We start from the raw sequence: 54,172 nt of genomic DNA, 5'->3' as shown, positions 1-54,172 counted from the left end.
GTTGACTTTTGGCACGCTGTTGAGTTCTCAAGGAACGGACGCTTCCTTTGTACTCACCCTCTCGGGCTTTCCTCCGGGCTTCCCTTCGGTGTTTCAAACTCTATCAGTGTTTTTCCGGCCCCCTGACCACTCATCCGCAGGCACGCAGAAAGTGATCCAGAGATAGGATCTGAAGAGTTGGGTGCTGCTCGGTGGAGGCACCTTGGTGCCGGTCCGCCCCAAGCAGGTGTACGACCTTACAGGGGGCTCCGGAGCAGACGCAAATCGTTTGCGCGGCCCGCTACGTGCCGCATACGGGATCTCTGCTGCGGAACCAGGACCTTATATGACATACCCTACTGATCGGTGAGCCGTCCGGGACAGGCTGTGACGGCCCATATGGATCATCACCCTGGGAGGGTTCCCATGACCACCGTGACGTCTCCGCTCGCAGGACGCGCCATCGGACTGGCCGCCGTACCGGACCCGGTCTTCTCCGGCGCCATGGTCGGCCCGGGTACCGCGATCGATCCCGAGCGTCAGCCCTCCGAGGCCGTCGCCCCCGTGGACGGTGTCATCGTCTCGCTGCACCCGCACGCCTTCGTCGTCGTGGACGGCGAGGGGCACGGGGTGCTCACGCATCTCGGCATCGACACCGTGCAGCTCAACGGTGAGGGTTTCGAGCTGCTGGTGAACAAGGGGGACACCGTCACCCGCGGCCAGGGCGTCGTGCGCTGGAACCCCGCTGCCGTGGAGGCCGCGGGCAAGTCGCCGGTGTGTCCCGTCGTGGCCCTCGAAGCGACCGCCGAGTCGCTCTCCGAGCTGCGTGAGGACGGCGAAGTGAAGTCCGGCGACAGTCTGTTCGTCTGGAGCTGACGCGGATGCCGCCCACGGGCGGCCCGCACCACAACCATCACGGCGGCCCGGAAGTGGCCGCCCTATCGGAGACGGTGAGATGCAGACAACGCTGCGAGGCGTCGGCGTGAGCCACGGTGTGGCGATCGGCGAGGTTCGGCACATGGGGACGGCGGTGCTCGAACCGCCCGCCAAGCAGATCCCGGCGGAGGAGGCCGAACGCGAGCAGGGGCGCGCCCGGCAGGCCGTGGAGGCCGTCGCCGCGGACCTCATGGCGCGGGGCAACCTGGCCGGCGGCGAGGCCCAGGCCGTGCTGGAGGCCCAGGCGATGATGGCGCAGGACCCCGAGCTGATGGCCGACGTCGAGCGGCGGATCGCCGTGGGCAGCACGTCCGAGCGGGCGGTGTACGACGCGTTCGCCGCCTACCGGGAGCTGCTCGCCGGAGCCGGTGAGTACCTGGCCGGCCGGGTGGCCGACCTCGACGACGTGCGGAACCGTATCGTCGCCCGGCTTCTCGGGGTGCCGATGCCCGGCGTGCCGGACAGTGACGAGCCCTACGTGCTGGTGGCCCGCGATCTCGCGCCGGCCGACACCGCGCTGCTCGACCCGACGCTGGTGCTCGGGTTCGTGACCGAGGAGGGCGGGCCCACCAGCCACAGCGCGATCCTGGCGCGGGCGCTCGGCGTACCGGCCGTGGTCGCGCTTCCCGGTGCCGGGGAACTCGCCGAGGGCACGATGGTCGCGGTGGACGGCAGCTCCGGCGAGATCTTCGTGGACCCCAGTGCCGAGGAGCGCGCGCGGCTGGAGGCGGCCGCGGCCGAGCGCAGGGCCGCGCTGTCGGGCGCGACCGGTCCTGGCGCAACGTCCGACGGTCACAAGGTGCCGCTGCTCGCCAATGTCGGCGGGCCCGCGGACGTGCCGGCGGCGGTCGAGGCCGGGGCCGAGGGCGTGGGTCTCTTCCGTACCGAGTTCCTCTTCCTGGACGACAGCAAGAGCGCTCCGTCTGAGGAGAAGCAGGTCGAGGCCTACCGCAAGGTGCTGGAGGCGTTTCCCGAGAGCCGGGTCGTCGTGCGCGTGCTGGACGCCGGGGCGGACAAGCCGCTCGACTTCCTGACGCCGGCCGACGAGCCCAACCCGGCGCTGGGTGTGCGGGGGCTTCGAAGCCTGCTCGACCACCCGGACGTGCTGCGCGGCCAGCTCACGGCACTCGCGAAGGCCGCCGAGGGGCTGCCCGTCTACCTCGAGGTCATGGCGCCGATGGTCGCCGACCGTACCGACGCCAAGGCGTTCGCCGACGCCTGCCGCGAGGCGGGGCTGGTGGCGAAGTTCGGTGCGATGGTCGAGATCCCGTCGGCCGCCCTGCGGGCGCGTTCCATTCTTCAGGAGGTCGAGTTCCTGTCCCTCGGGACGAACGACCTCGCGCAGTACACCTTCGCGGCCGACCGGCAGGTGGGCGCGGTGTCACGGTTGCAGGACCCGTGGCAGCCGGCCCTGCTGGACCTGGTGGCGCTGTCCGCGGAGGGCGCGAAGGCCGAGGGCAAGAGCTGCGGTGTGTGCGGCGAGGCGGCGGCCGATCCGCTGCTCGCGTGCGTGCTGACCGGGCTGGGCGTCACCTCTCTCTCCATGGGCGCGGCGTCGATTCCGTACGTGCGGGCGACGCTCGCCAAGTACACGCTGGCCCAGTGCGAGCGGGCGGCGGGCGCGGCCCGTGCCGCGGACAGCGCCGACGAGGCGCGCGCCGCGGCGCAGGCGGTGCTGTCGGGCGAGTAGCCGGCGTTCTCCGGGCCGGGGCCCGGTGCGGTCGGTCGGGGGCGTGCCACCTGCGGGTGGGACGCCCCCTTTCTCGTGTCCCGGTGGTCAGTGGTGGTGGCCCCGGTGGGTGCCGGGGTCGTCGAGGTCGGGCGGCGCGCAGTAGTCGACGTGCGACTCCGGGGAGACCAGGTCTCCGGTGTCGGCGTCGGTGCAGTAGGCGTCGAAGACCTCGCCCGCGGTGAGGGGGTGGAGGTCCTCGCCGCGCAGGCGCCAGCCGTAGACGCGGTCGGGGCTGCCCGCGGTGGTGGTGCGCATGACGAGGCCGCCGGGGTTGTGGGTGGCGAGGCCGACGGCGAGGACCGTGGTGAACTCGAGGGCCTCCGCCTCGTCGAGCTGGGTGGCGCCGTCGCCGTCGCGGTCGGCGTGCAGGACGGCGACAAGGGTTTCGGGCGAGTCCGCGACGCTGCACACCAGGTGCCGGTCGCCCGGCGGTGCGCTGCCGAGGACGCGTACGAGGAGCTCCGAGGCGCGGGAGAAGGCGGCGCGGCCCCTGTCCTCGCCGCAGGTGGGGCAGGCGCCTAGGCGGGCGAGGAGGGTGGAGGCGTACTCCCAGGTGGCCCGGCGGACGGCCTCGTCGACGAGGGTGGGGACGAGGTCGGCGAGGGGCTGGCCCTCGTAGGGCACGGTGGGGCCGGTGGAGGCCAGTTCCGCGGTGAAGCGGGAGCGGCTGGCGGGGCGGTCGGGGTCGAGGCCGGCCGCCTCGCAGTAGTCCGCGTACTCCTCGGGGTCGAAGAGCGCGACGGTGGTATGCGTGCCCTGGAGGGCGCGGGTGCGCAGCAGGGCCTCGATCTGCTGGAGGTAGGCGATGTGGTCACGGAAGGCGAAGCTGTCGTAGCGGCGCATGGCGTGGAAGTCCCGCTCGTCGGTCAACAGGCCGATGGTGCCCGCGATTTCGCGGCGCAGGACGCGTCGCAGGGACTGGTGGTCGGTGTGCGTCATGGCTGGTCCCCCTGGGTGCGTGATCAGATGTTCACGTACAGTAACCGGGGGTGCTGACAACGGGTTCCTGGCTGTGGGGTGCCGGGTGGGTCAGGGGCGTTCCTTGGCCAGGCCTACGTAGAGGTCCAGCAGGTCGAGGTTGTCGATGGAGCCGGGGTTGACCGCTTTTTCGAGGGGGGTGCCCTGGAGGAGCCGCTTGACCGGGACCTCGATCCGCTTGCCGGTGAGGGTGTGCGGGATGCCGGGGACCTCGATGATCTCGTCGGGGACGTGGCGGGGCGAGAGCTGTTCGCGGACGGTCCTGCGGATGCGGTCCAGGAGTGCCTCGTCGAGGGCCGCGCCGGGCGCGAGGTGCACGAAGAGGGGCATCCAGTAGCCGCCGTCCGGCTGTTCGACGCCGACGACGAGGGACTCCCTGATCTCGGGCAGCCGCTCGACGGCCTCGTAGATGTCGGCCGAACCCATGCGTACGCCCTGGCGGTTGAGCGTGGAGTCCGAGCGGCCGTGGATGACGACGGAGCCCCGGGAGGTGACGGTGATCCAGTCGCCGTGGCGCCAGACGCCGGGGTAGGTGTCGAAGTAACTGTCGTGGTAGCGGCTGCCGTCGGGGTCGTTCCAGAAGCGGATCGGCATGGACGGCATGGGGTTGGTGACGACGAGTTCGCCGACCTCGTCGGTGACGGGTTCGCCGGCCGGGTTCCAGGCCTGGAGGTCGGTGCCGAGGCAGGCCGCCTGGAGTTCGCCGACGTACACGGGCAGCGTGGGCACGGCACCGGCGAAACAGGAGCAGACGTCGGTGCCACCGCTCACGGAGGCGATCCAGAGGTCCGCGCGCACCTCGTCGTGCAGCCAGCGGAATCCGTCGGGGGGCAGCGGGGATCCGGTGGTGGCGACGCAGCGTACGCGGGAGAGGTCGCATTCCCGGCCGGGGCCGATGCCCGCCTTGCGGCAGGCCATCACGTAGGCGGCGGAGGTGCCGTAGAGGGTCGTGCCGGTGCGTTCGGCGACGCGCCACTGGGCGGCGATGTCGGGGTGGCCGGGGCTGCCGTCGTAGAGGACGATTGTGGTGCCGGTGAGGAGGCCGGAGACCAGGAAGTTCCACATCATCCAGCCGGTCGACGTGTACCAGAAGAACCGGTCGCCGGGGCCGAGGTCGCAGTGCAGGCCGAGTTGTTTGAGGTGTTCGACGAGGATGCCGCCCTGGGACTGGACGATGGCCTTGGGCAGGCCGGTGGTTCCCGAGGAGTAGAGCACCCACAGCGGGTGGTCGAAGGGGACCTGTTCGAAGACGGGCTCGGTGTCGGCTGAGGTGAGCGCCGACCACTCCAGGGTGCCCTCGGGGGCCGGGGTGCCCAACAGGGGCACGTGCACGACCGCGCGCAGGGTGGGCAGTTCGCGGCGCAGCTCGGCGACGACGTCGCTCCGGTCGTGGGCGCGGCCGCCGTACCGGTAGCCGTCGACGGTGAACAGGACGACGGGTTCGACCTGTTGGAAGCGGTCGAGGACGCTGCGCGCGCCGAAGTCGGGGGCGCAGGACGTCCAGACGGCGCCGACGGCGGCGGTGGCGAGGAGGGCGACGACGGCTTCCGGGACGTTGGGCAGGTAGCCGCTGACGCGGTCACCGGGCCGGACGCCCAGGGCGCGGAGTTCGGCGGCGAGGGAGCCGACCTGGGCGCGCAGCCGCGACCAGGTGACGGGGCGGGGTTCGTGGGTCTCGTCGACGCAGAGCAGGGCCGGTTCGTCGGGGCGTTCGGCGGCCGCGCGCAGGGCGTGTTCGGCGTAGTTGAGGGTGGCGCCGGGGAACCAGCGGGCGCCGGGCATGGAGCGGTCGCCCAGTACGCGCGTGTACGGCGTCGCGAAGCGCACGTCGAACCACTCCGTGACGGCCTTCCAGAACGTCTCGGGCTCGTCGACCGACCAGCGGTGCAGGGCCGGGTACCCGCCGTCGGCGGGGGCGTCGTGGTGCGTGGCGGCCCATGCCTGGAAGCGGGTGATCCGGGCGGCGGCGACGTCCTGTTCGTCGGGCTGCCAGAGCGGCTGTGGGTTCGCGGTCGGCATGGGGCGGCTCCCGGGCTGTACGCGTCGTGTGCGTGGACCGCCCGCGCGCGGGGGTGCGCACGGCGGGCGGCTGACACGGACGATGCCATGTGATCGACTTCCACACCAGGGGGCGCCTCGGACGGCGGCGTGTCCGCGTCGTGGGTCGTCCCGGCGTGCAGTGGATGAACGGCAGTTGAACGCCACGCTCGTGCGGGGCTTCCAGTGACAGGGTGAGCAGCATGAACGGTCGGGACCTGGTGCGCTCGGTGAAGGTGGTCGGTTCGGGGCGGGCGGGTCACGGGTTGCGCGGTGTGCGGGCGGCGTGGCGCCGCAGTCGGGCCGACGCGTCGGCGCTGCCGCCGCGGGGCGCTGAGCGGGCGCGGGTGCCGGGCGAGGTGCGGGACGCGACGCCCGCCCCGGGCGGCGGGACGGTGCGTTTCGCCCGGTCGGAGCTGCGCGTCGTGGTGACCGTGAGCGGGGCCGTGTTCTGGGGCTGGGACGGGGCGGGGCCCGAGCCGTCGTACGCGCTCGCCGAGCCGTGTCCCGAGCCGGACCCGCGGGCGGTGCTGGAGCCGGACAAGGACGGCGGCTGGCGGGTGGTGGCGGAGCGGGTGACGGTCGGCGTCTCGCGGCACGGCTCGGTGCGGGTGTGCACGCCGGGCGGCGTGACCCTGCGCAGCGATCTGCCGCCCCGCTGGTGGGAGCCGGCCGGCGGCGGGCCCGCCCGGTGGATGCAGCGCTCCGAGGTCGGGGCGGACGCGCGGTTCTTCGGGCTCGGCGGCCGGGCCGGCGGGCCGCGGCTGCGGGACGGGGCGTACCGCCTGTGGAACACGGACCCCGGCGTCGCGTTCGGTCCGGGGGACGATCCGTTGTCCGTCACCATGCCGGTGCAGCTGGTCGTCGCGGACGCGGGCACGCACCTGGTGTTCCACGACAACACGTGGGACGGCACGGTGACGCTGCGGGAGGGCGCGGAGGGGGCGGGTTCCGGGCACGACGTGCCGGGCCGGTGCGACGTGCGGATGGACGGGGGTCCGCTGCGCTGCTGGGCGGTGGTGGGCACCCCCGCGCGCGTGCTGCACACCTGGGCCGCGCTCACCGGGGCGCCCGTGCCGCCTCCGGCGTGGGCGCTGGGACATCAGCACGTGCTGACGGGCAGGCCCGACGAGCAGGAGGTGCGGCGGGTGGTGGCGGCGTACCGGGAGCACGCGCTGCCGCTGGACGCCGTCGATCTGGGCGGCGGCCACCAGGAGGGCGGGCAGGCCTTCACGGTGGACCACGACCGGTTCCCGAAACTGTCCGTGCTCGCCGAGGAGTTGCGCCGGGACGGTGTGCGCCTGGTGACGGCGGTCGATCCCGCGGTGCGCGTCTCGCCGGGGAACCCGCTGTTCGACGGCGGTGCGGCGCGGGACGCGTTCGTGCGGGGCGCGGCGGGACGCCCGGTGGAGGGCGAGGGGCGGTCCGGGGAGTCGGTCCATCCTGACTTCACGGCGCCGTCGGTGCGGCGCTGGTGGGGCGGCCTGTACGCGGACGCGTACGCGCAGGGCCTCGCCGGTTTCCGGCACGAGATGGACGAGCCGACGTCGTTCACGGCCTACGGCGAGACGACGCTGCCGCGTTCGGCGGCGCACGCCCTGGAGGGACGCGGCGGCGACCATCGCGAGGCCCACAACGTGTACGCGCTGTGCATGGCGCGGGCGGCCCGTGAGGGGCTGCGCGAACTGCCTTACGAGGAGCGGCCGCTGGTGCTGTCGCACGCCGGATGGGCCGGTATGCAGCGCTACGGCGGGGCATGGTCGGGAAGGGTCGCGACCGGCTGGGAAGGGCTGCGGGCCTCGGTGTCACTGGTGGTCGGGCTCGGGCTGTGCGGCGTGCCGTACTCGGGTCCGGACGTCGGCGGCCACGGGGGCGTGCTCTCCGGCGAGTTGTACCTGCGGTGGCTGCAACTGGCTTCCTACCTACCGCTGTTGCGCACGCGGGGCGGGGAGGGAACCGGGCGGGCGGGGCAACGGCTGCGCGAGCCGTGGGAGTTCGGCGGGGAGGTCGCGGCGCACGCGCGCGTGGCGCTCGCCGAGCGGCGCCGCCTGCTGCCGTACCTCACGACGCTGGCGCACCTGGCGCGGCTCACCGGGGCTCCTCTGGTGCGACCGCTCTGGTGGGGGGCTCCGGAGGACCGTGCGCTGCGGGACTGCGAGGACGCCTTCCTGCTGGGCGACTGTCTGCTGGTGGCGCCGGTGTTCGAGGCCGGCACCGGACGGCGGGCGGTCCGGCTGCCGCGGGGGCGCTGGTACGACACGACGACGGAACGGGCGTACGACGGGCCGGGGTTGGTGACCGTGGACACTCCCCCGTCGCGGATCGCGGTGCTGGCGCGCGCGGGGGCGGTGCTGCCCGTGAGCGGTGACCGGGGGCCGGAGCTGGAGGTGTGGGCTCCCGCGCGGGGGCGGCCCGGTGCGGGGACGTTCGTGCGGGACCCGGACGACGGCGCGGACCAGCCGGCCGTCGAGCGCTTCGTGGCGCACCGGCAGGGCGAGCGTGTCGTCGTGCGTCAGGAGGCGGAGTCCGGGTTGCGCGCGGCGCCGTACCCGGTGCGGGTACGGGGGCTGCCGGCCGGCGGCTGAGGGCGACGGGGGCCGGGCGCGGACGCGGGGGCGCGGGGTCGTCGCGGGGTCGTGGATGCGGGGGGGCGTCAGGCGTACCGTCCCGCGAACCACGCGCGTACCGCGGTCGTGTGCAGCGGGAAGGCCAGTTCGGCGGGGGCGCGCAGCAGGTGCCAGCCCTCGGTCTCGTCCGTGGCCGCGGACGGCGGGAGGCCGTCGGCGGGGCGCTCCGGGAGGACGCCGAAGACGAGCAGGTGCCCGTCCGGCGAGCTCAGCACGTCGGCGAGCCGCACATCCTCCCCCGCGGCCTCGATGCCGGTCTCCTCGCGCAGTTCGCGCACGAGGGCCGCGCGCCAGTCCTCGCGGTGGTCGACGAAGCCGCCGGGGAGGGCGACGCCGCCGCGCGCGGGGGCGATGGTGCGGGTGATGACGACGAGGGACGTGCCACGCTCGTCGCGGACGGGCTGGAGGGCGACGGCGACGGGCAGCGGGTTGCGGTAGGCCACCGTGCCGCAGGCGGGGCAGGTGCGGGGCCAGCCGTCGGCGTCCGCGCCGTACGGGGCCCCGCAGCTCTGGCAGTGCGATCCGGGGACGGGGCGGGGGGCGGCGGCCAGGGCCTGGGTGTCGGACACGCCGCGGACTGTATCGGACGGGCGGCGGGTGGCGTGGCTCTGCCGCGCGGACAGGCGTGACGGTGGACCGCAGGCGGTTGAGGGCGGCCGGGGGCGTCAAGTAGGCGCGGCTGCGGTTGCGTTGAGGCAGTCGGCGGCGAATGCGTCGGGTACGCCGTGTGGCGCGTTGCGTCGGGGCGGCGGCGCTCGGGTGCGGTGGCGGGGCGCGGGGCGACCCTGTGCGGACGCGCGCCACGGGTACGGGCGCGGCCCCGGGCGCCAAGTCATCGCCTACACCGGCGGGTTGGGAACCGCGTGGGCGAACATGCCTCGCAGGCGCGCGGTCCGGCACCGTCCAGCCGGGCAATCGGACCCGGGGCGCTCCCATAAGGACGCGCGCCACAGCGCACGAGCACGGCCCCGGGCGCCAAGTCAGCGCATGCACGGGCCCGTCGGGACGTGCGTGGACGAACACGCCGCGCAGGCGCGCGGTCCGGCGCCGTCCAGATCGGGGCGGCGGGTCGCGGGGGGCCCGTGCGGACGCGCGCCACAGCGCACGAGCACAGCCTCGGATGCCAAGTCACCGCGAGTACAAGCACGTTGAGACGGGCTGGACGAACCGCCTTGTACGTATACGGTCCGGCGCCATCCAGGGCGGGGCGACCGGACGCGGGACGCTCCCGTACGGACAGGCGTCAGCGCGCACGAGCGCGGCCCGGAATGCCAAGTGGTCTCATGCACCGACACGTTGAGACGTGCGGGGACGAACACGACGCGCGGGCGCGCGATCCCGCACCGTCCAGGCCGAACCGACCGGACGCGGGGTGGCCCCGTGAGGGCACCTCCCCGGCGTAGCGAGCGTGGCCAGGAGCGCCAAGTGGGCGCACCTAAAGGCGTGTTAAGGCACGCGCGGGGAGACTCCCCGTACCGGGGTGCGGGGGCCCGCGTCGTTCGGGTGGGGGCGGCGGTGGTCCGGTCACCGTTGCCGTCCGCTGCCTTGACGGCCTCCCGCACCGGGGGAACACTTCCGGTGTCAGTCGACATCGCCGCACATTCTCGCCGCATTCCGGCACTTCGCCGCGCGGATCCATGTGCGCCAAGGGGCCTGCCGGCACGGGGAACCACGCCTCGGCGGCACGCTCGTCACGCTGCCGGTGGGGCACGGGCCGCCCCCGCCCGGCCTGCGTGGGCACCGCGAACGCACCCTGCACGAAGGACCGGGGCCGGACGCCCCCGGCCGGGTTCTAGGAGCCGCCATGAGCGACATGGACATTTTCGTCGGCGAGGTCATCGGTACCGCGATCCTGATCCTGATGGGGGCGGGCGTGTGCGCCGCGGTCACCCTCAGACACTCCAAGGCGCGCGCGTCGGGATGGGTCGTGATCGCCTTCGGGTGGGGGTTCGGCGTGCTGTCGGGCGCCTACACCGCGGCTCCCCTGTCCGGCGGGCAGCTCAACCCCGCCGTCACGATCGGCATCGCGGTCGACACCGGCGAGTGGGGCAAGGTCTGGGTCTACCTGCTGGGGCAGATGGTCGGCGCGATGGCGGGCGCGGTCCTCGCGTACCTCGTGTACTTCGCGCAGTTCCAGGCGAACGTGGCCGCCGGCACGACCGCGGGCCGGGGCGGGGCGGCCGACGGCGAGGAGGGCGCGGTCCCGGAGGCCGGGCCCGTCGCTGAGGCCGACGGCCCCGTGGCGACGCTCGGTATCTTCTCGACCATCCCGGAGATCCGCAGCCCGCTGGCCAACCTGCTGACGGAGATCATCGCGACGATGGCGCTCGTCCTGCCCGTCCTCGCCTTCGGACTCACCAAGGGGCTCGGCGAGTCGGGGACGCTCGTCCTGATCGTCTCGCTGCTGGTCGTCGGCATCGGGCTGTCGCTGGGCGGTCCGACCGGGTACGCCATCAACCCGGCGCGCGACCTCGGCCCGCGCATCGTGCACACCTTCCTGCCGATCCCGAACAAGGGCACCTCCGACTGGAGTTACGCCTGGATTCCGGTGGCCGGCCCGCTGATCGGAGGGGCGCTGGCGGGCCTCCTCTACCACGCGGCCTTCTGACACCGCGCAGCCTTCCGATCCGACCGAACAACCAGGGGTAGCCATGACGGACAACGCCGACAAGTACGTCGCCGCCATCGACCAGGGCACCACCTCCAGCCGGTGCATCGTCTTCGACCACGGCGGCGCCATCGTCGCCGTCGACCAGCGCGAGCACCGCCAGATCTTCCCCAAGCCGGGCTGGGTGGAGCACGACGCCACCGAGATCTGGTCGAAGGTGCAGGCCGTGGTGGCGGGCGCGATCGCCAAGGCCGGTCTGCGACCGGACCAGTTGAGCGCGCTCGGGATCACCAACCAGCGCGAGACGACGGTCCTGTGGGACCGCGCCACCGGCAAGCCCGTGCACAACGCGATCGTGTGGCAGGACACCCGCACGTCGGGGTTGTGCCGGGAGCTGGGCGGCTCCGACGGGCAGGACCGGTTCCGCGAGCAGACCGGGCTGCCGCTCGCCAGCTACTTCTCCGGTCCCAAGGCGGCCTGGCTGCTGGACAACGTGCCGGGGCTGCGCGCCCGCGCCGAGCGCGGCGAGATCGCCTTCGGCACGATCGACTCCTGGCTCATCTGGAACCTGACGGGCGGCACCGCCGGCGGGCAGCACGTGACGGACGTGACCAACGCCGGACGCACCATGCTGATGAACCTGGAGACGCTCCAGTGGGATCCCGCGATCCTGTCCGCGATGAACGTCCCCGAGGCCGTGCTGCCGGAGATCCGGTCGTCGGCGGAGGTGTACGGGACGGCGGTCGGCCGGCTCGCCGGTGTGCCCGTGGCCTCCGCGCTCGGCGACCAGCAGGCCGCCGTGTTCGGGCAGGCCTGCTACGACGTGGGGACGGCGAAGAACACGTACGGCACGGGCAGTTTCCTGCTGCTCAACACCGGGAACCGGCCGGTCCCGTCCAAGAGCGGACTGCTGACCACCATGGGCTACAAGATCGGCGGGGAGGCGCCCGTCTACTGCCTGGAGGGGTCGATCGCCGTCACCGGCGCCCTGGTGCAGTGGTTCCGCGACCAGTTGGGCATCATCCGCGACGCCGACGAGATCGAGACGCTGGCGGCGGGCGTCGAGGACAACGGCGGCGCGTACATCGTGCCGGCGTTCTCCGGGCTCTACGCCCCCTACTGGCGCTCCGACGCGCGCGGTGTCGTGACGGGGCTGACCCGGTACGTCACCAGGGCCCACCTCGCACGGGCGGTGCTGGAGGCCACGAGCTGGCAGACCCGTGAGGTCGTGGACGCCATGTACCAGGACTCCGGCGTGCAGATCACCACCCTCAAGGTGGACGGGGGCATGACGAAGAACAACCTGCTCATGCAGCACCAGGCGGACGTCCTCGGGGTGCCGGTGATCCGGCCGCGGGTCTCGGAGACGACCTGCCTGGGTGCCGCCTACGCGGCGGGGCTCGCGACCGGGGTGTGGAACGACCTGGACGAGCTGAAGTCGCACTGGCAGCGGGACGCGGAGTGGACGCCGTCGATGGAGGCCGCCGTGCGGGACCGCGAGTACCGGAACTGGCGCAAGGCGGTGGAGAAGAGCTTCGGCTGGCTGGACGAGGACGGCGATGACGACGGCGACGGCCCGCAGGGGTGAGGGCGCGGGCGTTCCGTACCGCCGGGTGACCGAATCCGGCCGGGCGCCCGCGGCGCGACCGTCGGGGACCGCCGGACGGGTGCTCGGCGCGGTGTCAGACGGTGGCCCCGCGGCGGGCGGCGACGTGGGTACGCGCGCGTGCCACGACCTCGACGAGGACCTCCTTGACGGACTCGCGGTCGCGGGCGTCGCAGAGCAGGAGGGGCACCTCCGCGTCGAGGTCGAGGGCCGCGCGGACCTCGCTCGCGGCGTGCCGGGGCGCCCCGTCGAAGCGGTTGACGGCGACCACGAACGGGATGGACCGCTGCTCGAAGTAGTCGACGGCGGCGAAGCAGTCCGCCAGGCGGCGGGTGTCGGCGAGCACCACGGCGCCGAGGGCACCCTCGGCCAGTTCGTCCCACATGAACCAGAAGCGCTGCTGCCCCGGCGTGCCGAACAGGTAGAGGACCAGGTCCTCGCGGAGGGTGATGCGCCCGAAGTCCATGGCCACGGTGGTGGTCCGCTTGTCCGTCAGGCCCGTGAGGTCGTCGACGGGGCGGCCCGCCTCGGTGAGCGTCTCCTCCGTGCGCAGCGGGCGGATCTCGCTGACCGAGCCGACGAGGGTCGTCTTGCCGACGCCGAAGCCGCCGGCCACGAGGATCTTCAGCGTCAGGGGCTGAGGCGGTCTCGCGCGCTGGGTACGCCCGACGTTCATCGGTCTGGTCTCCTGCTCGGTGGTCCCGGCCCCGACTCTCCCGTCGGAACGGGGACTTCGGGGTGCGGCGGTTCGGTCAGAGGGCGCGCAGCGCGTCGATCACGTCGCGCAGCACGCTCGCGTCGGGCAGCTCGGCGGGCGGTACCGGACGGCTCACCTGGACGAGCTCCCCGTCCATCAGGTCGCCGACCAGGACCCGTACGACGCCGACGGGCAGGTCGAGTTCGGCGGCCAGTTCGGCGACCGACTGCGGGGTGTCCCGGCACATGTCCACGATGTCCATGTGCTCGGGCGACAGCGACGGGTGCGCGGCCGGATCGTCGTGGCGGGCCTGTGCGATCACCACCGCGATCAGGTCGAGGCGGTGCTGTGCGGCGTGACTGGTACGCCCTCGGGTCATGGCGTAGGGGCGGACCACCGGTCCGGCCTCGTCGTCGAACCAGGATCTTCTTTCGGCGTCGTCTCCGCTCATGTCATCTCATTACCCGCCCGAGGCGGCATCGTTGCGCGGTGCGGCGCCCAGATGCACACCGACCCGCTTGACGAGGAGCGTCATTTCGTAGGCGACCTGGCCGACGTCGGCGTCCGCGTCCGACAGCACGGCGAGGCAACTGCCGTCGCCGGCCGCGGTCACGAACAGGAAGGCGCCGTCCAGTTCGACGATGGTCTGGCGGACGTTGCCCGCCGCGAAGTGGCGGCCGACCCCCTTGGCCAGACTGTGGAAGCCCGAGGAGACGGCCGCCAGGTGCTCGCCGTCCTCACGGGTCAGGTCGGCCGACACCCCGGTCGCCAGACCGTCGCTGGAGAGCACGACGGCCTTGCGGATGCTGGAGACCCTGCTGACGAGGTCGTCCAGGAGCCAGTTCAGCTCGGTACTGCCGGCCGTGCCCCGGCCGGTCGGATTCGGTGCGGTCATCGACCGTCCCCCCTTGTCGTTCCTGTTGCTGTGCCTGTGCCGTCGCCGTGGTCCTCGCCGGCGGCGTTCTCCTCGCGGCCCCGCTGCCAGCCGCGCTGGAGCGACGCCATCCTGCTGCGGACCTCGTCGGCGTCGCGGTCGGCGAGGTCGGTGCCGTCCCCTGTGCCGGGCTCGGTCCCGGACCCTGCCGCCTGCCTCAACTGCGGTGCCAGGCTGGCCTGCCGCACCCGTCGGGGCAGGGAGCCCCCGGGTGCGCTCCCGAGGTCCTGGTTCCGGTCCCGGTCCCGGTTCCGGTCCTGGTTCCCGTCCCGGGCGTCGTGCGGCTCGTCAGGATCAACGGTCCTTCCCCGTCCGGTGGTTCCCTCCGCCGGGGCTGTTTCCGCGGACCGTGCGCCCGTTGCGTCCCCTGCGGCCGGTGTGCCGGGTGCCGTCTCCCCAAGTCTCCCGGGAACACCGGGGAGTTCGGAAGCTCCCGGGACGCCCGGATCCCCGGACGGTTCCGCGGAGGCGCCGGCCGGGGCGGGCCCGTCCGGGGCGGAACCGGCGGGGCCGGACCGGCGTGGGCCGCCGTGCGGGGCCGCGGGGCCGCCGGGGTTCGTCCCGGCGCGGGGGGTGCGGCGCGGGAGCAGCGGCGGCTGCGCGTCCGGCCGGTCCGTGCCGCCGGACGCGTCCGGTGTGCGGTCGTCGTCCGGGCCGTCCTGCGGGGAGGCGTCGCGGGCGGCGGGTGTCCACTGCGCCGGCAGGATCGCCGCCCGGCGGGGGCCGCCCGTCAGCGGCGTCCGGGCGGACTGCCCGGGGCTGCGGCGGACCGGCAGCGGGGCCGGCGCCTCCGGGCCGGAGCGCGCGGGCGTGGCGGAGGCGGTGCGCGCGTCCTGGGGTTCGTTCCGTGCCGTCGCGCGGTCGGTGACCGGACGGCCGTGCGAACTGACCAGCTTGGGCGTTCCGCGCCGCGGCAGGGGAGCCGGGCCGCCGTCCTGCTCCCTGCCGTCACGGCCGCCGGGGGCCTTGCCGCCGGGCAGCACGTCGCTGGGCCGTCTGCCCCCGCCGCGCAGGTCCGTGCCGTCCGGCGGGGTCGCCGGTCCGCGGGCGATGGAGCGGTGGGACGACAGCAGGCCGCCGTGGTCGTCCGTCAGTTCGTCCGGCACGCCCGCGATGTCGTCGAGCGCGGTGGGGCCGCCCACGTCCTCCAGCTCGGCCTGCGCGTCGAAGGACGCCGCCGGCAGTCCCGTGCGGCGGACGGGCCCGCCGGTCAGCGCCTCGGCCCTGCCGTGGCGCGGGACGGCCTCCTCGCGCGTGGCCTCGGGGCCGAGGCGGAACCCGGCGCCGTCGGTGTCCGGGACGTCGTCCGTCAGGAGGGTGTCCGGGATGAAGACGACGGCGGTGGTGCCGCCGTAGGGCGAGGGCTGGAGGGACGCCCGCACGTTCTGCCGGCCGGCGATCCGGCTGACCACGAACAGGCCGAGCCGGTCGGTGTCGGACAGCTCGAACTCGGCGGTCTCCGCGAGCCGGAGGTTGGCGTCGAGCAGGGCGTCGGCCGCCATGCCGAGACCGCGGTCCTGGATCTCCAGGGTGAAGCCGTTGGCCACATGGTCGCCGAGCACCTGCACGGTGGTGTGCGGCGGGGAGAACACCGTGGCGTTCTCCAGGAGTTCGGCCAGCAGGTGGGTGAGGTCGGCGACGGCGGGGCCGGTGACGGCGATGCGCGGCAGGCGCCGCACCTCGATGCGCTCGTAGTCCTCGACCTCGGCGACCGCGGCGCGCACGACGTCCATGAGCTGGACCGGTTTGCGCCACTGGCGGGAGGGCGCGGCGCCCGAGAGGATCACGAGTCCCTCCGCGTGCCTGCGCATGCGGGTCGTCAGGTGGTCCAGGCGGAACAGGTCGGCGAGTTCGTCGGTGTCCTCGGTGCGCCGCTCCATGGCGTCGAGCAGGGTGAGCTGCTTGTGCAGCAGCACCTGGCTGCGCCGGGCGAGGTTCACGAAGACCTCGGAGACTCCCGAGCGCAGTTCGGCCTGCTTCACGGCGGCCTCGACGGCGGCGCGCTGAAGCGTGTTGAGGGCGAGGCCGACCTCGCCGATCTCGCTCTGTTCGTACTGGAGGACGGGCGCCTCGGTCTCCACGTCGACCTCCTCGCCCGCGGACAGCCGGCGCATCACGCCGGGCAGCCGGACGCCGGACGCCTCGTGGGCCTCCAGCCGCAGCCGCCGCAGGTCGCGGATGAGGCCGCGGCCGACCCGCACGGACAGGAAGAGCGACACCAGGACGGCGACGAGGCCGAGGACCCCGGCCAGCACCGCCTTGACGAGGACGCGCGTCGCGACCGGGTCGACGCGTTCCTGGTAGCGGTCGTCGGCCTCGTCATTGAGGGTGCCGAGCGAGCCGAGGACGTCGCCCGCGGCACTGTCCCAACTGCTCGCGGCGACCCCGCGCGGCGTGTCGGAGGCGGAGGAGGCGACGGCCTCCTCGGCGACGCGCAGGGGCCCGGTGGCGGGACTCTTCCAGAAGCGCTCGTAGCGTTCGCGTTCCGCCTCGGGGAGCAGCGGGAGGTTCACGTCGTACAGCTCGGTCCGCCGGGCCACGAGGTCGGACACGTCGCGGCGTTCGTCGCGGCGGATCCCGCCGGCGACCAGGGAGGAGCCGAGCAGGGCGTCCTCGCGGGAGAGGAGTTCGCGGGCCTGTGCGAGATTGACGAGGGCGCGGTACTGCTTGTCGAGTTCGACGTTGTCGACGACCCGGAGTTTGGCGAGCAGGGTGTAGCAGGGGTCGACCAGGCGGTTGTAGAGGCCGAGGGACTGGACGCGGTCGAGGGTGCCGTCGTCGACGCTGCGCCGCAGGGAGACGAGGCCGCCGAAGGCGTCCAGCACCGCGGTCATGCGTTCGTCGGTGCTCTCCCCCATGGCGTCGCGGACGTCGGGGCTCCGGGCGTTCTTGCGGATCCTCGCGACGGCGTCGTCGGTCGCGGCGCGGCTGCGGCGGAGCGCGGAGAGCCCGTCGGAGGCGCGCGGGTCGGCGATGTAGACGAGGGTCTGGCGGCGTTCCTGCTGGAGGGCGCGGACGGTGTCCTCGGTGGGGTAGCCGACCTTCTCGACCACGGAGGACACGTTGACCAGCCGGGAGGCCTCGCGGCCGGTGACGACCGTGGCGAAGCCCCAGACGACGGTCAGGGAAACCAGGGGCACGAGAAGCAGCGCCACGATCTTCCTGCGGACGGACTTCCCGCGAAAGCGCATGGCCTCCCCCAGCTCGGCCCCGCGAACTGGGGCACACATGTGCGTCAATAAACGGCGCGAGCCTACTACTGACGGCGGGACAACTCGAAGGCCAGTCCGGAAGCCGAACTTCCCGTCCCGGTGCGAGAGATGGCGAGTTGTCCGGTCATGGCGGGAGATCGTCCCCCGTCCCGCCGGAGCGCCGGGACCGCTGCCCGGCGGGGCCGTCGGGGCCGGTTCCGGTCGCGTGACGACGCGTTGACCAGTTTTTCCCTTTCCCGGGAATCTTCGGCGCACGTCGTTCGTCTTTCTGTACATGGGCGGGGTGCGCGGTTCGTCCTCGGGGCGTGGGGAGTCGGTTTCTCCCCGGGAGAACCGGACGCGGAACCGGCCAAGGAAGCCGATCCCCGTGCGGGGATGGCGTAACACGGCGCATGCCGGGCAGCCACAGGGGAACCGGGTCTTCGGACCACGGAGCGAGCGGTCTGCTGTCGGCGGGTGGGAGTGACAAGTTGATGGGCACGGCAGAGCGGCGCGAGACGGCCGTAGGGGAACGGTCCGGGTGGGACGCGGACGCGGGAGCGGACGGGGGCGTGCGGGACGCGCGGGACCGCGGGGCGGCCGGGCCGGGCGCCGGGCGGCCGGTGCCGGTCCGCACCGAGGAGCCGTCGGCCGGACGGCAGTTGTGGGTCGAGGAGCCGGCGCGCAGGCGCCGGATGCCCGACCCGGTGCGTACGGCGTCGGTGCGGGCGGTGCTGATCATCTCGCTGACGCTGATTCAGGCGATGGTGGCGTTCCTGTGCACCCTGGCGGGTTCCTGGCTCGCCTTCCCGATGGTGCTCAGCAGCGTGGTCAGCACGGTGGTGGCGACGTGGGGCGCCCTGGACGTATGGGTCACCCGCCAGGTGTGGAACCAGCGGTACGGCGTGGTGTCGGTCCCGAGCAGCACGGCGCGGGCGCTGCGCCGCGAGCGGCGCCGGTCCCGGCGTCACGCGCGGGCCGACGAGCGCGCCAAGGCCCGGATAGCCAGGCGGCGCGGGGCCCGGCAACTGTCGCACTCCTGACGGCACTTGTGCCGATCGGAGCAGGGTCGCCGGACTGACACGACGTGAGCGGGGGCGGCGCGGGTCCGCCCGCGCCGCCCCCGCTCACGTTCGCGCGGTGCGGCCGCCGTCCCCGGCCGCACCGGCGGCGGCTCTCAACCCGCCGCCGGTGCGGGGCGCCGGAACATCCGGGTCGCCGTGATCTCGCTGTGCACGGCGTCGCCCTCCCCGGCCGGCGCGGGCTGCGGGAGACCGGGCCGCAGGTGTTCCTCGACGCTGATGTACTTCAGGCCGGCCCGCAGGTCCGCGTCGTTGCGCAGCCGGATCACGAGCGGGAACTCGGCGAGCGCGGTCGTGTCGAACAGGCCGGTCGTGTACAGGAGTTGGACACCCAGCGCGTCGGAGACGGCCCGTTGGAGCTCCAGCAGGTACGTGGCGTTGGCGCGGCCGATGGGGTTGTCGAGGAACAGCGTGCCGGCGTGCCGGTGCTTGTCCCGCCCGCGGTCGTTGCTGCGCAGGGCGGCCATCGTGCAGTACAGGGCGATGGCGGCGGTGAGCAGCTGGCCGCCGGAGAAGACGTCGCCCATCTGCCCGACGGGGACGCGCTCCGCGCGCAGCACGGCGTCCGGCTTCAGGATCTCCACGGCGACGCCCTTGGGCTGGAGGGCGGCGCCGACTCCGCGCAGCAGCAGGGACATGCCGTCGCGGCGCAGGTCGGAGTTCTTGCGGACCGCGGCCCGGGTCGCCTCGTCGATGACCTCGCCGAGCCGTTCGGTGAGCGTGGCCTGGTCGGGCTCCTCGAAGCGGATGCGCAGGAACTCCTGGCCGGACCACTCCCCCAGCCCCTCGGGCAGCCGGGACAGCCGCTGTGCGGAGCGCAGGGTGGCGAGCGCGGACTCCACGAGGCCGCGCAGCCGGTCCACGATGGAGTCGCGGTTGCGTTCGAGCTGGGCGAGTTCGTCGGTGAGGACCCGCAGCCGGGGCGCGAAGGCGGCGGCCCACTTCTGCGCGTGCTCGGGCAGCGCGGCGGCGGGCAGTTCGCGGATCTGCTGGCGGGCGGGGGTGCGGACCTGCTCGAAGCGGGTGGAGTTGGCGTGCCGGACGAGGACGTCGCTCGCCTCGCGCACGGCGGCCTCCGCGGCGGACAGGTCGGCGGCGCAGCCGCGCAGGGAGCGCCGGGCCTCGGCGCCCGCCTGCCGGGCCTCTTCGAGGGTGCCGGGGTAGGGCTCGGGCTCCTCCTGCTCCTCCTCCGGGGTGTGCTCGCGCAGCAGGTCGCGGAGCATGGCGGCGCTCTCGTCGAAGCCGCGGGCCGCGTCCTCGGCGGCGCGGTGCAGGGCGACGAGGTCGGTGTGGGCGTCCCCGGCCAGGCGCAACGCCTCGGTACGGGCGGCGAGTTCGCCGGTGGCGGTGCGCAGCAGGGCCTGGGCCTGCTCGGCGTCGCGGGGGCGCAGGTCGTCGGGGAGTTCGGTGTGGGCGTCGTCGCCGTCCTCCGGGGCGAGGCGTTCGGCCTCGCCGCGCAGCCGGCCCAGTTGCTCGCTCGCCGCGGTCATCCGCGTCTCCAGGAGCTGCACGAGTTCGTCGGCGCGCGCGACGGCGGCCTGCCGGGACGGTCCGTCGGCCCCGTCCGTCGACTGGAGGAGCTGTTCGGCGCGGGTGCGGACCTTGTTGCTGAGCCGGTCCAGGTCGGAGCGGGCGGCGCTCTCGTCGCTCTCGGCGCGGGCCTGTTCGGCGCGCAGGTCGGCGCCGACGCCGACCTTCTCGTACACCTGGGAGGCGGCGCGGTAGGCCTCGCGCAGCGCGGGCAGCGGTTCCTTGGCCGCGTCGGCGTCGTCGTCCGGGACGTCGTCGGGGGCGCCGGCGATCTCGGAGCGTTCGGCGCGCAGGGTGCGGGCGGTGCGGCGGGCGTCGTCGGCGGCGCGCTGGGCGGCGCGGCGGTCCTCGTCGGCGGCGCGGGCGCGCTCCAGGCAGGTGCTCGCGCGGGCCTCCGACTCGGCGGCGTCGTCGGCGAGTTCGCGCAGCCGGGCCTGCCAGCCGGAGCGTTCGCGCAGCCGGAAGGCCAGCCCGGCGAGGGCGTCGGCGGCGCGGCGGGCCCGCTGGCCGGCCTCCTGGGTCTCGTCGCGGACCCGGGCGGCCTCGGCGGCGGCCTCGTCGGCCTCGGTGCGCAGGGCACGGGCCTCGGCGAGCTCCGCCTCGGTCTCCTGGGCGAAGGTGTGCGCCTCGTCGGCGGCGCGGGCCAGTTCGGCGAGCCGGCCGGCCGGGCAGCCGCCGCGCCAGGAGGCGAGGCGGGCGGCGAGTTCGCGGTCCTTGCCGAGCCGGGCCGCGAGGGCGCGGATCTCGTCGTCGCGCTCGGCGGCACGGGTGCGCAGCGCCTGCCGTTCCTCGTCGGCGGCCAGCTCGTCGTGCATGGCGGGGTTCGGCGGGACGAGGAACACCTCACCGGGGCCGCCGTCGGCGCCGGGCGGGGTGGGGGCGAGCAGGGCGGCGGCGGTGCCGACGGCGACCGCGGAGCGCGGCAGCAGCGCGGCCTGGCCGAGGGCGCGGCGGGCGCGGGCGTGGGTGTCGGGGTCGGTGATGATCACGCCGTCGACCAGCTCGGGGCGGGCCGCGAGAACGCGCGCGTGGTCGGCGGGGTCGACGGCCTGGGCGAGGTAGCGCCAGCCGGGCAGCGCGGGGATGCCGTGCTCGCCGAGGTACTCCACGGTGGCGAGCACGTCGGGTCCGGCGGGCAGCAGTCCCCCGTCGCCGAGCGCGCCGAGGATGCGGGCGTCGTCGGCGGCGTGGGTGCGCAGGTCGAAGAGCTGGCGCTCGGCGGTGGCGACGGCCTGGTCGAGCAGTTCGCGCAACTCGTCGGCGAAGGAGTCGAGTTCAGCGGCGGTGAGCGGGTCGTCGGTGCGGGCGCGGACCGGCTTCGGGGTGGCCCGCCGGGCGCCGGGGCGGGCGGAGCCGTGCTCGGGGCGGCCGGGGCCGGTCGTGGTGGCGGTCGCCGTCCCCGCGGAGGCCGTGCCGCCGCCGCGGGTGGCCGCGGCACCCGTCCCGGTGTCCGCGGCGCCGTCCCGGGCGTCCTCCGCGCGCGGACCGGGGACGGCACCCGTCCCGGCGCCCGGTGCGGCGGGCAGGCTCAGCAGTTCGGCGAGCCGGGTCTCCGCGGCGAGTGCGGCGGCCGTGCGGTGCTCGGCGTCGTACGCGCGCTCGGCGGCGGTCGCCGCGTCGGCGGCGCGGGCCGCGGTGAGTTCGGCGCGGGACTCGGTGGACGCCGCCTCCCGTGCGTGCTCGGTGGCCCGCCGGGACGCCTCGCGGGCGGTGTCCCAGGCGGCGACGGCGGTCTTCTCGGCGTCGCTCGCGGCGAGGGCCGCCCGTGCCGGGTCGGCGTCGGGGGCGCTGTCGTCCAGCCAGCCGGCCCGGACCGCCTCGGCGGTCTCCTGCTCGACCTCGGCGAGGCGCTGGCGCAGGTGGCCGATCTCGCTGCGGGCGCGCTGCGCCTCGGTGGCGGCGGCCGTCGCGTCGCGGTGGGCGCCGTCGCCCACCTCCTGGAGGGCGGAGGAGCGCTCCTCCTCCTCGTTGGCGAGTGCCTCGGCCCGCCCGGCGGCGGCGTGCAGGGCGCGGACCAGTTCCGTGGCGGCGCGGGCCCGTGCGGCGAGGGCCGGGGCGGCGTCGCGCTCGGCCTCCTGGATGGCGGCGGCGACCCGCGCCACCCGGTCGGCGGCGGCCCGGTGCCGCAGCACCGCCTCGGCGCCCTGCCAGGCGGAGTGCAGGGTGCGTGCGTCGGCGAGCTCGCGTTTCTGCGCGGCGGTGGCCCGCTCGGCCGAGGCGAGCGCCAACGAGGCGTGCCGGTAGGCGAGTTCGGCGGAGACGAGGGCGCTGGTGCGGCGCTCGCGCTCGGCGGTGGTGACGGCCTGCGCGGCGCCCGTGACCCGCTCGGCCAGGTCGGCGGTGCGCAGCCGTTCCTGTCCGGCGCGGGCGGTCAGCCGCCGGGCGAGGGTACGGGTGCGGCGCTCGGCGGCGGCGTGGATGTCGCGGGTGCGGGCGCGGGCCTCGGCGTTGTCGGCGATGCGGCCGAGCAGGTCCAGCGACCCGGCGGTGAAGTCGCGTTCGGCGATGAGTTCGGAACGGCGGCCGAGCTTGTTGCCGAAGCCGCCGACCAGGTCGGCGAGGCCGTCGGTGTCGCGGGTGTCGGTGACGGCGCGCAGCAGCAGGTCCGTGAAGTCGGAGTCCTTCTTCACGGCGAAGAGGCCGGCCGCCTCGCCCTCGTCGGCGTTCATCTCGCGCTGGTAGCGGAAGAGTTCGGGGTCCAGGCCCAGTTCCCCGAGGTGCTCGGTCCAGCGCTCGTGGGTCTCCTCCCAGTGCGTCTCCAGGTGCGGGTACGCCTTGCCCGCGTCGGTGAAGGCGTCGCGGAACCCCTTCATCGTGCGGCGCCTGCCGCGGGCGGTGGACTGGCCCTCGGCGGCGGGGCGCACGGCGGTGGACTCCGCGACGGGGAGGTTGTCCAGGCTCAGGCCGGGTCCGGGCCGGAAGGAGTACCAGGCCTCGGCGAACTTCCGCGGGTCGTTGGAGACCTGGCGGCCGCGCCACTCGCTGGCCTTGCCGACGACGACGCACTCGCCGGTCAGCACGTGCTGCCACTCCAGCACCACGTGGCCGCAGTCGTCGGCGAGCAGGAACTTGCGCAGCACGCCGGAGCTGGCACCGCCGAGGGTGTTGCGGTGGCCGGGCAGCATGACGGAGAAGATCAGCTTGAGCAGGACGGACTTGCCGCCGCCGTTCTCCAGGAAGAGCACGCCGGCGGGGGCGGGGCGGCGCGGCGGCCCGACCGGCTCCTCCTCGAAGAACTCCGCCTGCGCGGGGGCCGGCGTGGGCACCGGCTCGCCCACGCCGCGCAGGTCGAGGACGGTGTCGGCGTAGCGCGCACCGGCGGGCCCGATGGAGTAGAGGCGGACCCGGGACAGCTCGTACATGGCGGACTCTCGTCGTCAGTCCGGAACCCGTGGGGTGTTCCGGCGGCTCGTGCGGTGGTGGGCGGGCGCGGCCCGGTGTGCGGGGCGTCCCGCGGGGACGGGGCGACCGGGCGCGGGGCTGCCGGGTGTCAGGAGTGGAACGGCAGTCCCGCGTCGGACACCAGGTCGAGATCGTCGTCGTCGGCGGCGGGCATCAGGCTGGCGGTGCCGTCGGTCACCGGCACCACGCCGAGGGCGAGCAGTTCGGCCAGGGCCGCGCTGCCGGCCATGTCGCGCACCTGGAGCTGGTAGCGGGCGGTGGTGCGGAAGGTGCCGCCGCTGTCGTCCCCCGTGCGCTGGAGGAAGCCGGACTCGGTGAGGAACGCGGTGGCCTTGCCGACGATGCCGGTGGTGGACCCGGCCAGCCGCCGGGCGTCCTTGGTGGCACCGGTCGCGCTGCGTCTGGCCCAGATGCGCCAGGCGGCCTCCAGGCCGCCCTCGTCGGTGGCCGGGTCGGTGTTCTCGCCCTGTTCCGCGGCGCGCTCCTCCAGGCGGCGGCACGCCTGGCGGACGAAGGCGTCCACGCCGTTGACGGTGACCCGGCCGATGTAGCCGTCGTCGGCGAGGTCCTCGGGGCGGGGGAACGCCAGGGCGGCGACGGCGAGATGGGCCAGGCCGTGCAGGAAGCGGTCGCCGGAGTCGGTGGCGGCGCGGCGGGCGTAGTCGCCCATGCGGACGGCGAAGACGGAGTCCTCGGCGGCCGTGACGGCCATGCCCGCGCGCGAGGAGACCTCCAGGACGACGAGTCCGAGTCCGGCGGCGACGGCGTCCGCGAGGCGCGCGAAGGGCGGGTCCTCGCGGTAGCGGCGCAGCAGGTCGGCGTACTCCTGGTCGCGGGCGGGCTGGAGCCGGGGCTGGAGTCCGAAGGCGACCAGGCGTGCCGCGTCGGCGGCGTCGGCCGGGGTGACGGCGGCGGACGCCGGGGCGGGTGTCTCCTCCGGCGTGCTCCATTCGACGGTGTCGGTCACGGGCTGGGCTCCTTGGTGGGGCGGTTCACGGGCGGACGACGGCCGGGGGCGGTCCGGCGCGGGGCGGTGGTCCGGCGCGGGGCGGTGGTCCGGCGCGGGGCGGGGCGGGCGGTCGGCGGGCGGTCCGTCACGCCGCCTCCGTCCGGCCGCTGCCGCCGCCCTCGGCGACGTCCAGCAGCGCGGTGCCCACGATGAGGTCGGCGCCGCCGAACTCGGGGTCGTCCAGTTCGGTGCCGTCGTCCACGGCGAACAGCAGGGTGCGTTCGCCCTGCCGGTGCGCGGTGCCGACGGGCGGGCTGGCCGCGTGGACGGCGAGCAGCGCGACCAGGTAGGGCAGTTCGGCGTCCTGGCCGCGGGCCTCGGCGAGCAGTCCGGACAGGCGGCGCGGCGCGTCGGCGGGAAGGTCGAGCAGTGCCTTCGCTGCGGCGAGCTGCTCCTCGCTGAAGCGACTGTCGTCGGGGGTGGCGATCAGGTCGGGCTCCGGCATCTCGGCGCCCAGGTGCTCCCGCTCGACGGGCGGGGTCAGCAGGATGTCGACGAGGTCGCCGACACGGACGGCGACGGGCGTGCGCAGTCCGGTGCCGTGCGCGAAGAAGGCGTCGGTGACCCGGCGGGCGTGCTCCAGCGGCAACGGCAGTACGGGCGCGAGGAGATGGCCGTACAGGTCGGTGCCCGACGTGGTGAGCGGGGTCGCGAAGGCCTGCCGGTCCTGCTCGGCGCGGAACAGCGGGCCGGCCTCCAGCAGACGGGACTGGAGCTGGGTGTGGCGGCGGATGCAGTCCTTGACGATGTCGACGAGTTCTGCGGCGCGGCGCTTGTTCTCGGCGTCCTCGGTCTCGTCGCGGGCCTTGCGGATGTTGGTGAGGATCGCGTTCTCGTGGCGGTAGCGGTCGGCGACGTGGTCGAGCGCCTCGGCGATCATGTCGGGGACGGCGTTGAGCCAGTCCACCGCGCGGACGTTGCGGCGGGTGGCCTCCAGGGCGCGGCGCAGCGTCTCGGAGTACTGGACCGTGCGGTAGCGGGCCTGTTCGGCGGCGAGCTGGGCGTCGGCGAGGCGGCCCCGGCTGACGAGCACCTCCAGTTTCACCTCGGCGGCGATCTGGGCACTGGTGACGTCGGTGTCGAGGGCGCCGACGAGGACGTTGACCGCTTCGTCGGTGGTGCGCAGGTAGACGGTGCCGCCGGGGCCGGGGACCTCCTCGATCAGTTTGAAGTCGTAGTCGCGCCGGACGTAGCTGCCGTCCTGCGCGAAGGTGCCGTAGACGACGCGGAAGCCGCGGTCGACGCTGCCGACGTTGATCAGGTTCTCCAGGACCCAGCGCGCGACGCGTTCGTGCTCGGCGGCGGGGCGGTGCGGTGCCTGGGCGGAGATGCGGGGGACGAGGCGGGCCACTATCTCGTCGTGGTCGGCGCCCGTGTCGAAGTCCATGTTGAGCGTGACCAGGTCGATGACGGACAGCGCCACCTCGGCCATGCCGTAGACCGAGTACTCGCCGGCGAGGTTGGCCTTGCGTGCGTCGAGGTCGTGCAGCGGCGCGGTGCAGGCGAGCGCGCGCAGCCGCCGTGCCAGGCCCTCGTCGGCGGCCGGCCCCGGCGCGGGGCGCGGCCCCGCGCTGAGCTGGGGCGGAGTGGGATCCGTCGATGCAGGCGAAGTCACGGTGCACAGACTAGGTCCTCGGTCCGACAACGGCCCAAACGACGCAGAAGCGACGGCCGTCACGGGCGCCACCACCCTCGCCGCACCCCTCGACGAAGGGCCCGCGCGAGGGCCCCCGGCCCGCTAGACCTCGCCCTCGCGCACCCGGCGGCGGTAGATCTCGGTCATCCCGCGCAGCGAGTCGTCCAGGTAGGCGGCGAGCAGCTCTCCGGCAGCGGGGGCGTCGCCCGCCCGGAGCGCGGCGAGGATCTGCTCGTTGCGCACGAGGTAGGGCTCGTGGAGGCGGCGCGGGTCGTTCACGATGTGGAAGGCCAGGCGGAGTTCGGCGAAGACGCCGCGCATGAGTTCGTCGGTGCGGTCGCTGCCGGCCAGCGCGACCAGTTCGCGGTGGAAGTGGATGTTGGCGGTGGCCAGTCCTTTCCAGTCACTTTCACCGGCCGCGGCATGGCCGCCCGCGACGGCCGCGGCGACCCCGTCGAGGGCGTAGGGGGGTGCGCCGAGTTCGCGGACGACGGCGCACTCGACGAGCCGCCGGGTCCGGTAGATGTCCTCGACGTCCTCGACCGTCAGCACCCGGACGAACACGCCCCGGTTCAACTCGTGGACGAGCAGCCGCTCATGGGTGAGCAGGCGGAACGCCTCGCGCAGGGTGTTGCGCGAGACCCCGAGCGCACCCCCGATGCCGTCCTCGGAGAGCCGGGTGCCGGGCAGGAAGTACCCCTCCGCTATGCGGGTCCTGAGGATGTCGGAGACGCGCTCGGCGGTGCTGGTGCGGCCCAGCAGGGCGCGGTCCTCGGCCAGTTGGGTCAGCTGCTCTGCCATGCCCGGAATTCAATCGCAGATACAAGGACGAGACAACGGGGGTATTGAAGGATCGTTGAACGATCCTCTACGGTGCGGAACAAGGGAACGCTCCGGCCGCTGTCTCCAACTCGCATGCACACAAGGCGATTTGAAGCTCGCGCCCCGCTGTTCCCGCACGGCACGGCCCAGTCCTCAGCACCCTCCGTCCCTCATTCGCGAGGTGCCCATGAGTACGACTCCTCCGCCGCACGCACTGTCCGCGGGCCGTTCGGCCTCCGACGCGCAACATCCTTCGCAGGACGGCCCGTTGGGCTGGCTGCGCGCACTCGGGCCGCAGGGCCGGCGGGCGTTCGCCGGCGCGTTCGGCGGCTACGCCCTCGACTCCTACGACTACTTCACGCTGCCGCTGACGATGGTCGCGCTGGCCGCGTACTTCGGCCTGGACAGCGGGCAGACCGGCCTGTTCACCACGGTCACGCTGGTCGTGTCCGCGTTCGGCGGCGCGCTCGCCGGGGTCTTCGCGGACCGGGTGGGCCGGGTCAGGGCCCTGATGATCACCGTCGTGACGTACGCGGTGTTCACCGTGGCCTGCGGTTTCGCGCCCGACTACGGGGCGCTGCTGCTGTTCCGGGCGCTCCAGGGCCTCGGCTTCGGCGGGGAGTGGGCGGTCGGCGCCGTCCTGGTCGCCGAGTACACGAGCGCCCGGCACCGGGGCCGCACCCTCGGCGCGGTGCAGAGCTCCTGGGCGGTGGGCTGGGCGCTGGCCGCGTTCGTCTACACCCTGGTGTTCTCGCTCGTCGACGACGGCCTGGCCTGGCGGGTGATGTTCTGGACCGGCGCGCTGCCCGCCCTGCTGGTGGTCTGGATGCGGCGCCGGGTGCACGACGCGCCGGAGGCGGTGCGCGAGAGCGGCGCGGCCAAGGGGTCGTTCGCGGCGATCCTCCGGCCGGCCGGTCCCTCGGGACCGGGCCTGCTGCGCACCACGGTGTTCGCCGCGCTGCTCTCCACGGGCGTGCAGGGCGGCTACTACACGCTGGCGACCTGGATCCCGACCTACCTGAAGACCGAGCGCGGGCTGTCGGTCGTCGGTACGGGCACGTACCTGACGTTCCTGATCTCCGGCGCCTTCGCGGGCTACCTGACCGGCGGCCGTCTCACCGACAGGCTGGGGCGGCGCCCCAACATCTGGCTCTTCGCCCTGCTGTCGGCGGTCTGCGTGCTCGCGTACGCCAACATCCCGGACGGCGCCAACACCCTGCTGCTCGTCCTGGGGTTCCCGCTCGGGTTCTGCATGTCGGCGATCTTCAGCGGCTTCGGCTCGTACCTGAGCGAGCTGTACCCGACGGCGGTGCGCGGCACCGGACAGGGCTTCACGTACAACACGGGCCGCGCGGTGGGCGCGGTCTTCCCGACCCTGGTGGGCTACCTCGCCGGCAGCTGGGGCGTGGGCGGCGCGCTGGTCTTCGGCGCGATCGGGTACGGCATCGCGGCCCTCGCGCTGCTGGGACTGCCGGAGACCGGCGGAAGGGAACTGGCGTGAACCACACCGGGGACGTCCCCCTGACCCTGCTCGACGAGCACGCGCGCGAGTGGAGCCCGGCGGCGGCACGCGCCCTCTTCCGGGAGGGCCTCGCGGGTCCCACCGCCGGGGTCGCCGAGGGCCGCACGCAGGCCAACCTGATATCGGTGCCCGCGGACTGGGCCTACGACATGCTCCTGTTCTGCCAGCGCAACCCGAAGGCGTGTCCGGTCCTCGACGTCACGGACGCGGGCTCGCCGGCGACCGTCCTGGCACCGGGCGCCGACCTGCGCACCGACCTGCCGCGCTACCGGGTGTGGCGGGACGGCGGGCTGGTGGACGAACCCACCGACGTGCTGGCCCACTGGCGGGACGACCTGGTGTCGTTCCTGATCGGGTGCAGTTTCACCTTCGAGTGGGCACTGCGCCGGGCCGGCGTCCCGGTCCGCCACGTCGAGCAGGGCCGCAACGTCCCCATGTACCGGACGAACCGGCTGTGCCGTCCGGCCGGCCGGCTGAGCGGGCCGCTGGTGGTGTCGATGCGGCCGGTGCCGCCCGAGCACGTGCGCACGGCGATCCGCGAGAGCGCGCTGCTGCCGGCCGTGCACGGCGGCCCCGTCTTCTGCGGCGACCCGTCCGTGCTGGGCATCACGGATCTCGCCCGGCCCGACTTCGGGGACCCGGTGGACGCGGAACCGGACGACGTCCCGATGTTCTGGGCGTGCGGGGTGACTCCGCAGGCCGCGGTGACCGCGTCGCGTCCGCCGTTCGCCATCACGCACGCGCCGGGCCAGATGTTCCTGACCGACACCCGTGACGAGCGTTACCGCGTGGCCTGAGGGGATAATCGAAGAACCATGAGCGTGATCGATCTGAACGCCGACCTCGGCGAGGGCTTCGGCCGCTGGCGGCTCACCGACGACGAACGGCTGCTGTCCGTCGTCACCAGCGCCAACGTCGCCTGCGGCTTCCACGCCGGGGACGCCGTCACCATGCGGCGGGTGTGCGAGCTGGCCACCGAACAGGGCGTCCGGATCGGCGCCCAGGTGTCCTACCGCGACCTGGCGGGCTTCGGACGGCGGGCGATGGACGTCCCGTCGGCCGAACTCGCCGCCGAAATCGCTTACCAGATCGGCGCGTTGGAGGTCTTCGCCCGCGCCGCCGGCTCCCGCGTGTCCTACGTGAAGCCGCACGGCGCGCTCTACAACCGCGTGGTGCACGACGCGGAGCAGGCGGCCGCCGTCGTCGAGGGCGTCCTGCTCGCCGACGCGGCGCTCCCGGTGCTCGGTCTGCCCGGCTCGCGCCTGCTGGAGCTGGCCGGCGCGGCGGCCCTCGGGTGCGTCACCGAGGCGTTCGCGGACCGCGCGTACACCGACGCCGGCACGCTGGTGCCGCGCGGCACGGACGGCGCGGTCGTCACGGACCCCGGGGAGGTCGTGCGGCGCTCGGTGGACCTGGCCCGGGACGGTGCCGTCGACGCCCGCTCGGGACGCCGCATCGAGATGCGCGCCCGCTCCCTGTGCCTGCACGGCGACACCGACGGCGCGGTCGAACTGGCCCGCCTGGTGAGGGAACGGCTGCTGGGGTCCGGCGTCCGGGTGGAGGCCTTCGCGTGAGGGTACGGCCGGCCGGCGACGCGGCGCTGCTCGTGGAGGTCGCCTCCGGCGAGGAGGCGCGGGCCCTGCACGCGGAGCTGTGCCGGCGTCGCGCCGAGGGCCTGCTGACCGCCCGTGAGATCGTCCCCGCCGCCCGTACCGTGCTGCTCGACGGCCTGGACGACCCGGCCCGCCTGGCGTCGGAACTGTCCGCCTCCGCGGTCCCGCCCGCCCCCTCGCGGCCGGCCCGGACGGTCGAGATCCCGGTGCGCTACGACGGACCGGACCTCGCGGACGTGGCGGCCCTGTGGAAGGTCCCGGTGCCGGAGGTCGCCCGCATCCACGCGGGCACCGAATTCACCGTCGCCTTCTGCGGGTTCGCGCCCGGTTTCGGCTACCTGACCGGCCTGCCGGAACGGTTCGCCGTACCGCGCCGGGCCACTCCGCGCACGGCCGTCCCCGTCGGTTCGGTGGCGCTGGCCGGGCCGTACACGGGCGTGTACCCGCGTGCGTCGCCCGGCGGCTGGCAGCTCGTCGGGACGACGGACGCGGTGCTGTGGGACCACGCGCGGGTGCCGGCCGCCCTCCTGTCGCCCGGTACGCGGGTACGTTTCGTGCCCGTGGGGGACGCGTGAGCGACCGCGCGCTGCTCGTCGTACGGGCCGGGGCACTGACCACCGTGCAGGACCTGGGCCGCCCCGGTCACGCCCACCTCGGCGTGCCCCGCTCGGGGGCGCTCGACGGGCCCGCCGCGGCGCTCGTCAACCGGCTCGTGGGCAGTCCGCCGGAGGCGGCCGTACTGGAGACGACCCTCAACGGCTGTGCGCTGCGGCCCCGTTCGGCGGTGACCGTGGCGGTCGCGGGCGCACCGTGCCCGGTCGCCGTGGACGGCCGCGCGGTCGCCTGGGGTGCTCCGGTGGACGTGCCGGCCGGCGCGCTCCTGGAGGTGGGCGCCGCACTGCGGGGCGTACGCGCGTACATCGGTGTCGCGGGCGGGATCGCCGTGGAGCGGGTGCTCGGCAGCCGCTCCACGGACCTGCTCTCCGGGCTCGGCCCGCCCCCGCTGGCGGACGGCGCGCTGCTGCCGCTGGGCAGGCCGTGTGCCCCGCCCGCGCGCGTGGACGTCGCGCCGCAGCCGGGCCCGCCCGGCGAACTGGTGCTGCGGGTCGTCGCCGGGCCCCGGGAGGACTGGTTCGCGCCGGGCGCCCTGCGCGCCCTCGCGTCGGGCGCCTACCGGGTGTCCTCCGCCAGCAATCGCATCGGGCTGCGCACGGAGGGGCCCGCCCTGGAGCGGGCCCGGACCGGTGAACTCCCCAGCGAGGGCATGGTTCTCGGCGCGGTCCAGGTGCCGCCGGACGGCCGGCCCGTGGTGTTCCTCGCCGACCATCCGACCACCGGGGGCTACCCGGTGATCGCCGTCGTCCGGGCCGCCGATCTCGCCTCCGCGGCACAGGCGACGCCCGGCACGCCCGTGCGGTTCGTGCCCGTCGGCAGAAGGAGGACCTGACCGCGCGGCGCCGGAGCGGGTGACGGGGACAGCGCGGCGAGGGCCGCGCCGACCGCGTTCGCGGCCCGCCGGTCGAGCCGTACGCGCGTACCGCGCAGCCGGTGGTGCAGTTCCTCGCCCGCCAGCCGCAGGAGCTGCGGCACCAGGTCCGTGCAGCGCCGGACGATCCAGCCGGTGCCCGCCGTCGCCATCCAGCGCAGGCCCGCCGCCGCGGTGGGCGGCGGGAGGCGGGGCTCGGTGGACGGCGCCGGTCCGGTGGCCACGCCCTCGCGCGCGAGGAGCGCGTGGAAGCGTGCCGCGAACTGCCGGTGCCCGCGCTCGCCGGGGTGCAGCCGGTCCACGCTCCACATGGACCGCTGCGCGATCCACGGCTCGTCGTGCGCGTGCAGGTGCACCGCCCCGTACCGCTCGGAGAGGGCGTGCACCACGGCGTTGACGGCACGCTGGCGCCGGGCCAGCGGGCCCCCGAGCAGTCCCGGCAGCCCGAGCATCGCCCCGGGGTCGGGCAGGCAGGCCGTGAGCAGGACCGCGCCCTGGGCAGCGAACGCCCCGCAGACCTCGTCCAGGCACGCGGCGACGGTACGGATGTCGAAGCTGCCGCGCAGGGTGTCGTTGACCCCGGCGACGACGGACACCACGTCGGGCCGCAGCGCGAGGCCGGGGGCGCACTGCCGCTCCGCCACGTCCCGCGTCCGCGCCCCGCTCACCGCGAGGTTGTGGAACTCCACGGGCCCGCCGGACAGCCCGTCCGCGAGGAGCGCGGCCCAGCCTCGCCACGCCCCGTCCACCGGGTCTCCCACCCCCTCAGTGAGCGAGTCCCCGAGCGCCACGAACCGCAGGGCGCTCACGCGGCACCCTCCGCCGCGCGCGGCGCGGCCGCCGTCCCGTCGGCGGCCCCGGCGGACGGACGCGCGGCGGGCACCGGCGGGTCCACGGCACCGGGGAGGGCGTGCCCCGGCCGCACCGAGGGAGCGTCCGGCGCCCCCACACCGGCCCGCACCCGCGTGCCGGCGGAACCCGGGTGGCCCGGCCGGTGCGAGGAGGCCGCCGGTGCCGACGCCTCCACCGGGCCCGGCAGATCCGCCGCCCGCACACCCGCGCGCGGCCACGCCGACATCCCGGCACCACCGACGACCGCAACGGCGGACTCCGCGGCGGTCCTCGGCACGGTGTGCGGCTCCCGTGCGGTCCCGGCCGCCGGGGAGTCGGCGTACTCGGGGAGGCCGCCGCTGACCGCCGGTACGGGCACCGCCGCGTCGTGCGCGGCCAGGAAGGCGGCGACCGCGTCGTTCCAGTGGAACCCCTCCGCACGCGCGCGTGCCGAGCGGCGGCGCAGGGGTTCGGGGCGGGCGAGCAGGTGCAGCACGGCCTCGGCGAAGGCGTCGCCGTGGTCGGCCGCGGTGGCCCCGGCCGTGCCGATCACCTCGCCCAGCGCGGACGAGGCGCTGGCCACCACCGGGGTGCCGCACGCCAGGGCCTCCAGCGCGGCGAGGCCGAACGTCTCGACGGGACCGGGCGCCAGCGACACGTCGGCACTGGCCTGGAGCGCGCCCAGCAGCCGACGGTCGGGCACGTGGCCGAGGAAGGCGACCGGCAACCGCCGCTCCCGTGCCCGGTGTTCGAGTCGCGCGCGGAGCGGTCCGTCGCCTGCCACCACCAGGACGGCGGGCCGGCCGCGCCGCAGCAGCGCTTCCAGCGCGTCGAGCGCCGTGCCCGGCCGCTTCTCCACCGACAGCCGGGAGCACAGCACGAGCAGCGTCTCGCTGCCGCGCGCGTACCGGGCACGGAGTTCCGTGTCGTGCAGTCCGGGGTGCCGCTCGGCCAGGTCGACGCCGAGGGGTGCCCGTACGACGTTGCGGGCGCCGATGCGGACGAACTCCCGCTCCGCGAACCCGGTCGTGCACACCACGCGCGCGAAGGCGTGCGCGGTACGGGTGTTGAGGGCGTCGGCGGCCCGCCGGGACAGCGGTTCCGACAGGCCCCAGGCGCGCAGCACCCCGTCGGCGCTCTCGTGGGACACCATGACGGCCGGTACGCGGGCGCGTCTGGCCCAGCGCCCGGTCCAGCGCAGCGTGGTGCGGTCGGAGACCTCCAGCCGGTCGGGTCCCAGGGCGGCCAGCAGCGCGGCCACGCGCCGCCGGTCGGTCAGGACGCGGTAGCCGCCGCTGCCGGGGACCACGGGGCCGGGCAGGGTGATCACGCGTCCCTGCTCGGTCAGCCGGTCGGTGAGGCGTTCGCCGGGGACGACGAGCACGGGTTCGTGTCCGGCCGCCGCGTACCCCTTGCCGAGTTCCCGCAGGGCGGTGCGCAGGCCGCCGGAGGCGGGGGCGACGAAGTTAGCCAGCCGGACGATGCGCAGTGCCTGCCCGCTCATGCGGCCATCACCGCCTCGCGTGCGGCGAGCACCTCGGTGTAGTGGCCGACGAGCTGGTCGCCGACGGCGGCCCAGGTGCGCCCCTCGACGGCGGCCCGTCCGGCGGCCCCGTACGCGGCACGGCGGGCGGGGTCGGCGGCGAGTTCGCGCACCGCGTCGCGCACGGCGTCCGCATCGCGCGGCGGGACCAGCAGCCCGGTGCGTCCGTGGTCGACCAGGTCGAGCGGGCCGCCGACGGCGGGCGCGACCACGGGCACGCCGCTCGCCATCGCCTCCTGCACGGTCTGGCAGAAGGTCTCGAACGGTCCGGTGTGGACGAAGACGTCCAACGAGGCGAACAGCCGGGCGAGTTCGTCGCCGGTGCGGCGGCCGAGGAGGGCGGCGCCCGGCAGCGCGCCGGCGAGTCCGCCGCGGCTCGGCCCGTCCCCCACGACCACGACCCGGACGTTGTCGAGGCCGCAGACGCCGGACAGCAGCTCGACCTGCTTCTCGGGGGCGAGTCGTCCCACGTAGCCGACGATCAGCTCGCCGCGCGGGGCGAGTTCGCGGCGCAGCGCCTCGTCCCTGCGCGCGGGTCGGAACCGTTCGGCGTCGACGCCGCGTGGCCACAGCCGCACGCGCGGCACGCCCCGCGTCTCCAGGTCGCGCAGGGCCGCGCCGGAGGGGGCGAGGGTGCGGTCGGCGGCGGCGTGCACGGACCGGATGCGCCGCCAGGCGGCGGCCTCACCGGCGCCCATGTACGTACGCGCGTACCCGGCGAGGTCGGTCTGGTAGACGGCGACGGCGGGGACCCCGAGCCGGCCCGCGGCGGCCATGCCGCGGACGCCGAGGACGAAGGGGCTGGCGAGGTGGACGATGTCGGCGCGGTGTTCGGCGATCGCCGCGGCGACGCGCCTGCTGGGCAGCGCGACCCGGACCTGGGGGTAGCCCGGGAGCGGCAGGGAGGGGACGCGGACGACGGGGCAGGGCGCGTCCGTGTCGGGTGCGGGCCCGGCGGCGGTGGCCGGGGCGACGACGAGAGGTGTGTGACCGCGTCCGACGAGGTGCCGGGCGGTCTGGAGCGCGCAGTGGGCCACGCCGTTCACATCGGGGGGAAAGGACTCGGTCACGATGACGACTCGCATACGGGTGTTGTCGCCGTGCTGGACGTGCTCGCGTCAACGTGGATCTTTCCGGCCGAGGAACGTCCCATGAGCGCTGGGGTGCACACCCGAGCGGGCCGCGCGCCGTCCATGTGCGCCCGCCCGCGCCGTCGTCCCCCGTTCACACGGCGAGGCGAGGGGCCCCCATTCGCCCCCGGCGGCGCCGGTCCCGGTGCCTACACGGCGGGGGCGTCCGGCCCGATCCGGCTGCGGACGGCCGTCTGCACCTCGGCCTCCTCCGCGGGGTCCGCGGCGAGCCGGCGCAGCCGCTCCACGACCCTGACGTCGCCGGTCTCGGCGTGCCGGGCGGCGAGTTCGCGGGTGGACTCCTCGCAGTCCCAGAGGCACTCGACGCCGAATCCGGCGGGGAACGAGGGGTCGGTCGCGGCGAGGGCCTGGGCGGCCCGCCCGCGCAGGTGGGAGGAGGCGGTCTCGCGGTACACGTGCCGCAGGACGGGGGCGGCGCAGACGATGCCGAGCCGTCCGGTGCCGTCGACCAGGGTCCACAGGGCGGGGGCGTCGGGCCCCTCGCCGCGGACGGTCTCGCGCAGGGCCGCGAGGACGAGGTCGCTGTCCCTGGTCGTACCGCGGCAGGCGAGCACGCGCCCGGCGGCGGCGCCGAGGGCGTCGGGCCGGCGGGCCCAGCCGCGGGCGCGGGCCAGGACGTGCGGGCCCTGCATGCGTTCGAAGGCGGCGACGGCCGCCTCCACGACGGGCAGCGTGCCGGTGGCCACGGCGGTCTCGACGGCGCGGAGGGCCTCGGGGTCGTCGGTGTCGGCGAGGTAGCGCAGGGCGGTGCAGCGGGCCCCCTCGTCGCCGTCGTCGGCCGTGGCGAGGATCAGCTGCCGGTCCTGGGGCCCGGCGACCGCGGCGAGGCAGCGGGCGGCGGGGACGTGCAGCGCGACGCCCCGTTCGACGCCCTGCTGGGCCCATTCGAGGACGGCGGGCACGCTCCAGCCGGGGCGTGGTCCGGAGGGGCGCATCTGGCGTTGCCAGCGGTCGAAGGAGCCGGACTCGCGGGCGGTGCGCACGCGTGCCGACAGCGCGGCGCGGGGGTCGTCCTCCCACAGCCGCCAGGGCCTCGGTTCGAAGGCGTCGCGCACGGCGACGGCGAGGGCGGCGTCGCCCTCGGGGTCGGCCGGGAACCTGGCCAGTACGGGCGCGGCGAGCGCGCGCAGTCCGGCGTCGTCGTCCCGCAGCGCGAGTTCGTCGAGGGCCCAGGCCCAGTTGCTGCCGGTGGCGGCGTAGCGGCGCAGCAGGACGAGTGCGTCGCGCCTGCCGTAGGAGGCGAGGTGCCCGAGGACGGCGAGGGCGAGCCCGGTGCGGGACTCCTCGGTGTCGAGGGTGTCCTCGGCGCAGAACAGATGGGCCTCGACGGCGTCGAGTTCGCCGTGCAGGTCGAGGTAGAGGCGGGCGTAGTAGAGGGAGCGGTTCTCCACCTGCCAGTCGTGGCGCGGGTCACGCAGCACACAGTGGTTCAGGGCCGCGAGTGCCTCGGGGCGGGGGGCGGTGAGCGCGTGCAGCGTGCCGTCGCCGCGCCCCCTCTGGAGCAGGCCGAGCAGGGTGCCGCTGGGCGCTATGACCGGATCGAACATGGGAAACAGCCTCACATCAAGCGTCGACGCAACCGGGGACCTGGCACTACCTGGCCACGTGCCTGCACGTCGGGGCGCCCGCCGTCTTCTGCTCGTTGTAGACCATGTTCCTCTGCCTCTCGTTGGTGGCCGTGCGGCCGGGTCACGGTCCGCGCGGTGCGGCTGAACCTGCCCGGCCCTCACGTCCGTGAATCACGACGTCATGATGACCCGGGGCTTCTTTCCGCCGCGACCGTATTTCCGGCGGTGCGTACCGCCTCCCCCCGTTTCCGCCCCCCTCGCCCCGCCGGGCGCCGGTCAGTGCGCGCCGAACAGCTCCAGCAGTTCGGTGCGTTCGAACATCCGGGCGGTGTCGACGGCCGAGGGGGTGCCCGCGGCCGGGTCGGCGCCCGCCGCGACGAGTACCCGGATGACGTCGCCCTCCCCCTTGAAGACGGCACCGGCGAGCGGGGTCTGGCCCCGGTCGTTGATGCGGTCGGCGTCGGCGCCGCGCTCCAGGAGCGCGCGGACCGCGTCGGCGTGGCCGTGGTAGGCCGCGAGCATCACCAGGGAGTCGCCGCGGTCGTTGGTGAGGTCGGCCGGGACGCCCGCGTCGACGTACGCGACGAGTTCCTCGGTCCGGCCCCGGCGGGCCAGATCGAAGATCTTGGTCGCCAGCTCCACGACCTCCGGGTCGGGGGCTTCGCTCATCGGCCTGACCACCTCTCACTGCGTGTCACGGCGCACGGCACGGCGCGCGGACGGGAACGAACAGGACCTGCGGAACCGACGGCACCGCCGGAGCCCGCCGAACCAGCGGAACCGACGAAACCGACGGACTGCCGGGAGCGTACGGCGACATTCGTGCGCCGTACGAGTGAATCGCCAGCGTACTGGCTCCGGGACGCCCGCGAGAGGCCCCGCGGTCCGCCCCGAATCGGTCGACCGTTCGAGGGAAAACAGGCGAATTTCACTCAGTTGCACCTTTTGTCGTATGGATACATGCTGTGATCCTGGAACAACTCATGGTGACTGTCCCCCTCGACACCAGGAGACTCAAATGATCCTGTCCATCTCAGGCGTGGTCCTGCTCGGCATCATCGTCTTCCTCTTCTTCCGCAAGGACGGACTCAAGGCGTCCCACGCCATGGTCTCGGCCCTCTTCGGCTTCTACCTCGCGAGCACCGCCATCGCTCCGAGCATCAAGGCCGGCGGCGAGAGCCTGGCGAGCCTCCTGGGCGGCATCAAGTTCTGACGTCGCCCCGTCCCGTCCGTACGCACCTACAGGAGACAGCAGTGGCCCGCCGCCCCCTCCCCCGCATCCTGAGCACAGGCAGCGCCCAGATCGCCCGGAGCCGGGAGCTGGCCCGGACGGCGGCCGACGGCGCCACCGATGTCCTCCACCCGCTGATCACGATCACCCGCGGCATGCGCCGGCTGGCCTCGGCCGGGCGGCGCAGGTGGGCCGAGACCCCCAAGGACAGGCGCGGACCGCTGCTGTTCCTGGTGGCGTCGGTGATCCTGGTCGTCGCCCTCGTGCCGTACGGACCACTGCTCGCCGTCATCACGCTGATGGCGGCGGCGGCATGGCAGGGCCGGGACCGCACCCCACCGGTCCCCGAAGGCCCCGACGAGTCACAGACTCAACGCCTCCAGTCGCTGTACGAGGCTCTGGTCCCGTACTTCGCGGTCGCCGAGGACCCGGCGCCCCTGTACGCCCACGGCGGCGACTGGGAAAAGGCGTTCCCCGCCTACGAGTTCGACAGCGGCCGGGTGGGCCGTCTCACGGTGCGCTACCCGGCGTACTTCGCCGACGGCGACATCGAGTCCCGCACCCGGGTCGAGCAGTTGCTCACCGCCAAGGCGGGACGCGGCCGCGAGTACCACTTCACCTGGGACGAGGAGGGCAACCGGCTCGACCTCGCGGTGCTCGCCCCGCTGCCCACCGACATCCACGCCCAGCACTTCGTGACGGCCCCCGGCGAGACGGTCCTCGGCTTCACCGACCCCACGGAGGTGCAGCGCACACTGCCGCTCTCCTACGGCGAGGAGCAGCGCGACGTACCGCCGGTCGTCTGGCGCACCGGCATCCGCTCCACCGAGCCGCACCTGCTGGTCCTCGGCCAGCCGGGCAGCGGCACCTCCACGCTCGTCCGGTCGGTCGCGCTCCAGGCGCTGCGGCACGGCGGCGACATCCTGGTCGTCGAGGGCGGCAGCACCGGCGAGTACGCGTGCCTGACCGGCCGGGACGGCGTCCTGGCGGTGGAGTGCGGGACCGCCGGCGCGCTCGCCGGACTGGAGTGGGCCGCGCAGGAGACCGAGCGGCGGCTGATCGAGCTCAACAACGCCCGGCAGGCCGGCAACCCGCCCCCCGAGGACACCCGGCGCCCGCTGTGGATCCTGCTCGACCGGCCGACGGCGTTCTCGCACCCGGCCGCCGCCGAGGGCCGTCCCGACCCGCAGTCGCTGCTCCAGGTGCCGTTGCGGCACGGCCGCGCGGCCGGTGTGACGGTGGTGGTGGCGGACCAGCTCGACGCGGCGGCGGGCCTCAGTGACGCCGTGCTCCAGCACACCCGCGCGCGCGTGGTGCTCGGCCCCGCGACCGCCGAGCAGGTGACGGCGGTGCTGGGCAGCCCGCCGCACACCACGCCCCTCGCGCAGGTCCCGCCGGGCCGCGGCTTCGCCCGCCTCGGCACCGGTCCCGTGCACCGGCTCCAGGTCCCCGCGACGCCCGACCCCTACGACGAGGCGACGAGCGACGCCGACCGCAAGGCCGTCGAGGACCTGCTGCCGCCGCGCTCGGTGCCCGCGGACGCCGAGCCCGAGCCGCTGCCCGCCGAGGCGGCGGTGGCCGAGGGCTGACCCGGCGCGTCCGGCCGGCGCCCCGTCCCAGGGCACCGACCGGACGTCCGCGGCTCCGCACCTGCCTGTGGCCGCCTCCGACGGGAGGCGGCCACAGGCGCGTCCCCGGCGGGACCCGGCGGCGTCACGCCACGAACGTGCGCGGCGCCTCCGACCCGAGTCCCCCGCCGGCCCGCACGATGCGGGCCGCCGCCGCCAGCCGCGCCGCCGCCTCGTCGGCGACCGCGCCGCCGACGGTGAACGGCAGCCGCACGTACCCCTCGAAGGCGCCGTCGACGCCGAAGCGCGGCCCCGACGGGACGCGCAGGCCGACCCGCTCGCCGGCCTCCGCCAGCCGGGAGCCCGACAGCCCGCCGGTGCGCACCCACAGGGTGAGGCCGCCGTGCGGCACCTCGAACTCCCAGTCGGGCAGCTCCCGTCGCAGCGCCCCGACGAGCGCGTCGCGGTTCTCGCGGGCCTGGGCGCGGCGCATCTCCACCGCCTGTTCCCAGCCGCCGGTGCTGAACAGCCAGCTCACGGCGAGCTGTTCGAGGACGGGCGTGCCGAGGTCGGCGTACGCGCGGGCGGCGACCAGGCTGCGGATCACGTCGGGGGCGGCGCGCACCCAGCCGATGCGCATCCCCGCCCAGAACGCCTTGCTCGCCGAGCCGACCGTGACGACCGTCGACCCGGCGGGGTCGAACCCGCAGACCGGGCGCGGCAGTTCGAGATCGGGGTCGAGGGTGAGGTCGCGCATCGTCTCGTCGACGACGAGGACCGTGCCCGCCGACCGGGCCGACTCCACGAGCCGGCGGCGCCGGTCCTCGTCGGCGAGCGCACCGGTCGGGTTGTGGAAGTCGGCGACGACGTAGGCGAGCCGGGGCGCCGACTCGCGCAGCACCTGGCGCCAGCGGTCGAGGTCCCACCCGGCGAGGCCGTCGTCCATGGCCACCGGCACCAGCCGGGCACCGGCCTCCCGCATGAGCTGGAGGATGTTCGCGTACGACGGCGACTCGACGGCGATGCGTTCGCCCCGGCCGGCGAACAGGTGGCAGATGGCGTCCATGGCGCCCATCGCGCCGGTCGTCACCATGACCTGCTCGGGCATCGTGGGGATGCCCAGGGCGGTGTACCGCTCGGCGATCATGGCGCGCAGCGCGGGCAGTCCGGCCGGGTAGTCGCCGTGCGTGTGCGCGTAGGGCGGCAGGTCCTCCAGCGCCCCCTGGACGGCGCGGGTGAGCCACGGCTCGGGGGCGGGCAGCGACGCGCAGCCCAGGTCGATCACGGAGCCGAGCGCCTCGGGCGGCAGCGGTTCCAGGCCCCGCGCGGGCAGCGGGTTTCCGGCCGGCACGGCGGTCCAGCTCCCGGCGCCGCGCCGGGACTCCAGGAAGCCCTCGGTGCGCAGCGCCTCGAAGGCGGCGGCGACCGTGGTGCGGCTGACGGACAGCGCGAGGGCCAGTTCGCGTTCGGCGGGCAGCCGTGCCGCCACCGGCACCCTGCCCTCCAGGACCAGCAGCCGGATGCCGTCGGCGAGCACGCGGTAGGCGGGCGGGCGGCGGGCGCCGGGCACCGCGGGGCGCTCCTGCTGCGAGGTGAGGAGCCGGGCCAGCTGTGCGGCACCCACCGCCGAGGTCCACTGCGCCATGGAGATCAGTCCACCTTCCACGAATTGGCCATGGATGACGTATCCCGCCAAGCCACAGAGTGACATGTGGCAGGCCACTACCACCAACAGGGGGGTCCCGTGTCCACGGAACACGGTCTCGGACAGCGCCGTCTCGTGCGGCGGCTGGTCCAGCTCTACGCCGGTCTCGTCCTGTACGGAGCGAGCTCGGCGCTGCTCGTCGAGGCGGGGCTGGGCCTGGAACCCTGGGGCGTGCTGCACCAGGGACTCGCCGACCTCACGGGGGTGTCCATCGGCGTGGTGTCGATCGGCGTGGGCGCGGTGGTCCTGCTGCTGTGGATCCCGCTGCGCCAGCGGCCGGGGCTCGGCACGGTCTCCAACGTGTTCGTGGTGGGCCTGGCGATGGACGGCACCCTGGCCCTGGTCCCCGACGTCCGCTCCCTCGCCGTGCGGATCCCGGTCATGCTCGCCGGGATCGCCCTGAACGGCGCGGCCACCGGCCTCTACATCTCCGCCCGCTTCGGGCCGGGGCCGCGGGACGGGCTGATGACCGGGCTGCACCACCGCACCGGCCGCTCGATCCGGCTCATGCGCACGGTCGTCGAGGTCGCCGTGGTCGCGACCGGGTTCGCGCTCGGCGGCACGCTCGGCATCGGCACCGTGCTGTACGCGCTGGCCATCGGGCCGCTCGCCCAGTTCTTCCTGCGCGCGTTCGCCGCCCCGGCGGCACCGAGGAGCCCGGCCGCCGTTGCCACCGGGACACCGGCGGGCGCGATACTGCGCCCGTGACCGAGCGGATACACCCACCACGCCACCCGTACCTCGACCACCCCGGTCCGATCCCCTTCGCGCACCGGGGCGGCGCCGCCGACGGGACGGAGAACACCGCCGCGCAGTTCGCGCGCGCGGTGGACGCCGGGTACCGGTACCTGGAGACCGACGTCCACCTCACGGCGGACGGGCGGCTCGTCGCCTTCCACGACGAGACCCTCGACCGGCTGACCGACGCCGCGGGCCGGATAGCGGACCTGCCGTGGGCGGAGGTCGCGCACGCGCGCGTGGCGGGCCGCGAACCGGTGCCGCTGTTCGAGGACCTGCTGGCCGCCTTCCCCGGCGCGCGCTGGAACGTCGACGTCAAGGCGGAGCCCGCCCTGCGCCCGCTGCTCGACCTCGTGGACCGCACGGACGGCTGGGACCGGATCTGCGTCGGCTCGTTCTCCGAGGCCAGGGTGGCCCGCGCCCGCCGGCTGGCCGGCCCGCGCCTGGCGACCTCGTACGGCACCGGCGGTGTACTGGGCCTGCGGCTGCGGTCCTGGGGGCTGCCGGCGCCGCTGCGCGCCTCGGCGGTCGCGGCGCAGGTGCCCGAGTCGCAGGCGGGCGTGCCGGTGGTGGACCGCCGCTTCGTCCGGGCCGCGCACGCGCGCGGACTCGCGGTCCACGTGTGGACGGTCAACGAGGCCGACCGCATGCACCGGCTCCTGGACCTCGGCGTCGATGGCATCATGACCGATCACATCGACACCCTGCGCTCGGTGATGCGGGACCGGGACACCTGGTTCTGACCGCCGGGCGCCGCGCGTTCAGGGGGAGGCACGGGTGGGAACCGACACCGTGCGCACGACGGCCGTCGACGCACCGGCGGACCGGCGGCGCGAGCAGCGCGGCTGGTACTTCTACGACTGGGCGTGCTCGGTCTACTCGACGAGCGTGCTCACGGTCTTCCTGGGCCCCTACCTGACGTCGGTGGCGAAGAACGCCGCCGACGCGGACGGGTTCGTCCGTCCGCTCGGGATACCCGTGCGCGCGGGGTCCTTCTTCGCGTACTCGGTGTCCCTGTCGGTGATCGTGGCGGTGCTCGTGATGCCGCTGGCGGGCGCCGCCGCCGACCGTACGGGCCGCAAGAAGCCGCTGCTGGCGGCGTCGGCCTGGCTGGGCGCCGGGGCGACCACGGCCCTGTTCTTCCTGGACGGCGACCGTTACCTGCTGGGCGGCCTCCTGCTGGTCGTCGCCAACGCCGCGCAGTCCGTGTCGATGATGCTGTACAACTCCTACCTGCCGCAGATCGCCCCGCCCGAGGAGCGTGACGCGGTCTCCTCGCGCGGCTGGGCCTTCGGCTACGCGGCCGGCGCCCTGGTCCTCGTGCTCGATCTGGTCCTCTACCTCGGCCACGACCGCTTCGGCGTCTCGGAGACGGACGCGGTGCGCATCTGTCTGGCGACGGCGGGGCTGTGGTGGGGCGGCTTCACGCTGGTCCCGCTGCTGCGGCTGCGCGACCGCGCCCCGCGCGACGGCGCCGCGGGACGGACCTCGCCGGGCTTCCGGCAGCTCGCGGCGACGGTCCGCGACATGCGCCGCCATCCGCTGACGCTGGGCTTCCTGCTCGCCTATCTGATCTACAACGACGGCATCCAGACGGTCATCTCGCAGGCGTCGGTCTACGGCTCGGAGGAACTGGGCCTGAGCCAGTCGACGCTGATCTCCGCGATCCTGCTGGTGCAGGTGCTCGCCGTGGCCGGCGCCCTGTGGCTGGGCCGCCTCGCCCGCACGTACGGCGCCCGGCGGACGATCCTGGGCTCGCTCGTCGCGTGGACGCTGACACTGGCCGCCGGGTTCTTCCTGCCCGCCGGCGCGCCCGTCTGGTTCTTCGTGCTGGCGTCCGCCATCGGCCTGGTGCTGGGCGGCAGCCAGGCTTTGTCCCGGTCGCTCTTCTCCCACCTGGTACCCCCGGGCAAGGAGGCGGAGTACTTCTCGGCGTACGAGATGAGCGACCGCGGGATGAGCTGGCTGGGCCCTCTGCTGTTCGGGCTGACCTACCAGCTGACCGGGAGCTACCGGGACGCGATCGTCTCCCTGGTGCTCTTCTTCGTGATCGGATTCGTCCTGCTGGCGCGGGTACCCGTGGAGCGTGCGATCCGCGACGCGGGCAATCCCGTTCCCCGGAGGATTTAGCACTGGGGACGAAAGAGCGGTAGTGTACGCCTTTGGCCTGCCAGGCGTACCGTTACTGCGCGTCAAAGACGATGAAACGCTGGGTGACATCTGTGATCAGAGGTGACAATCCGGGCGTTGGTGGGTACTGCACTGGTTGACAAGGCTGCGGCTACGACGGCGAGACATGACCCGGACAGGGAATCTTTACCGCCGACCGGACGTTGACCGGATGACGACGACAGCGACACCTGTCCTGTGGGCGACAAGCCCGGGAGGCACGATTCATGAGTGAGCGAGCTCTTCGCGGCACGCGCCTCGTGGTGACCAGCTACGAGACGGACCGCGGCATCGACCTGGCCCCCCGCCAGGCCGTGGAGTACGCATGCGAGAAGGGGCACCGCTTCGAGATGCCCTTCTCGGTGGAGGCGGAGATCCCGCCGGAGTGGGAGTGCAAGGTCTGCGGGGCCCAGGCACTCCTCGTGGACGGTGACGGCCCTGAGGAAAAGAAGGCCAAGCCCGCCCGCACGCACTGGGACATGCTGATGGAACGGCGTACCCGAGAGGAACTCGAAGAGGTCCTCGAGGAACGCCTTGCAGTCCTGCGCTCCGGTGCGATGAACATTGCGGTTCACCCCAGGGACAGCCGCAAGTCCGCGTAGTCCGCGAGCCCTGGTGGGCCGACGGCGCACGGCAAGAAGACCGCGGGTGCCGAACCTGATCAGCAGGTTCGGCACCCGCGGTCTTTGTCGTGTGCGGAGCCGCCCGGAGGCCGGCGCCAGGTCAGTGGGTCAGCGGCGGACGGGGCCCGCCCGGCCGCGGACCCGAGCCGTCGGCCGGCTCCTCGTGGACCACCTCGCCCTGGACCACCTTGCCGTCGGGGCGGTGCATCCGCGCCTGCTGGAAGGCGTCACCGAAACCGGCCGGGGCCGACCGGGCGATCCGGCGTTCGAACGCCTTCGACGTGGAACGGCCGATCACCTTCTGCACCGGCGGGACCAGCAGGAGCAGGCCCACGACGTCCGAGAGCAGCCCCGGGATCATGATCAGCAGGCCGCCGAGCATCATCAGGCCGTTGCCGCTCGTCGCACTGCCCCGGCCGTCGTCGGGGGCGCCGCCGCGCTGGAGGGCCTCGTTCAGGTTCCGGAAGGCGCGCCTGCCGGCCCGCTTCACCACCACCGCGCCGAGCACGAACCCGGCGACCAGCAGCAGGAGCACGGTGAACCCGTTCGCCGCCCCGGCGACCAGGACCAGCAGCCAGATCTCCAGCACCAGCCACACGGCGACGCCGAGCGGCAGGAAGGTCCGCAGCCGGGAACGGCGGGGCCTGGAGGAGGGGGCGGGGGTCGGAACGCCATTCGTCATACGTCCAGTGTGCCCGGCCCCTGCTCAGCGCGGCATAAGGGGAGTGTCAGGACAGCCTGTGAAGGGCCCCGGTCACTTCTGCGGCCCCGCGGGTCTGTCCTTGCCCGCGAGCTTGCCGATGCGCTCCCCCACGCCCCACGAGGTGACCCGCCACAGGGCCTCGACGAGGATGTCGCGGCTCATCTTCGAGTCGCCCAGCTCGCGCTCGACGAACGTGATGGGGACCTCGACCACGTGGTAGCCGGCCCGGACGGCGCGACGGGCCAGGTCGACCTGGAAGCAGTAGCCCTGCGAGGAGACCTCGCCGAGGCCCAGCCCCTCCAGGGTCTCGCGGCGGAAGGCGCGGTACCCGCCGGTGACGTCGCGGATCGGGACGTCGAGCATGACGCGCGAGTACAGGCTTCCGCCGCGGGAGATGAACTCGCGGGACCGGGGCCAGTTCACGACCCGGCCGCCGGGCACCCAGCGGGAGCCGAGCACCAGGTCGGCGCCCTTCAGGGCGGTCAGCAGACGGGGCAGTTCCTCGGGCTGGTGGGAGCCGTCGGCGTCCATCTCGACGAGTACGCCGTAGCCCTGCTCCATGCCCCACCGGAAGCCGGCGAGGTACGCGGCGCCGAGGCCTTCCTTGCCCTTGCGGTGCAGGACGTGGACCTGGTCGTCGGCCGCGGCGAGCTCGTCCGCGAACTTGCCCGTGCCGTCGGGGCTGTTGTCGTCGGCCACCAGAACGTGCGCCTCGGGCACCGCTCCTCGCACCCGGGCCACGATCTTCTTGATGTTCTCGGCCTCGTTGTAGGTCGGGATGATCACCAAGGCCGTGCCGAGCGGGCCGAACTGCCTCCCCCTGGCCGATGCCGCGAGAGTCCCGTCGCCGTCGTTCACTGCTGCCCCTTCAGGTCCGTGCGCAGAGGTCCACCATAGTGGCCACGGCCTGCGATGACGTGCCAGTGCCCGAGTCCGGTGGTGTCGGAGGGACGCAAGGTGGGCAGGATCGGACTTTTGGGCAACCGCCGGCCGGACATTGCCCGGCACGGACCCGCGCGGTCGTGCGGCACGCACTGCGGATAAGGGCCCGGCGCCCTTCGGGCCGGCCCGGGACCCGCCGGCTGCGGGTCGGTCCGAGGCCGTTGTCTACTGAGCGTCCGGGCCCTACCCGGGTCACACCTTGCCGACCGGCCGGAACGTTCCGTCGCCGTGGCGCGGGCGCTGAGCCTGGCTGCCAGTGGCGGTGCCCCGGTGCGGCACACCGTCCCTGACCCAGCGGCGCCGCGGCGAGTACGCGGACGTTCCTCGGTCGGGCGTCCGGTGGTGGACCCGGCAGAACCTACCGGCCCCCTGCGGCCACCTGTCAACAGCGGTTTGACCTGCGGATCCGTGGGCGGCGGCGGGCGTCGCGGGGAGGAAGCGCAGGTCGCCGGACGGGGCGGCGGCCCCCGGCGCGCGGAGTGCCGCCCCGGGAGATCACTCGCCCGGCCGTACGAAGACCGTGCGGCCGCCCACCACCGTGCGCAGGCACACCGGCAGCTCGGCGCCGGGGGCCAGGACGGGCAGCCCCGGGGTGCCGGAGCGCGGGTCGGTGGACCAGCGCGCGACGCGGTCGTCCGGGGCCTGGACGACCAGGTCGCCGGTGCGCCAGACCGCGTAGTCCGCGGGGGCTCCGGGCACCAGGACGCCCGCGTCGTCGCGCCCGACGGCCCGCCAGCCGCCGCGGGTGTGGGCGGTGAACGCGGCGCGCACGGAGACGCGGTGCTCCGGGGTGCGGTGGAAGGCGGCGGCGCGGACGGCGCCCCACGGGTCGAACGGGGTGACCGGGCTGTCGGAGCCGAAGGCGAGCGGCACCCCGGCGCGCAGCAGGGCGGCGAAGGGGTTCAGGCGGGCGGCCCGTTCGGCGCCGAGGCGTTCGGCGTACATGCCGTCGGGGCCGCCCCACAGGGCGTCGAAGGCGGGCTGCACGGAGGCGGTCAGGCCCAGTTCGGCGAAGTCGGCGACGGTCCGCGCGGTGAGCATCTCGGCGTGCTCGACGCGGTGCCGGGCGGCACGGACGCGCGCGAGGCCCGTCTTCTCGGCGGCGGCGCGCACCCCGTCCGCGACGGCGGTCACGGCGGCGTCGCCGATCGCGTGGAACCCGGCCTGGAGACCCGCCTCGGTGCACGCCACGACGTGGGCGGCGACCGCGGCGGCGTCCAGGTGGGCGGTGCCGGTGTGGGCGGCGTCGGCGTAGTCGTGGTGCAGGCAGGCGGTGTGCGAGCCGATGGAGCCGTCGACGAAGAGGTCGCCCGCGGCACCGGCCGCGCCCAGCTCCCGCGCCCGGTCGACGTTCTGCTCGGCCCAGTAGCCGACGACCCGCGGGCCGTCCCCCTCGGCGGCGAGGGCGAGCAGGGCGGTGAAGTCGTCCTCGGAGGAGATGTGCGGGCCGCCGCACTCGTGGACGGAGCCGATGCCCACGGACGCGGCGTGCGCCAGGGCGGCCCGCTGGGCGGCGGTGCGCTGCGCGGGGGTCACGGCGTCGAACGCGGCGGCGCGCACGGCGTGGTGGGCGTCGCCGAGCAGCGGCCCGGCGTCGTGGAAGCCGTCGGCGTGCCGGACGCCGGGCACCAGGTCGAGCAGGGCGGTCGTGGCGACGGCGGAGTGCACGTCGATCCGGGAGAGGTAGAGCGGGCGGCCGCCGGTGGCCTCGTCGAGCTCGTCGCGGCGCGGGGCACGGCGTTCCGGCCAGCGGGCGGCGTCCCAGCCGTGGCCGAGCAGGACGGTGTCCCCGGGGCGGGAGCGCGCGAAGTCGCGGACCAGGCCGAGCGCGGCGCCGAGGGTCGGGGCGTCGCTGAGGTCGAGTCCGGTGAGGGCGAGACCGGTCGCGGTGGTGTGGACGTGAGCGTCGGTGAACGCCGGGGTCACCAGGGCACCGTCGAGGTCGACCACCTCGTCCACCCCGTCGGCGAACGCGTCCGCGGCGCCCTCGGAGCCGACCCAGGCCACCTGCCCGCGTTCGACCACCATGGCGGTGGCGAAGGGGTCGGCGGGGCTGTGGACCTCGCCGCGGCGCAGGAGGACGGTCCGGTTCGGGTCGGTGCTCTCACTCATGGGGACCATTTTCACGCCCCGCGCGCACCGTCCGGCACGCAGGTCGCCCGAAGGGGGGCGCGAAGCCGTCCGGCCCGGGTCAGATGCGGGGCGGACGGGCCTCGTAGGGGGTCGAGAGGACCACCGTGGTCCGGGTGGAGACACCGGCCAACGTCCTCAGTCCGGCGAGGAGTTCCTCCAGTTCGTGCGGGGTGGCCACGCGCACCTTGAGGATGTAGTTCTCGTCGCCGGCCACGCTGTGGCACGCCTCGATCTCGGGGACCCCGGCCAGGCGTTCCGCGATGTCGTCGGGGGCGCTGGGGTCGAACGGCTTCACCGAGATGAAGGCGGTCATGGGCAGGCCCACCGCGTCGGGGTCGACCACCGCGGCGTACCCGCGGATGACACCACGCTGTTCGAGCCGCCGCACCCGCTGGTGCACGGCCGACGTGGACAGGCCCGTGGCCTTGCCCAGGTCTGTGTAGCTCATCCGCCCGTCCTTGACGAGCAGCTGCACGATCTGTCGGTCCAGCTCCTCCATGGCCGAGAACCTACAGTGCGCTTGAACTGCTCCGATACCTCAGAGGTGCAGGTAATGCCCAGTTCGTGACGTGACCCGTTGCGCCGCGGGGGTCACCTGGGGTGACATAACGCCCATCCCGGCATCCATCCGCCGCGTGTGACGAAGGACACACCATAGGTGTGCTCTGTGTGATGTTCTCGTGATTACCTCGCGGAAGGCGCGGGAAGTGCTTGCTGTGGTCGAGGCCGCAGTGCCTTCACGGCCCAGCCCGAGGGGGAGAATCCCATGCAGAGTCTTAAGCGCCCTGGTCGTACCGCGCCCAAGCGCCACCAGCTGGCGGTCGCGCCCGAACCGGAGGGCGTCGAACCCGACGTCGACGAGTTCGACGACGCGTACGACACCTTCGAGATGTACCGGGTGATCTGCCCGGACTGCGCGCAGCCCATCGCGCTCCTCGCGGACGAGGAGGTGCTTCCGGAACACGCGCTGTGCGCCTCGCCGTGGAACCCTTTCGGGCTGACGGTCTGCTCCGGCACCGGCCGCGACGCGTCCGACGCCCGCCCCGCCGACGAGTCCTCCCCCGAGCCCCAGGAGCAGGACACCGCCCTGCTGCTGACGCTCCCGCAGGGGCTCGACTGGCGCATGCAGCCCTTCTCCCACGTCGGCGGCCCCGGTTCGCGTCCCGTCCGGGTCGTGCCCGTGATGCCGCGTCAGGCGGCCTGAGCCGGCGTCGACGCCCCGGGCGTCCGCTGCCGCACAGCACCTTCAACGAGGCTTCCCGCAACGCCCTTTGACGGTACGTCGTGTCAACGGGCGCCGGGGCGCGCCCTGCTGGGGTGCGCCCGGGGGTGGACCGGGCGAACTCACGCGCTAGACCGGCCGCCGGTGACCCGGCGCCGGGCTGCCGCGTTGCCCGGACATGACCCTCAGCCTTCCGGCGACCGGCCGTCGGCGCCGTGCGTTCGTGCCGGCGCCCACGGATCCGGTACCGCCGTCCCACCAGCACGATCCGCCCATCTACCGCGACCTGCTGCGGATGTGGGCGGACCGGGGCCGGACCCTGCCGGGGCGCCACGACCCGGAGTGGGTCCGGCTCGCGGCGCCCACCGTCGGGCCGGGTTCCTTCAGCGGGTCTCGGGGCCCACGAGCTGACGGGCGATGACCATCCGCTGGATCTGGTTGGTGCCCTCGACGATCTGCAGGACCTTGGCCTCGCGCAGGTAGCGCTCCGCGGGGAAGTCCGCGGTGTAGCCGGAGCCGCCGAGGACCTGGACCGCGTCGACGGTCACGCTCATCGCGGCGTCGGTGCAGTGCAGCTTGGCCATGGCGGCCTGCTTGGTGAACGGCCGGCCCGCGTCGCGCAGCCGGGCCGCCGACAGGTACAGGGCGCGACCGGCCTCGATCCGCGTCGCCATGTCCGCGAGCAGGAACCGCAGCCCCTGGAAATCGGCGACGGGGCGCCCGAACTGCCGCCGCTGCGACGCGTACGCGACCGCCTGGTCGAGCGCCGCCTGGGCGACCCCGACGGCGCACGCGGCGATGCCGAGCCGTCCGCCGTCGAGCGCGGAGAGCGCGATGGCGAACCCCTGGCCCTCCTCCCCCACGCGGCGCGCGTCGGGCACCCGGACGCCGTCGAGGTGGAGCTGCGCGGTCGGGGACCCCTTGAGGCCCATCTTCTTCTCGGGCGGCGCGGCCGTGAGGCCCTCGGCGTCGCCCGGGACGAGGAACGCGGTGATCCCCCGGGCGCCCTCGCCGCCGGTACGGGCCATCACGGTGTAGAAGTCGGCGACGCCGCCGTGGGTGATCCACGCCTTGGTGCCGGTGATCACCCAGTCGTCGCCGTCACGGACCGCGCGGGTGCGCAGCGAGGCGGCGTCGGAGCCCGAGGACGGCTCGGACAGGGCGTACGCGCCCAGTTGTCCGCCGCCGAGCATGCCGGGCAGGAACTCGGCGCGCTGCTCCTTGGAGCCGTGGGCGGCGAGCGCGTAGGAGGCGAGGGTGTGCACGCTCGCGCCGAGACCGACGGTGAGCCGGGCGGTGGCGAGTTCTTCGAGCACCTGGAGGTAGACCTCGTAGGGCTGGTCGCCGCCGCCGTGCTCGGCGTCGTACGGCAGGCCGAGGAGGCCGGAGTTCGAGAGCAGGGTGAAGACCTCGCGCGGGAAACGGCCCGCGTCCTCCTCGACGGACGCCTTCGGGGCGATCTCGTGCCGCGCGATGTCGCGCACCAAAGAGATCAGCTCCCGGGCCTCGTCCGTCGGCAGTTGACGGTCCACCGGCTGCGGGGCGGGGTCGGACATGGCGACGCTCTCCTCCCTGTCGGGCACGTCGGCGGGGGGCCGTCCCGGGATGGGGGGCGGCTGCGCCGGAGTCTCACTGCGACTGGCCGAGCGTCGCACTTCCGGGTTGCGGAAGCTGCTGACCAGCGGCGGTGCGCAGTGAGTATGCCCGATTGGAGGCATCCAGTCACCGGTTAACGACCGCTAATGCGGAAATTGGCCGTCAGCCGTCCCTGCGGGCGGGGGCCGGGGCCGGCCAGGAGGGGTCGAGTTCCTCGATGGCGCGCATGGCGCCGCCGAGCGTCTTCACCAGCAGGTCCCGCACGGTCTCGCGGGGCAGGTCGGGCCGGTCGATCCAGTCGAGGGCGGCGCCCTCGACGCTGCACACCCAGGACAGCAGGCCGAGGCGGGTGAGCGGTGTCACCGTCGTGCGTCCGTACGCGCCCTCGGCGATGGTGGCCACGATCGCGTCGCGCACCCCGTCGCGGATGGCGTGCACCTCGGCGTCGAAGCCGACGCCGCCGCTGACGATGGTGCGGTAGGCGGCCTGGTTGCTCTCGGCGTACCGCAGATAGCTGTCGATCGTGCGCAACACCCGCTCCAGGGAGGGGAGTTCGGGCCCGCTCGCCGCGAGGTCGACCAGTCCGGCGACGGAGTCCTCGACGATCGCCAGGTAATAGCCGCGCTTCGACTGGAAGTAGTAGTAGATCAGTCCCTTGGCGACACCGGCCTGCCGGGCGATGTCGTCCATGGACAACGCGTCGTAGGACGTGTCGGCGAACAACGCCCGCCCGATGGCGATGAGTTCGGCCCGGCGGTTCGGCGACCGCTCGGTGCCGCGCGCGCGGGGGCGGACGGCTTCCCGCTGAGGACTCGTATTCAATTCAGACCCTGGTCTCCAACTGGCGTTAGGACATGCGCAGTATGGCAGAACGGGATCAGTCGTTCGCCGGCCCGCGGCGACCGCCGCGGGCGGTGCGGGCGCCGGGCGCGACGGGACGGATCAGAGCAGGCCGAGCTGGGTGACGAAGAGGGCGACGACCACGACGAGGGTCCAGCCCAGGACGTGCTCGAGGATCTTCGGACCGTCCTCCTCGGGGCCGCCGGTACGGGCGCGGGTGACGGTGGCGGCGGATGCGGGCGCGGCGTGCGCGGTCGCGGCGTGTGCGGTCATGGCGTCTCGCAGAGTTCGGTGGTGCGTCGGACTCCCCCGCGGCTCCCCGGCCGCTTCGTCCACCTTGCCACCGCTCGCGGCGTTTGCGGCGGAGAGCTTGGTCACAGCCCCGCGCGCACGGCGGCGGGGCGGTCCCGGACCATGTCCCGGGGCCGCCCCGCGCCGCCCGTTCCCGCGCTCGTGCGGGCCGTTCAGCGCACGCCGACCGCCGCGAGGGCCTTGCGCTGGTGGGCGGTGGGCTGCGCCGGGAAGTAGAGGTAGCAGACACCGCCCGTGCCGGAGGACACACCGCCGGTGGCGTTGAGCCGCTTGGTCCTCAGCCAGATCGTCTCGAACTCGCGCCGCAGGTAGACGCGCCGCACCGCGGCGTCGTCCGGCGAGGCGGGGTCGTTGGCGATGACGTCGCCGTCCGCGGTGAAGCCGACGACCGTCATCAGGTGGCCGGAGGTGCCGTAACCGGCGCCCGTCAGCTCGGTCTTGAGGAACGACTGGGACGTTATGGCCGGGATGCCCGCCGCGACGAGCGTCTCCAGGTCGTTGAGCGAACCGAGCCGGGTCACCACGCCCTGGAGGTCCCGGAAGGTGGCCGCGTAGGCCGCGTTGAACGGCCAGTTGCCGCAGCCGGTGTACTGGTAGTCGTAGGTGAAGCGTGCCGCGTTGCACACCTGCGGGTCGGCGTACGACGGGTCCACCCAGGCGAGTTGGGCCCTGGTGAGCCGCCCGCCCCAGTACTCGATGATCATCTGGGACGACGTCGGGCTGCACCACGCCTCGCCGCCGTTGTCGTACTCGGGGTACTGGCCGGCGTGGATCTCCTGGGAGAAGCGCGGCACGGTCAGTTCCTGCGCGAGGCCCGGCGCGGAGGCCGGGACGTCGAAGCGGTCGGGGACGTCGGACGCCATCGCGCCGAGCCGCCACACCGTGGGGGTGAGCCGGGTGCCGGGCCGGCGGTACAGCGTGAGCCGCAGCCGGTACGAGACCAGGCGCAGGCCGGTCGAGGCGTCGTCGACGGAGAAGGTGTCCGTCCAGATCGAGCTCTTGCCGTCGCTCTGGTCGTCCACCGAGGTGCGCTTGATGTCCTGGTCGCCGGAGGCCCAGCGGCCCATGACGTACCAGGGGGTCTCGGTGCCGTCCGAGTAGCGGCCGCGCAGTTCGACCTGGATCCAGGTGCCCGCCGGGGTGTGGGCGTTCCACGACGCGATCGCCTCGGTCGCGGGGACCGAGGAGCGGTGCGCGGGGGACGTCCAGGTCGCGTACTCCCAGGCGGCGGTGGTCCCGGTGTGCGGGTCCGTGTAGTCCGTGGTGCCGACGGGGGCACCGATCACGACGCCCGGCCGGGGGCCGGCGACGGCGCGGGCGCCCGCGAGGGCGCCGGTGCGCCAGTCCGCGTAGGTGGTCCAGGCGCGGTTGTCGACCTGGCGGGCGGCCGGGCCGCCCCCTCGTCCGGCGCCGGCGACGGAGTCGGCGGTCCCGGTGCTGTCGGCGATCGCGGGTCCCGCGCTTCCGGCCATGGCGACGGCGACCGCCGCGGTCAGGACGGTTCTGCGGGAGGGTTGTTCGGCTCTGCTCATGGGCGCAAGACCCCCAGGTGTACGAGTCGAGACTGGTCGGATGCTCAGTTGTGCGCCAACTATGACCGCAGGTGGCCGGTCCTGCCAGCACTTCCGTCCATGCCGCGCACACCAATATTGGTATCGACCACTGGTGCGGCCTCCGGTTACCCGGCCGACCCGGGACGGACACACGGCGGCCGTGCCTACGATGGGAGCCGACGGAGGCACTTCCCCTTTGTCCCCTCTCCCCCGACAGGCACAGGACGACGGCATGCACGATCTCGCCCGGCGGCTGCGCCGCCTGCCGCCCTCCTGCGGGCCCGTCCGGCTGGTCGGCGTCGACGGGCACGCGGGTT

Annotated in this window: 44 protein-coding genes and 1 pseudogene (1 of these 45 only partly in view); 20 read left to right on the top strand and 25 right to left on the bottom strand. The window is 74.4% G+C overall.

Annotated features, from left to right (window positions below; all coding sequences use genetic code 11):
* Positions 1-405: 405 nt before the first annotated feature.
* Together ACFZA0_RS20450 and ptsP are read left to right on the top strand one after the other, a co-directional pair.
* Entirely contained in the window at positions 406-855 is a 450-nt protein-coding gene (locus ACFZA0_RS20450) for a PTS glucose transporter subunit IIA (protein WP_391018663.1), read from the top strand.
* Positions 856-934: 79 nt separating this feature from the next.
* Positions 935-2,605, top strand: coding sequence for a phosphoenolpyruvate--protein phosphotransferase (gene ptsP / locus ACFZA0_RS20445; RefSeq protein WP_391018660.1), 1,671 nt, complete (start codon positions 935-937; stop codon positions 2,603-2,605).
* A gap of 87 nt (positions 2,606-2,692) precedes the next feature.
* Here ptsP and ACFZA0_RS20440 read toward each other — a convergent pair whose 3' ends face one another.
* Together ACFZA0_RS20440 and ACFZA0_RS20435 are read right to left on the bottom strand one after the other, a co-directional pair.
* Positions 2,693-3,586, bottom strand: a complete 894-nt coding sequence (locus ACFZA0_RS20440; RefSeq protein ID WP_391018657.1) for a hypothetical protein — start codon at positions 3,584-3,586, stop codon at positions 2,693-2,695.
* 90 nt (positions 3,587-3,676) lie between these two features.
* Positions 3,677-5,644, bottom strand: a complete 1,968-nt coding sequence (locus tag ACFZA0_RS20435) for an acetoacetate--CoA ligase (protein ID WP_391018655.1) — start codon at positions 5,642-5,644, stop codon at positions 3,677-3,679.
* A gap of 221 nt (positions 5,645-5,865) precedes the next feature.
* Between ACFZA0_RS20435 and ACFZA0_RS20430 the strand changes: the two genes are divergently transcribed.
* Entirely contained in the window at positions 5,866-8,247 is a 2,382-nt protein-coding gene (locus ACFZA0_RS20430) for a TIM-barrel domain-containing protein (protein ID WP_391018652.1), read from the top strand.
* A gap of 68 nt (positions 8,248-8,315) precedes the next feature.
* Here the strand turns inward: ACFZA0_RS20430 and ACFZA0_RS20425 are convergent, their stop codons facing one another.
* Positions 8,316-8,858: an NUDIX domain-containing protein gene (locus tag ACFZA0_RS20425; RefSeq protein WP_391018649.1), complete on the bottom strand. Its 543-nt coding sequence runs from the start codon at positions 8,856-8,858 to the stop codon at positions 8,316-8,318.
* 1,235 nt (positions 8,859-10,093) lie between these two features.
* Between ACFZA0_RS20425 and ACFZA0_RS20420 the strand changes: the two genes are divergently transcribed.
* Positions 10,094-10,897 (top strand): aquaporin, encoded by an 804-nt coding sequence (locus ACFZA0_RS20420; protein ID WP_391018646.1) that lies wholly within the window; start codon positions 10,094-10,096, stop codon positions 10,895-10,897.
* A gap of 43 nt (positions 10,898-10,940) precedes the next feature.
* A complete protein-coding gene (glpK, locus tag ACFZA0_RS20415; RefSeq protein WP_391018643.1) occupies positions 10,941-12,485 on the top strand; it encodes a glycerol kinase GlpK in 1,545 nt (514 codons plus the stop codon).
* A gap of 94 nt (positions 12,486-12,579) precedes the next feature.
* Here glpK and ACFZA0_RS20410 read toward each other — a convergent pair whose 3' ends face one another.
* The 4 genes from ACFZA0_RS20410 to ACFZA0_RS20395 all read right to left on the bottom strand — a co-directional run bounded on the left by ACFZA0_RS20410 (position 12,580) and on the right by ACFZA0_RS20395 (position 17,364).
* The gene (locus ACFZA0_RS20410; protein WP_391018641.1) at positions 12,580-13,179 is read right to left on the bottom strand and encodes an ATP/GTP-binding protein; all 600 of its coding nucleotides are present in this window, start codon (positions 13,177-13,179) and stop codon (positions 12,580-12,582) included.
* Positions 13,180-13,255: 76 nt separating this feature from the next.
* Entirely contained in the window at positions 13,256-13,651 is a 396-nt protein-coding gene (locus tag ACFZA0_RS20405; protein ID WP_391018637.1) for a DUF742 domain-containing protein, read from the bottom strand.
* 9 nt (positions 13,652-13,660) lie between these two features.
* The gene (locus ACFZA0_RS20400; protein WP_391018634.1) at positions 13,661-14,095 is read right to left on the bottom strand and encodes a roadblock/LC7 domain-containing protein; all 435 of its coding nucleotides are present in this window, start codon (positions 14,093-14,095) and stop codon (positions 13,661-13,663) included.
* Positions 14,092-17,364 (bottom strand): nitrate- and nitrite sensing domain-containing protein, encoded by a 3,273-nt coding sequence (locus ACFZA0_RS20395; RefSeq protein WP_391018631.1) that lies wholly within the window; start codon positions 17,362-17,364, stop codon positions 14,092-14,094. Before ACFZA0_RS20395 ends, ACFZA0_RS20400 begins: the two co-directional genes overlap by 4 nt.
* A gap of 455 nt (positions 17,365-17,819) precedes the next feature.
* On the opposite strand from ACFZA0_RS20395, the gene ACFZA0_RS20390 reads away from it, so the two are divergent.
* A complete protein-coding gene (locus ACFZA0_RS20390) occupies positions 17,820-18,368 on the top strand; it encodes a hypothetical protein (RefSeq protein ID WP_391018628.1) in 549 nt (182 codons plus the stop codon).
* A 134-nt stretch (positions 18,369-18,502) separates the two neighbouring features.
* On the opposite strand, the gene ACFZA0_RS20385 is transcribed toward ACFZA0_RS20390, so the two are convergent.
* The 4 genes from ACFZA0_RS20385 to ACFZA0_RS20370 all read right to left on the bottom strand — a co-directional run bounded on the left by ACFZA0_RS20385 (position 18,503) and on the right by ACFZA0_RS20370 (position 26,785).
* A complete protein-coding gene (locus ACFZA0_RS20385; protein WP_391018626.1) occupies positions 18,503-23,299 on the bottom strand; it encodes a hypothetical protein in 4,797 nt (1,598 codons plus the stop codon).
* A 128-nt stretch (positions 23,300-23,427) separates the two neighbouring features.
* The gene (locus tag ACFZA0_RS20380; protein WP_391018624.1) at positions 23,428-24,306 is read right to left on the bottom strand and encodes a hypothetical protein; all 879 of its coding nucleotides are present in this window, start codon (positions 24,304-24,306) and stop codon (positions 23,428-23,430) included.
* Between the two features lie 127 nt (positions 24,307-24,433).
* The gene (locus ACFZA0_RS20375; RefSeq protein WP_391018621.1) at positions 24,434-25,963 is read right to left on the bottom strand and encodes a hypothetical protein; all 1,530 of its coding nucleotides are present in this window, start codon (positions 25,961-25,963) and stop codon (positions 24,434-24,436) included.
* Positions 25,964-26,086: 123 nt separating this feature from the next.
* Complete coding sequence (locus ACFZA0_RS20370) at positions 26,087-26,785, bottom strand: FCD domain-containing protein (RefSeq protein WP_391018618.1); 699 nt, start codon at positions 26,783-26,785, stop codon at positions 26,087-26,089.
* Between the two features lie 208 nt (positions 26,786-26,993).
* Between ACFZA0_RS20370 and ACFZA0_RS20365 the strand changes: the two genes are divergently transcribed.
* Genes ACFZA0_RS20365 through ACFZA0_RS20345 form a run of 5 tightly spaced genes read left to right on the top strand, consistent with a single transcriptional unit; the run spans position 26,994 to position 31,388 of the window.
* Complete coding sequence (locus ACFZA0_RS20365) at positions 26,994-28,307, top strand: MFS transporter (protein WP_391018615.1); 1,314 nt, start codon at positions 26,994-26,996, stop codon at positions 28,305-28,307.
* Entirely contained in the window at positions 28,304-29,125 is an 822-nt protein-coding gene (locus tag ACFZA0_RS20360; protein WP_391018612.1) for a putative hydro-lyase, read from the top strand. Before ACFZA0_RS20365 ends, ACFZA0_RS20360 begins: the two co-directional genes overlap by 4 nt.
* A gap of 18 nt (positions 29,126-29,143) precedes the next feature.
* Positions 29,144-29,902, top strand: a complete 759-nt coding sequence (locus ACFZA0_RS20355; protein ID WP_391018609.1) for a 5-oxoprolinase subunit PxpA — start codon at positions 29,144-29,146, stop codon at positions 29,900-29,902.
* Positions 29,899-30,516 (top strand): carboxyltransferase domain-containing protein, encoded by a 618-nt coding sequence (locus tag ACFZA0_RS20350; RefSeq protein ID WP_391018606.1) that lies wholly within the window; start codon positions 29,899-29,901, stop codon positions 30,514-30,516. Before ACFZA0_RS20355 ends, ACFZA0_RS20350 begins: the two co-directional genes overlap by 4 nt.
* Entirely contained in the window at positions 30,513-31,388 is an 876-nt protein-coding gene (locus ACFZA0_RS20345; protein ID WP_391018603.1) for a 5-oxoprolinase/urea amidolyase family protein, read from the top strand. The genes ACFZA0_RS20350 and ACFZA0_RS20345 overlap by 4 nt, the downstream gene beginning before the upstream one ends.
* Here the strand turns inward: ACFZA0_RS20345 and ACFZA0_RS20340 are convergent.
* From ACFZA0_RS20340 to ACFZA0_RS20320, 5 genes and pseudogenes are all read right to left on the bottom strand, one after another.
* Positions 31,283-32,236, bottom strand: coding sequence for a GDSL-type esterase/lipase family protein (locus ACFZA0_RS20340; protein ID WP_391018600.1), 954 nt, complete (start codon positions 32,234-32,236; stop codon positions 31,283-31,285). The two genes, ACFZA0_RS20345 and ACFZA0_RS20340, sit on opposite strands and share 106 nt — an antisense overlap.
* A 371-nt stretch (positions 32,237-32,607) precedes the next feature.
* Positions 32,608-33,762, bottom strand: a pseudogene (locus tag ACFZA0_RS20335) (glycosyltransferase); the annotation flags it as partial.
* Entirely contained in the window at positions 33,759-34,886 is a 1,128-nt protein-coding gene (locus ACFZA0_RS20330; RefSeq protein WP_391018597.1) for a glycosyltransferase, read from the bottom strand. The gene ACFZA0_RS20330 and the pseudogene ACFZA0_RS20335, both read right to left, overlap by 4 nt.
* Before the next feature lie 194 nt (positions 34,887-35,080).
* Positions 35,081-36,499, bottom strand: a complete 1,419-nt coding sequence (locus ACFZA0_RS20325; protein ID WP_391018594.1) for a HEAT repeat domain-containing protein — start codon at positions 36,497-36,499, stop codon at positions 35,081-35,083.
* 297 nt (positions 36,500-36,796) lie between these two features.
* Entirely contained in the window at positions 36,797-37,189 is a 393-nt protein-coding gene (locus ACFZA0_RS20320; protein ID WP_391018591.1) for an ankyrin repeat domain-containing protein, read from the bottom strand.
* 349 nt (positions 37,190-37,538) lie between these two features.
* Between ACFZA0_RS20320 and ACFZA0_RS20315 the strand changes: the two genes are divergently transcribed.
* Positions 37,539-37,733: a hypothetical protein gene (locus ACFZA0_RS20315; protein ID WP_037742059.1), complete on the top strand. Its 195-nt coding sequence runs from the start codon at positions 37,539-37,541 to the stop codon at positions 37,731-37,733.
* A 41-nt stretch (positions 37,734-37,774) separates the two neighbouring features.
* Complete coding sequence (locus ACFZA0_RS20310) at positions 37,775-39,340, top strand: hypothetical protein (RefSeq protein ID WP_391018588.1); 1,566 nt, start codon at positions 37,775-37,777, stop codon at positions 39,338-39,340.
* A gap of 124 nt (positions 39,341-39,464) precedes the next feature.
* Here the strand turns inward: ACFZA0_RS20310 and ACFZA0_RS20305 are convergent, their stop codons facing one another.
* A complete protein-coding gene (locus ACFZA0_RS20305; RefSeq protein ID WP_391018585.1) occupies positions 39,465-40,964 on the bottom strand; it encodes an aminotransferase class I/II-fold pyridoxal phosphate-dependent enzyme in 1,500 nt (499 codons plus the stop codon).
* A 99-nt stretch (positions 40,965-41,063) separates the two neighbouring features.
* Between ACFZA0_RS20305 and ACFZA0_RS20300 the strand changes: the two genes are divergently transcribed.
* The 4 genes from ACFZA0_RS20300 (at position 41,064) to ACFZA0_RS20285 (ending at position 44,533) form a co-directional block, all read left to right on the top strand.
* The gene (locus ACFZA0_RS20300; protein ID WP_391018582.1) at positions 41,064-41,732 is read left to right on the top strand and encodes a YitT family protein; all 669 of its coding nucleotides are present in this window, start codon (positions 41,064-41,066) and stop codon (positions 41,730-41,732) included.
* Positions 41,729-42,505 (top strand): glycerophosphodiester phosphodiesterase family protein, encoded by a 777-nt coding sequence (locus tag ACFZA0_RS20295; RefSeq protein ID WP_391018579.1) that lies wholly within the window; start codon positions 41,729-41,731, stop codon positions 42,503-42,505. Before ACFZA0_RS20300 ends, ACFZA0_RS20295 begins: the two co-directional genes overlap by 4 nt.
* A 34-nt stretch (positions 42,506-42,539) precedes the next feature.
* Positions 42,540-43,892, top strand: a complete 1,353-nt coding sequence (locus ACFZA0_RS20290; protein ID WP_391018576.1) for an MFS transporter — start codon at positions 42,540-42,542, stop codon at positions 43,890-43,892.
* Between the two features lie 266 nt (positions 43,893-44,158).
* The gene (locus tag ACFZA0_RS20285) at positions 44,159-44,533 is read left to right on the top strand and encodes an RNA polymerase-binding protein RbpA (protein WP_003977404.1); all 375 of its coding nucleotides are present in this window, start codon (positions 44,159-44,161) and stop codon (positions 44,531-44,533) included.
* A 121-nt stretch (positions 44,534-44,654) separates the two neighbouring features.
* Here the strand turns inward: ACFZA0_RS20285 and fxsA are convergent, their stop codons facing one another.
* From fxsA to ACFZA0_RS20265, 4 genes are all read right to left on the bottom strand, one after another.
* On the bottom strand, positions 44,655-45,236 hold the full coding sequence (gene fxsA / locus ACFZA0_RS20280; RefSeq protein WP_391018574.1) for an FxsA family membrane protein: 582 nt from the start codon (positions 45,234-45,236) through the stop codon (positions 44,655-44,657).
* 72 nt (positions 45,237-45,308) lie between these two features.
* Positions 45,309-46,115: a glycosyltransferase gene (locus ACFZA0_RS20275; protein ID WP_391018571.1), complete on the bottom strand. Its 807-nt coding sequence runs from the start codon at positions 46,113-46,115 to the stop codon at positions 45,309-45,311.
* Positions 46,116-46,694: 579 nt separating this feature from the next.
* Complete coding sequence (locus ACFZA0_RS20270) at positions 46,695-48,311, bottom strand: amidohydrolase family protein (protein ID WP_391018568.1); 1,617 nt, start codon at positions 48,309-48,311, stop codon at positions 46,695-46,697.
* Positions 48,312-48,390: 79 nt separating this feature from the next.
* Entirely contained in the window at positions 48,391-48,831 is a 441-nt protein-coding gene (locus ACFZA0_RS20265; RefSeq protein WP_391018566.1) for an AsnC family transcriptional regulator, read from the bottom strand.
* Between the two features lie 267 nt (positions 48,832-49,098).
* Here ACFZA0_RS20265 and ACFZA0_RS20260 point away from each other — a divergent pair, with 267 nt between their 5' ends.
* Both ACFZA0_RS20260 and ACFZA0_RS20255 read left to right on the top strand, forming a co-directional pair.
* Positions 49,099-49,536: a hypothetical protein gene (locus tag ACFZA0_RS20260; protein WP_391018563.1), complete on the top strand. Its 438-nt coding sequence runs from the start codon at positions 49,099-49,101 to the stop codon at positions 49,534-49,536.
* A 196-nt stretch (positions 49,537-49,732) separates the two neighbouring features.
* Complete coding sequence (locus ACFZA0_RS20255) at positions 49,733-49,975, top strand: hypothetical protein (protein WP_391018560.1); 243 nt, start codon at positions 49,733-49,735, stop codon at positions 49,973-49,975.
* On the opposite strand, the gene ACFZA0_RS20250 is transcribed toward ACFZA0_RS20255, so the two are convergent.
* The 4 genes from ACFZA0_RS20250 to ACFZA0_RS20235 all read right to left on the bottom strand — a co-directional run bounded on the left by ACFZA0_RS20250 (position 49,938) and on the right by ACFZA0_RS20235 (position 53,834).
* Positions 49,938-51,110, bottom strand: a complete 1,173-nt coding sequence (locus ACFZA0_RS20250) for an acyl-CoA dehydrogenase family protein (RefSeq protein WP_391018557.1) — start codon at positions 51,108-51,110, stop codon at positions 49,938-49,940. The two genes, ACFZA0_RS20255 and ACFZA0_RS20250, sit on opposite strands and share 38 nt — an antisense overlap.
* Positions 51,111-51,312: 202 nt before the next feature.
* Positions 51,313-51,972 (bottom strand): TetR family transcriptional regulator, encoded by a 660-nt coding sequence (locus ACFZA0_RS20245; RefSeq protein WP_391018554.1) that lies wholly within the window; start codon positions 51,970-51,972, stop codon positions 51,313-51,315.
* 120 nt (positions 51,973-52,092) lie between these two features.
* Positions 52,093-52,263: an SCO1431 family membrane protein gene (locus tag ACFZA0_RS20240; RefSeq protein ID WP_391018551.1), complete on the bottom strand. Its 171-nt coding sequence runs from the start codon at positions 52,261-52,263 to the stop codon at positions 52,093-52,095.
* 191 nt (positions 52,264-52,454) lie between these two features.
* Positions 52,455-53,834, bottom strand: a complete 1,380-nt coding sequence (locus ACFZA0_RS20235; RefSeq protein ID WP_391018548.1) for a C39 family peptidase — start codon at positions 53,832-53,834, stop codon at positions 52,455-52,457.
* A gap of 253 nt (positions 53,835-54,087) precedes the next feature.
* On the opposite strand from ACFZA0_RS20235, the gene ACFZA0_RS20230 reads away from it, so the two are divergent.
* A protein-coding gene (locus ACFZA0_RS20230; protein WP_391018542.1) for a uridine kinase crosses the window boundary here: on the top strand, positions 54,088-54,172 show its 5' portion. It continues 539 nt past the right edge of the window; 85 of the gene's 624 nt are visible here — the first part of the coding sequence; it begins with the start codon at positions 54,088-54,090; the stop codon falls past the right edge of the window.

Source organism: Streptomyces sp. NPDC008150, from assembly GCF_042956945.1.
In the GTDB taxonomy this organism is placed as follows: Bacteria; Actinomycetota; Actinomycetes; order Streptomycetales; family Streptomycetaceae; genus Streptomyces.
The sequence above is the reverse complement of the archived record's forward strand: the minus strand, read 5'-3'. Positions and strand labels throughout refer to the sequence as shown.

Excerpts from the sequence above, each read along its gene's own strand:
- ACFZA0_RS20410 (WP_391018641.1), bottom strand. The coding sequence starts at position 13,179 with ATGAACGTCGGGCGTACCCAGCGCGCGAGACCGCCTCAGCCCCTGACG.
- ACFZA0_RS20405 (WP_391018637.1), bottom strand. The coding sequence starts at position 13,651 with ATGAGCGGAGACGACGCCGAAAGAAGATCCTGGTTCGACGACGAGGCC.
- ACFZA0_RS20250 (WP_391018557.1), bottom strand. The coding sequence starts at position 51,110 with ATGTCCGACCCCGCCCCGCAGCCGGTGGACCGTCAACTGCCGACGGAC.
- ACFZA0_RS20400 (WP_391018634.1), bottom strand. The coding sequence starts at position 14,095 with ATGACCGCACCGAATCCGACCGGCCGGGGCACGGCCGGCAGTACCGAG.
- ACFZA0_RS20330 (WP_391018597.1), bottom strand. The coding sequence starts at position 34,886 with ATGCGAGTCGTCATCGTGACCGAGTCCTTTCCCCCCGATGTGAACGGC.
- ACFZA0_RS20265 (WP_391018566.1), bottom strand. The coding sequence starts at position 48,831 with ATGGAGGAGCTGGACCGACAGATCGTGCAGCTGCTCGTCAAGGACGGG.
- ACFZA0_RS20435 (WP_391018655.1), bottom strand. The coding sequence starts at position 5,644 with ATGCCGACCGCGAACCCACAGCCGCTCTGGCAGCCCGACGAACAGGAC.
- ACFZA0_RS20420 (WP_391018646.1), top strand. The coding sequence starts at position 10,094 with ATGAGCGACATGGACATTTTCGTCGGCGAGGTCATCGGTACCGCGATC.
- ACFZA0_RS20315 (WP_037742059.1), top strand. The coding sequence starts at position 37,539 with ATGATCCTGTCCATCTCAGGCGTGGTCCTGCTCGGCATCATCGTCTTC.
- glpK (WP_391018643.1), top strand. The coding sequence starts at position 10,941 with ATGACGGACAACGCCGACAAGTACGTCGCCGCCATCGACCAGGGCACC.
- ACFZA0_RS20440 (WP_391018657.1), bottom strand. The coding sequence starts at position 3,586 with ATGACGCACACCGACCACCAGTCCCTGCGACGCGTCCTGCGCCGCGAA.
- ACFZA0_RS20325 (WP_391018594.1), bottom strand. The coding sequence starts at position 36,499 with ATGTTCGATCCGGTCATAGCGCCCAGCGGCACCCTGCTCGGCCTGCTC.
- ACFZA0_RS20305 (WP_391018585.1), bottom strand. The coding sequence starts at position 40,964 with ATGGCGCAGTGGACCTCGGCGGTGGGTGCCGCACAGCTGGCCCGGCTC.
- ACFZA0_RS20355 (WP_391018609.1), top strand. The coding sequence starts at position 29,144 with ATGAGCGTGATCGATCTGAACGCCGACCTCGGCGAGGGCTTCGGCCGC.
- fxsA (WP_391018574.1), bottom strand. The coding sequence starts at position 45,236 with ATGACGAATGGCGTTCCGACCCCCGCCCCCTCCTCCAGGCCCCGCCGT.
- ACFZA0_RS20370 (WP_391018618.1), bottom strand. The coding sequence starts at position 26,785 with ATGGCAGAGCAGCTGACCCAACTGGCCGAGGACCGCGCCCTGCTGGGC.
- ACFZA0_RS20270 (WP_391018568.1), bottom strand. The coding sequence starts at position 48,311 with ATGAGTGAGAGCACCGACCCGAACCGGACCGTCCTCCTGCGCCGCGGC.
- ptsP (WP_391018660.1), top strand. The coding sequence starts at position 935 with ATGCAGACAACGCTGCGAGGCGTCGGCGTGAGCCACGGTGTGGCGATC.
- ACFZA0_RS20240 (WP_391018551.1), bottom strand. The coding sequence starts at position 52,263 with ATGACCGCACACGCCGCGACCGCGCACGCCGCGCCCGCATCCGCCGCC.
- ACFZA0_RS20255 (WP_391018560.1), top strand. The coding sequence starts at position 49,733 with ATGACCCTCAGCCTTCCGGCGACCGGCCGTCGGCGCCGTGCGTTCGTG.
- ACFZA0_RS20450 (WP_391018663.1), top strand. The coding sequence starts at position 406 with ATGACCACCGTGACGTCTCCGCTCGCAGGACGCGCCATCGGACTGGCC.
- ACFZA0_RS20430 (WP_391018652.1), top strand. The coding sequence starts at position 5,866 with ATGAACGGTCGGGACCTGGTGCGCTCGGTGAAGGTGGTCGGTTCGGGG.
- ACFZA0_RS20390 (WP_391018628.1), top strand. The coding sequence starts at position 17,820 with ATGGGCACGGCAGAGCGGCGCGAGACGGCCGTAGGGGAACGGTCCGGG.
- ACFZA0_RS20235 (WP_391018548.1), bottom strand. The coding sequence starts at position 53,834 with ATGAGCAGAGCCGAACAACCCTCCCGCAGAACCGTCCTGACCGCGGCG.
- ACFZA0_RS20365 (WP_391018615.1), top strand. The coding sequence starts at position 26,994 with ATGAGTACGACTCCTCCGCCGCACGCACTGTCCGCGGGCCGTTCGGCC.
- ACFZA0_RS20395 (WP_391018631.1), bottom strand. The coding sequence starts at position 17,364 with ATGTGTGCCCCAGTTCGCGGGGCCGAGCTGGGGGAGGCCATGCGCTTT.
- ACFZA0_RS20385 (WP_391018626.1), bottom strand. The coding sequence starts at position 23,299 with ATGTACGAGCTGTCCCGGGTCCGCCTCTACTCCATCGGGCCCGCCGGT.
- ACFZA0_RS20285 (WP_003977404.1), top strand. The coding sequence starts at position 44,159 with ATGAGTGAGCGAGCTCTTCGCGGCACGCGCCTCGTGGTGACCAGCTAC.
- ACFZA0_RS20320 (WP_391018591.1), bottom strand. The coding sequence starts at position 37,189 with ATGAGCGAAGCCCCCGACCCGGAGGTCGTGGAGCTGGCGACCAAGATC.
- ACFZA0_RS20260 (WP_391018563.1), top strand. The coding sequence starts at position 49,099 with ATGCAGAGTCTTAAGCGCCCTGGTCGTACCGCGCCCAAGCGCCACCAG.